This window comes from Achromobacter sp. FW305-C-30-7 (assembly GCF_058783105.1).
The window spans coordinates 112,193-169,046 of the sequence record NZ_JBYSYI010000007.1 but is presented as its reverse complement, the minus strand read 5'-3'; the positions used below and the strand labels follow the sequence as shown (position 1 = coordinate 169,046).

Sequence of the window (56,854 nt, the reverse complement as noted above, 5' to 3'; positions counted from 1 at the left end):
TTTTCTGGCCTGGAAAACCTGCTTCATGGAACACGGACGCGCCGCTTCGGTCCGCCCGACTTCTCCACTACCCCCCCCTCATCACCGCCATTCACTCGCCTGGCTCAGCTTGGCCAGCTGATCATGCGTCAGCGTCAGGCTGGCCGCTTTGACCAGTTCGTCCAGTTGCGTAAGCGAGGTCGCGCTGACGATGGGCGAGGTGATGCCGGGTTGCGCGATCTGCCAGGCCAGTGCGGCTTGTGCGGGCGTGCAGCCGGCATCCTCGGACACTTCGTCCAGCGCTTTCAGGATGTGGTAGCCGCGCTCGTTGAGATAGGTTTCGATGATCTTGCGGCCGCGTGGGCTCTTGCCGGCGTCGGCCGGGCTGCGGTACTTGCCGCTGAGGAACCCGCTGGCCAGCGCGTAGTAATTGATCGTGCCCATCTGCTGCGTCTTCACCAGGCTTTGCAGGCCTGACTCGAAGGGCTCGCGGCGGTACAGGTTGTATTCCGGCTGGATGCTCTCGTAGCGCGGCAGGCTGTGCCGCTCGCTCGCGATCAGCGCTTCCGACAGCCGCACCGCGGTGTAGTTGGATGCGCCGATGGCGCGCACCTTGCCGGACTCGATGTGCTTGGCGTATTCGGCCAGGGTATCGGTCAGCGGCGTGTCGGGATCGTCCTGGTGCGATTGGTACAGGTCGATGTGGTCCGTCTGCAGCCGGGCCAGGGAAGCTTCCAGCGAGCGGCGGATGTAGGCGGGCGCCAGGCCCTTGGCGTCGGGTCCCATCTCCATGCCGACCTTGGTGGCGATCAGCACACGGTCGCGTTTGCCCGAGCGCTTGAGCCATTTGCCGATGAGGGCTTCGGATTCTCCGCCCTGGTTGCCCGGGACCCAGCGGGAATACACGTCCGCCGTGTCGATGAAGTTCAGGCCGGCGTCCACCAGCGCGTCCAGCAGCGAGTAGGTGCCGGCTTCGTCGACGGTCCAGCCGAAGACGTTGCCGCCGAAGGTGAGCGGGGGAACCTGCAGGCCGGAGCGGCCCAATGCGCGTTTGATCATGATGTGGCCTCTGGATGCTGCGGGTGGCGGCTGGGAAAGAGTCCGGTTTCTGTCTGTCCGGCCAAAGCGATTCCGGGCTTTTTCAGTATATTGACGCCGCTGCGCTCCGTCGCGGGGCATGCCGTTGAGGCATGCACCATTTCAGGGATTCCCCCCAAACGTTTTGGGGTGGCGGCAAGTTAGACTATACGGCTTTATGGCTAGTCCGGCCGGCGGGGAGCCGCCAGCGGCGCCGTAATAATGAGCAAATACAAGGGTTCAAGGAGCTTAACTATGCTGATCGGAAAAAAACATTTTCTGACGGTTGGCGCCATGGCGCTGGCGATGGCTATCGCCGCGCCGGTGGCGGCGCAGCAGAAGTCGGTGGCGGTGACCGCCATCGTCGAGCATCCGGCGCTGGACGCCGTGCGTGACGGGGTGCAGGACGCCCTCAAGCAAGCCGGCTACGAGCCGGGCAAGAACCTGAAGTGGCAATACCAGAGCGCCCAGGGCAACAACGGCACCGCCGCCCAGATCGCGCGCAAGTTCGTCGGCGACAAGCCCGACGCCATCGTCGCGATCGCCACTCCCTCGGCCCAGGCCGTGGTCGCAGCCACCAAGGACGTGCCGGTGGTGTATTCCGCCGTGACCGATCCGGTCGCCGCCCAGCTGGTTGCCAGCATGGACGCCTCGGGCACCAACGTGACTGGCGTGTCGGATCTGCTGGCCCTGGACAAGCAGGTCGAACTGATCAAGAAAATCGTCCCCAACGCCAAGCGCGTGGGCATTGTCTACAACCCGGGCGAAGCCAACTCGGTCGTGGTCGTGAAGAAGCTGCAGGAAATCCTGCCGAAGTCGGGCATGAGCCTGGTCGAAGCGGCCGCGCCGCGTTCGGTGGACGTGGCTTCCGCGGCCCGCAGCCTGATCGGCAAGGTCGACGTTATCTACACCAACACCGACAACAACGTCGTGTCGGCCTATGAGTCGCTGGTCAAGGTCGGCAACGACGCCAAGATCCCGCTGATTGCGTCCGACACCGACAGCGTCAAGCGCGGCGGCATCGCCGCCCTGGGCATCAACTACCGCGACCTGGGCGTGCAGACGGGCAAGGTGGTGGTGCGCATCCTGAAGGGCGAGAAGCCCGGCGCCATCCCTTCGGAAACGATCTCCAAGCTCGAGCTCTACGTGAACCCGGGCGCCGCCGCCAAGCAGGGCGTGACCCTGTCCGATGCGATCATCAAGTCGGCCGCGGTGGTTGTGAAGTAATAATCAGCCGTACCTGCCCCGCCATGCCTACCCGGCGTGAGCGGGGTTTGTTTTATTTTTTGGTGTCTTGCCTTACCCCATGGTCTTCAGGGCGGCAGCATTCACAAGATGCTCGCGGCCCGGCGCAATGTGCTGGTCTTGAATGGCCGGCGGCCCGCCTTATGGCGTCGAGCCCGCCCGGCGTTTTTGCTCCCTGAATGGTCCTGCAGACTCCTGCTGGCGGCCTGGCCGCCCGGCACGGGAACGCTTTGGCAGGAAACGAGAGAAAATCCACCGCCGAGAAACGTTTCTTGCGAAAGCTGGGGTAAAACTGACCCCGAAACGCAAGATATCCGACGTTGCAACTCTTTAATATGCTCGTTTCTTGCCTTCGTGCAACTTCTTAATATGCTCGCTTCTTACTGATTGGATTTGACCCATGTCATTGTTCTCGTTGTTAGGCGCGTTGGAGATCGGCCTGATCTTCAGCCTGGTGGCTCTGGGCGTGTATATCTCGTTCCGTCTGTTGCGCTTCCCGGACCTGACCGTTGACGGCAGTTTCCCGCTGGGCGGCGCGGTCTGTGCCACGCTGATCGCTTCGGGCACCGACCCCTTCCTCGCCACCGTCATTGCCACGGTCGCGGGCGCCGCGGCCGGACTGGTCACCGGCTGGTTGAACGTCAAGCTCAAGATCATGGACCTGCTGGCCAGCATCCTGATGATGATCGCGCTGTACTCGGTCAATCTGCGCATCATGGGCAAGCCCAACGTTCCCCTGATCACCGAATCCACCGTATTCACCGTCCTGCAGCCCGAATGGCTGTCGGATTATGTCGCCCGGCCGCTGATCCTGATCGTGATTGTGATCCTGGCCAAGCTGGCGCTGGACTGGTTCTTCGCCACGCAGACCGGCCTGGCCGTGCGCGCCACCGGCTCCAATGGCCGCATGGCCCGCGCCCAGGGCGTCAATACCGGGCGCATGATCCTGGGCGGCATGGCGCTGTCCAACGCGCTGGTCGCGCTGGCGGGCGCGCTGTTCGCCCAGACTCAAGGCGGCTCGGACATCTCCATGGGTATCGGCACCATCGTGATCGGCCTGGCCGCCGTGATCGTGGGCGAAAGCATCCTGCCGTCGCGCAAGCTGGTGCTGGCGACGCTGGCCGTCATCATCGGCGCCATCGTCTACCGCTTCTTCATCGCGCTGGCGCTGAACAGCGATTTCATCGGCCTGAAGGCGCAAGACCTGAACCTCGTCACCGCGGTGCTGGTCACGTTCGCCCTGGTCATTCCCATGCTCAAGCGCCGCCTGGTCGGCAAAAAGGTGCGCTGATATGTTGTCCGCAAAAGACCTGAAAATTACGTTCAACGCTGGCACGCCCATCGAGACCCGCGCCTTACGCGGCCTGTCGCTGGAGATCCCCTCGGGCCAGTTCGTGACCGTCATCGGCTCCAATGGCGCCGGCAAGTCCACCTTCCTGAACGCGGTGTCGGGCGACCTGCCGGTCGACTCCGGCCGCATCGACATCAACGGCGTCGACGTCACGCGCCAGCCGGTGTGGGCGCGCGCGGGCCGCGTGGCCCGCGTGTTCCAGGACCCCATGGCGGGCACCTGCGAAGACCTGACCATCGAAGAGAACATGGCGCTGGCGCAGATGCGCGGCGCGCGCCGCGGCTACAGTCGCGCGGTCAAGGCCTCCATGAAGGAGGGCTTCCGCGAGCGCCTGGCCACGCTGGGCCTGGGCCTGGAAAACCGCCTGACCGACCGCATCGGCCTCCTGTCGGGCGGCCAGCGCCAGGCGGTCAGCCTGCTGATGGCGGCCTTGCAGCCCTCGCGCATCCTGCTGCTGGACGAGCACACGGCGGCGCTGGATCCGCGCACGGCGGACTTCGTGCTGCAGCTGACGGCGCGCATCGTCGCCGAAAGCCAGCTCACCACGATGATGGTGACCCACAGCATGCGCCAGGCGCTGGACGTGGGCGACCGCACCGTCATGCTGCATCAGGGGCAGGTGGTGCTGGACGTATCGGGCGACGAGCGCCGCGGCATGGATGTGCCGGACCTGCTGGCCATGTTCGAGCGCGTGCGCGGCGAGAAGATTTCCGACGACGCCTTGCTGCTGGGCTGAGCGCCAGTTGCCGGCTGCGTGAGTCGCAGCCGGTTCCCGCAGGCTGCGCGGGGCGGCCTGCCGGCCTAGATGAACCGGCCCGGCCGGAACGCCTCGTGGCCGGCAGCCGCAACGCCGTCGCACATGAGTTCGCCCAATATCCTGGCGGTGCCGGGCGCGGTGCTGAAACCGATGTGCTGATGCCCCAGCGCCAGCCACAGGCCGGGGTGGCGCGGCGCCTCGCCTATCATCGGCCGGCTGTCGGGCAGGGTCGGACGCCGCCCCAGCCATGGCTCGGCATCCAGCCGCCGGTCCAGCGGAAACGCCTCGCGGGCCCGCGCCTCCGCCAGTTCCAGCTGCAGCGGCCGAGCGGGCGCCTCGCAGGCGTCCAGTTCCACGCCCGTGGTCAGGCGCAGCCCGCGCGCCATGGGCGACAGCACGTAGCCGCCGCCGGTGTCGTAGACCGGGCGCGTCAGGCTGGCGCCGTCTGCGCCGCTGTAATGCATGTGGTAGCCGCGCTCGAACGCCATGGGCAGGTCTATGCCCGCCGTCTTCAGCAGGCGCTTCGACCAAGGGCCGAGCGCCACCACCAATCGATCCGCCTCCACTGATTCGGACCCTTGGGCGCCTTGCACGATCCAGCCCTGGCCCTCGCGGCGGATGGCGCTGGCGGTCAGGCGTCTGAACGTGCCGCCGGATCGGCGGAACAGGGCGGCGTAGGCCGCCACCACCTCGTGCGGATCATCGACGGAATACGAGCCCTGGATCCAGAGCGCGCGCTGGAAGATCGGCGCGAGCGCGGGTTCGATTTCCGCCAGCTCGCCGGGTGCAAGGATCTGGGTCGGCACCTGGTACTGGGCAAAGGTCTTGCGCGAGAGTTCGCCGCTGTTCCAGCCCTGTTCAGACCGGTACAGGAATATCCACCCGGTATCACGCAGCCGGTGCGCGGCGCCCGATTCGTTTAGCAACCGCAGATGCTCCGGCGCCGAGAGCCGGATCAGCCCGTCCAGCGCCGCCACGGTCTGCTTGAACACCGCCGGCCGGGCATTGAGCAGGAAGCGCGCCGCCCAGCCCAGGTTCTGCGCCAGGTAGCTCAGCTTGTAGCGGAACTGCACGGTGTCGTTCTTCAGCAGCCGTGGCAACTGCGCCCACAAGCCGGGATGGTTGAACGGCATCAGCGAACTGCGCGCGATCACGCCGGCGTTGCCCAGCGAGGTGTCCAGCCCCGGCTCCTGCCGGTCCACCAGCGTGACGGACAGGCCGCGGCGCTGCAGTTCCAGCGCGCAGCAGACGCCCACGATACCCGCGCCTAGGACAACGACGTGCTTTCCCATGTCTTTTTATCTGAGTCCGGTCAGGAGGTGCCGTGATGCCCGGCAAGCTCGCGGAATTGTATTGCAGGCGGCCGGCGAAAACGCGGCGCGCGAACTTCAGGCCTGCGGCGGCTTTTGACCCATGATCCGCCCAGCGGCAGCCACGCCCCACCACGCGGCTTCCTCGAACACGGAATAGCCCGACAGGTCCGCGTGCGCGAACAGCACCGGGCCGTCCACGTCGCGCAAGGCCGCCAGTCCCGGATTGGACAGGTAGCCGCAGAGCGGCGAGGCCATGGCATGGCCGCGTACCGTGATTTCCAGTTGGCGCGCGTGGCGCCAGAATTCCTGGCCGTAGGCCGCGACCAGATCCGACGCGGCCTCGGCCCGCAGTTCCTCCGGACTGGCGCGCGTCAGCCACTGGCGCGCGGCCTCGGGCTTCATTTCGCTGAGCGCGTGGTAGGCGGTGAAGACGCAGCGCGGCGTACGGGCCACGCGCAGCAGCTGGTGCGTGGAGACGACGTAGCCCAGCGCCTTGCCTTGATAGACGACGTTATCCCAGGACAACGGTTCGCCAGGGGCTTCGGCGGGATAACCTTCCATGACGAAGTTCGACACCATCCAGGGCGCATGCGGCGGCGCGTGCACCGCCGGATCGTAGCCGTAGGCGCGGATGTCGGGCAGGATGCGCTGGGCCACGAACAACGGCATCGCGCACACGGCGCGGCGGGCCTGCACCGTGTAGGCGACCGAAGCCGAAGCCAGGCAGGTAACCCGCGGCCCGGCGGCCGTTTCCTGCATCCGGACCGCAGTGCCGGCAACCAGCCAGCCGGCATGGCCGAGCTTGCTCGTGATGGCGTCGCGCATGCGCTGCATCAGCATGGACAGGCCGCCGGGCCAGGTCAGCACCGCGCCTTCGCCCGCGTTGGCGGAATGGCCGTCCCGGCTGGCGAAATAGTGCAGGCCGGCCCAGGCCGAAACCACGTCGTACTGCGCGCCGTAGTCGTCGCGGCAGCAGTAGTTCAGGTACCAGTGCAGCGCGGGCGAGGTATAGCCTTCGCGTTCCAGCCATTGCTTGAACGTAATCGCGTCCAGCGCGCGCCAGGCCGGGTCCCGCGACGAAAGCGTGAGCGGGATGCTGAAGACCTTGCGGCCGTCGTTGCCGGTCTGCGTGTGCAGACGCTCGATCAGGGCAAGGAATTTGCGGTGCTGCGCCAGGTCTGCTTCCGGCAACCCGCTCATGGGCAGCAGGCTTTCTTCCCAGCGGCCGTCGCGCAGCAGGCGTTCCTGGGGCGAGTGCACCAAAGCGGTTTCGTCGTAGTAGGGGCGGGCCTCGCTTGCGCCGCGCTCGATGATGCCGAAGTCGGCCAGCATCTCGCGCACATGGGTGGAGGCCAGCGAGGGCAGCGGCAGGTAGTGGGCGCCCAAGGGGTAGTCCAGGCCGTCGCGCAGGCCGGCCGCGGCATTGCCTTCGAATTCGGGACCCTGCACCACCAGGAAATCGGTATGCCCTTCGCGCGCCAGCTTCCAGGCGCAGGACAGACCCGCCACGCCCGAGCCCAGGATCACGACGTCGCGCTGGTGGTTGGCCGAGGGCTGTGGCCAGGCTGCGCCGTCGCGCAGGGCGTGGCCCGCCTGCATGCCTGGGTAATGGATTTCCGGCGTGGTCTCGACGATGCGCGAGCGGTAATACCCGGCGGTGCCGGCAATCGCTGCCGTGGCCGCGCCCAGCAGGAAGCTGCGCCGCCGCATCAGCGGATGACCTTGCGCCAGTCTTCGTCGAAGTAGCGCACGAGCGACTGCTCGTTCAAGCGGTTCGGCGGCATCGCCAGCGCGGGCATGTCGGCGGGAAAGTGGAATAGTTCGCGCGTCGTGACCGGATCCAGATAGCGCGTCGGCACGGTAATGCTGGCGGGCGGCTCGTAGTCGCGGCGCTTGCTGGCAAGGATGAAACCCCAGTCGCCGAAGGACGGCACATAGGTGTGGTACGGCCAGGTGTTCAGCCCGGCTTCCTTCAGGGTGGCATCGACGCTCCAGAACGAGCGCGGCGCGAAGTAGGGCGAGGTGGACTGCACCACCATATAGCCGTTCTCGGCCAGGTGGCGCGCCATCAGGTGATAGACCGGCACCGAGTACAGGCGGCCCAGGCCGAAATTGGACGGATCGGGAAAATCCACCACGATGTAGTCATAGACCTCGGCATGGGTTTCCAGCCAGCGGCCGGCATCGTCGTTGATGACCGTGACCCGCGGATCCTTCAGCGACCCCTGGTTCAGCTTGACCAGCGGCTCGGAACGCGAGAACAGGCCGGTCATGGCCGGATCCAGATCCACCAGCGTCACGCGTTCGATATTCTTGTATTTGAGGATTTCGCGCACGGCCAGGCCGTCGCCGCCGCCCAGCACCAGCACGTTGCGCGCCCAGGGCAGGGCTTGCAGGCCGGGGTGCACCAGCGCTTCGTGATAGCGGTGTTCGTCGCGCGACGAGAACTGCAGGTTGCCGTTGATATAGAGGCGCAGGTCGTCATGCCAGCGCGTGACCACCAGACGCTGGTATTGGGTGGTTTCCGCATGCACCACATCGTCCCCGTACAGGCCCTTCTCGGCCCAGGCCGTCATGTTGCCGGAGTAGATGAAGCCCAGCCCCAGGAAGCCGATCACTACGCTGGCGCGGATGGCTTTCTCGCCGGGCCGGTGGAGCTCCGCGCGGAACAGCCAGGTGGTCCACAGCGCCACGCTGGCGTTCATGATGCCGAAGAGGAAGCTGGTGCGCAGCAGGCCGAGCTTGGGGGCGAGCAGCAGCGGGAACACCAGCGACACGGCCAGTGCGCCCAGGTAGTCGAAGGTCAGCACGCGGCTAACGATTTCGCGGAACTCGGTCTTGCGCTGGTTGAACACCCGCATCACCAGCGGGATCTCCATGCCGACCATCAGGCCGATGAGGAACACGCCTACATACAGGGCCGCGCGGAAGGGCGCGGCCATCCAGGCGAAGACCAGGAACAGCACCGCGGCGGAGACGCCGCCCAACAGGGCGACCAGCAGCTCCACATCGATGAAGCGATTCAAAACGTCTTCGTCTCTTACATATTTTGACAACCACGAGCCTATGCCCATGGCGAACAGATAGCAGCCGATGACGGAAGAGAACTGCAGTATCGAATCCCCCAGCAAATAGCTGGCCAGCGCGCTGCTGATGAGCTCATAGCCCAAACCGCAGGAGGCGACGATCAATACCGAAAGAATGAGAACGCGGTCGCGCATGAGGTGTCCGACACGAAAAATGCGTTCGCAGTATATCGAACGCGCCGTATATACTGCGCGCAATTAGGAGGGTGGCAATGGGAGAAGCAATGCATCCGGTGGTGACCTATCTGATCTATATGGCGTCCGCGCTTGCCATGCTGGGTGTCTTCACCCTGGTCTACACGGCCGTCACGCGCTACAAGGAATTCGAGCTGATCCGCGAAGGCAATATCGCCGCGGTGCTGTCGTATGGCGGCGCGCTGGTGGGCTTCAGCTTTACCTTGTGCTCCAGCATCGCGATCCACGCCAGCTATGCCATGTTCCTGCTCTGGGGGCTTGTGGCCATGTTGGTGCAGATCGTCGTGTACGTGGGCGTGTCCCAGGCCGTGCGCGGCATGAACGAGGCCATCGAAGAAAACAACATCGCCATGGGCGGGCTGATCGGGTCGATTTCGATCGCCGCCGGCATCGTCAACGCCGCCAGCCTGACCTGATACGGACAGGCGCCGAACCCGATCTGACAGGAGGACTACTCATGAGTCTCGGTTCATTCATCCGCAAGCAGTTCATCGACATCCTGCAATGGAACGAGGACCGCGACGGCGTGCTCGCGTGGCGCCATCCGATGCAGGACTTCGAAATCCAGTATGGCGCCAGCCTGACCGTGCGCGAGTCGCAGATGGCGGTGTTCGTCAATGAGGGTAAGGTGGCCGACGTGTTCGGCCCCGGCATGTACAAGCTGACCACGCAGACGCTGCCGATCCTGACGTACCTGAAGAACTGGGACAAGCTGTTCGAGTCGCCCTTCAAGTCGGACGTGATCTTCTTCAGCACCCGCCTGCAACTGGGCCGGCGCTGGGGCACGGCCCAGCCGGTGACCCTGCGCGACAGCGAGTTCGGCATGGTGCGCCTGCGCGCCTTCGGCGTGTATTCCTACCAGATCTCCGATCCCGCCAAGTTCTACCGCGAGATCAGCGGCACGCGCGACGAATACACCGTGGACGACCTGGAGGCGCAGTTGCGCAACATGGTGGTCGCGGCGATGACGACGGCGCTGGGCGGCTCCAAAGTGCCGTTCCTGGACATGGCCGGCAACCAGGGGCTGATGTCGCAAAGCATCGCCGAGCAACTGGGGCCGGTGTTTGACCGCTACGGCGTCAAGCTGGACAACTTCACGGTCGAGAACGTTTCGCTGCCGGAAGAGCTGCAAAAAGCGCTGGACACCCGGATTTCCATGGGCATGGCCGGCGACCTGGGCAAGTTCACCCAGTATCAGACCGCCACGGCCATTCCGATGGCGGCGCAGAACGAGGGCGGCATCGCCGGCATCGGCGCGGGCCTGGCGGCCGGCGCGGCGCTGGGCCAGACCATGGCCGCGGGCCTCGCCGGCGCCCAGGGGCAGCCGCAGCAGGCGGCGCAGCAGCCAGCCCAGCAGGCGCCTGCCGCAGCGGGCGGCGATCCGGCGCAGCGGCTGCAGCAGCTCAAGGACCTGCTGGACAAAGGCCTGATCACGGCCGCGGACTACGATTCGGCCAAGGCCGAAGTGCTGAAGAAACTCACCAGCTAAGGCTCCATGCAGCAGGTTCTGTGTCCGCAGTGCGGCGCCCCAGTCAAATTCACGTCCGCGGCATCCGTCATGGCGGTCTGCGGCGCCTGCCGCAGCACTTTGCTGAAGGACGCCGAGTCGGTCAAACGCATCGGCGAGGCCGCCGAAGTCCTGGAGGACTACTCGCCCTTGTGCCTGGGCGCGGCCGGCACCCATGAAGGCAAGCGCTTCGATCTGATCGGCCGCATCCAGCTGCGCTACGAAGACGGCTTCTGGAACGAGTGGTACCTCTGGTTCGAAGACGGCTCCGATGGCTGGCTGTCGGACGCCTCGGGCCAGTACGCCGTGACCCGGCGGCGCAAGGTCAAGTCCACGCAAGGCATGCCGGCGTTCGACGACATCGCGCCCGGCGACGAATTGAAGCTGGACGGGCAGCGCTACACCGCCGCCGACGTGCGCGCCTGCCAGGCGGGCGGCACGCAAGGCGAGCTGCCGTTCGTGCCGGGCGAGGGCTGGCTGGCCAAGGTGGCGGATTACCGCTGCCTGGACGCGTTCCTCACACTGGACTTTTCCGACGGACCCGAGCCCGAGCTGTACATCGGCAAGGCGTTCGACCTGTCCGCCATGCAGGCGGCGTCGTTGCGGACCAACGAGCAGGTCGAGGAGACGGCCGGCCGTTTCCGTGGTCAGATCAAGGCGCTGGACTGCCCGAACTGCGGCGGGCCGATAAGTTTCGTGGCCGCCATGGCCACCCAGGTGGTCTGCCCCTCGTGCGCGGCCGCGGTCGACTGCTCGGGCCCCACGGCCGAAGTCATCGAGAAGGCCCGCAAGGTCAAGGCCATCAAGACCACGCTGGCGCTGGGCGCGGTGGCCAAGATCGACGGCGCTTCCTACACGCTCATCGGCCTGATGAAGTGCGCCGATCCGGATCCCGAGGAACCGTCCGACTGGATCGAGTACCTGCTGTTCAATCCGGTGAAGGGGTTCATCTGGCTGGTGGAAACCGACGAAGGTTGGGAGCGCGTGCGGGTGTGCGACACCTGGCCCAGCCACAACAACGCCAGCAGCGTGCGCTGGAACTCCAAGCTTTATCAGAAACTGTACGACTACACCTCGCGGGTGGAGCTGGCGCTGGGCGCGTTCAACTGGCGCGTCAAGGTCGGCGACAGCACCAAGATCACGGATTACAAGGCTGGCAACCTCAAGCTGACCCGCGAACTGAGCGAGTCCGAACTGGGTTGGTCGGCTTCAGGGCCGGTGGCGCCGGCGCAACTGGCCGAATGGTTCGGGGACCCTGAACTGGCCAAGCAGAAGGCCATGCCGCTTAGCGGCAAACCCGGGGGATATCGCAAGTTTGCCTGGACGGCCATGATCGCGCTGGCCTTCCTGAACTTCGAGAATATCTTCAGCGGGGGCATCGTTCCTCTCCTGATCGGCGCGGCGTTCCTGTGGATTCCGGCGGCGCTGGCGGACAAACTATCCGGCAAGGACGAATGACAAGATGGGCAAGCTGCTATATACCGTCTACGCCATCGTGGTGGTGATCTTCGCCACCGGGGTCAGCTCGCCGGGCGCGCGCATGTCTGGCGGCGGCTCCAGCAGCAGCTGGGGCAGCAGTTCGTCCGGCGGGTCGGGCTGGTCGTCGGGCGGATCCCACAAGTGACCCCGTATGCCACACCCGGCCGCCACGTGCTGGCGGATTTCCGCGGCGTGCCGGCGGACCGGCTGACCGACGCGCAGGCGCTGGAACGCGATCTGGTCGCCGCGGCGCAGGCGGCGGGCGCGCGCGTGCTCAGCGCGCACTTCCATCATTTCGGCGACGGCGCTGGCGTGACCGGCGTAGTCCTGCTGAGCGAATCCCACATCAGCATCCACACCTGGCCCGAACACCAGTTCGCCGCGCTGGACGTCTTCATGTGCGGCGCGGCGCGGCCCGAGCTGGCGCTGGAGCACCTGCGGACGCTGCTGGCGCCCGAGTCGGTGCACGCGACCACGGTGGCGCGCGGCTGAAGCCTGCGGCCACCACTCCTTGATATTGCTCAACGGCCCCCGGGAAGCCAAATTGACGGGCGTTATATACCTATATATATTTCGTTACCGACTTAGCGATTTCCTCTGGGAGAAGAACATGTTCTGCAAACGTCCGATCGTGGCGCTGTCCTTGGCGCTGGCCGCCGCATGGGGCGCCAATGCCAACGCCGGCGACCTGGTGGTGTCGGCCGCCGCCAGCCTGACCAACGCCTTCAAGGAAGTCGCGCAAGGCTACGAAAAAGAGCACGCCGGCACCAAGGTCATCCTGAACTTCGGCGCTTCCGACGTGCTGCTGCAGCAGATCGTCAAGGGCGCGCCGGCCGACGTGTTCGCCTCGGCGGACCAGAAGGCCATGGACAAGGCGGTCGAGGAAAAAGCCGTCAAGCCGGCCTCCCGCGTGGACTTCGCCGCCAACCAGGTGGTGCTGATCGTCCCCGCCGACAGCAAGGCCAACATCACCGCGCTCAAGGACCTGACCCGCGACGACGTCAAGCGCATCGCCTATGGCAACCCGGCATCGGTGCCGGTGGGCCGCTACACCCAGGGCGCGCTGGAAGCGGCCGGCCTGTGGAAGGAAGTGCAGGCCAAGAGCGTGCTGGCCCAGAACGTGCGCCAGAGCCTGGACTACGTGGCGCGCGGCGAGGTCGACGCGGGCTTCGTGTTTGCGACCGACGCGGCCATCATGGCGGACAAGGTCAAGGTCGCGGTGCGCGTGCCGTCGCAGACGCCGGTGACCTATCCCATCGCCGTGACCACCCGCGAAGCCGCCGCCCGGGAAGCCGAAAGTTTCGTCGCCTATGTGCTGTCTCCCGCGGGTCAGGCGATACTGTCGCGCTACGGCTTCCAGAAGCCCTGATACCTGTTGAATCGTAGGCATTGATGAGTGATCCGGTTTGGGTGCCCCTGCTGCTTTCCCTGAAAGTGGCAGGCTGGGCAACGTTGTTGGCGACCGTGGCCGGCACGGCCGCGGCCTATGGCCTGTCGCGCTGGCGCTGGCCGGGCCGCGATCTTCTGGACGCGCTGCTGACCTTGCCGCTGGTGCTGCCGCCGACGGTGCTCGGCTACTACCTGCTGGTGCTGCTGGGACGCCGTGGCATCATCGGCGAGACGCTGGCGGACTGGGGCATCGAACTGGTCTTCACCTGGCAGGGCGCGGTGATCGCGGCTTCCGTGGTGGCGTTTCCGCTGGTGTTCAAATCGGCCCGCGCGGCCTTCGAAAACGTCGATAGCCAACTCGAAAGCGCGGCGCGCGTGCTGGGCGTGTGCGAGGCGGGGGTGTTCTTCCGCGTCACCCTGCCTTTGGCCGCGCGCGGCATCGCCGCCGGCGTGCTGCTGGCGTTCGCGCGGGCGCTGGGCGAATTCGGCGCCACCCTGATGATCGCCGGCAACCTGCCGGGGCGCACGCAAACCCTGTCGGTCGCCATCTATGAGGCGGTGCAGGCAGGCGACGACGCCACCGCCAACATGCTGGTGCTGGTCACTTCGGTGACCTGCGTGGTGGTCTTGCTGCTGGCCGGCAAGCTGGTGCCCGTCAGCAGCGGCCGGCGCAACGGGAGCGCGCTATGAGCGTCAACATCCGGGTGCGCAAGCAGATGGTGTCCGGCGACCGGCGCTTTGCGCTGGACGTGGCGTTTGATTCCTCGGCCAAGCGCATCGCGCTGTTCGGTCCGTCGGGGGCGGGCAAGAGCCTGACGCTGCGCGCGGTGGCGGGCCTGCTGCGGCCCGATTCGGGCCGCATCGAGATCAACGGCCGCGTGCTGTTCGATGCCGACGCCGGCGTCAGCCTGCCCGCGCAGTCGCGCCGCGTCGCCTATCTGTTCCAGGACTACGCCCTGTTTCCTCATCTGACCGTGGCGCAGAACATTGCTTTCGGATTGCGGCGCGGTTGGCGCAATCCGCCCAGGCGCGAGGTCGGACCCGAGGCGCAGCGCTGGGTGGACGCGTTCGAGCTGGACTCCATCGTGGGCAGCTATCCCAGCGAAATCTCGGGCGGACAGAAACAACGGGTCGCCTTGGCGCGAGCCCTCATGCTGCGGCCGGACATCCTGCTGCTTGACGAGCCCTTTTCAGCGCTGGACTCGCAGTTGCGCGGCAAGATGCGGTCAGAACTCAACGCCTTGCAGCGCCAGCTGGACGTGCCCATGCTCCTGATCACGCACGACCCGGCCGACGTGGACGCGCTGGCCGACGAAGTATTCGAAGTGCGCGAGGGCAGGGTGCGGCGCCACGGTGAGGACGTGGGCGTCTGACAGGTCAGTCCAGCACGCCGAGTATCACGCTGGAAGCCTTGAAAATCGCCACCGCGTCGGCGCCTACGTCCAGGGCCAGATCCTGCGCGCTTTCATTGGTGACGATGGCCGCCAGCGTCACGCCGCCGTCCAGTCCGATCAGGATCTCACTGTTGACGGCGCCCGGGCGTAGGGCGGTGATCTTGCCTGGCAATTGATTGCGCGCCGACAGGCGCAGGCCGGGGCCGGGCGCGCCCACGATGACCGACGACGCCTTGACCAGCGCGATCGCCTCCTTGCCCATCGCCAATCCCAGTTCCTGCGTGCTTTCGCGGGTGATGGTGGCCGTGATGGTCAGGCCGCCCGCGATGCGCAGCATGATTTCGTCGTTGACGGCGCCGGCGCGGATCTGGATGACGGTGCCTAGCAGTTTGTTGCGTGCGCTGGTCTTTAGCATGAAACGCCTCATGAGGTCGATGTCGCCGCTGGCGGTCATGCCAGCGCGGGTCAGGTTTTCCATGAACTTGCGGTGTTCGGCTTCCAGGGCGCGGAAGGTGCCGATCAGGCCGCGCGCGCGGTCCGTCAGGCGTGTGCCGCCGCCGCCCTTGCCGCCGGCGGCCCTGATCACCAAAGGCTCGCCCGCCAGGTTGTTCATGGCGTCAATGGCGTCCCAGGCCCCCTTGTAGCTCATGCCCACGGCGCGCGCGGCGGCGGTGATCGAACCGGTGGCGTCGATCTGCGCCAGCAGGTCTATGCGGTTTTTTCCGCCCCAGGTCTGGGCGCCGGAGCGAAACCAAATCGAGCCGTCGAGTTCCAACATTTGCGTCGTGCCGTGGTCAGGGTATGGGACAGTTGAAAGTGTAATGGACGGCGGCTGCTTCAGTGTTTTGCGGCGGAAGCGATGCGAATGAGATTCTGTTGAAATTTTGTAGGCTTCGCGGCACTATGTCCAAGCATCGGGCTCTCGGAGAAAACGACATGAAAGCGTTCAAATTGCTGGCTGCGGGTTCCATGACGGCTCTGTTGGCGGCTTGCGCCTCGGGTCCCACCGTCAAGAGCGACTACGATCATCAGGCGAATTTCGCCCAGTATCGGACATTTGGGTACATGACGCCGCTGGGCACGGACAAAGCGGGCTACAGCAGCTTGCTGACCGAGCGCCTCAAGAACGCCACGCGCGGCCAGATGGAAATGCGCGGCTATACCTATAGCGCCTCCAATCCCGACCTGCTGGTCAATTTCAGCGCCAAGCTGCAGCAGAAGGTGCAGGTCACGCCGGCCGCTCCGCCCATGGGCCCGTACTACGGCTATCGCGCCGGCTTCTACGGCGGCTGGCCCGGCTACGGCTGGGGCGACGACGTCTACCAATATACTGAGGGCACCTTGAATATCGACCTGGTCGACATGCGCCGCAGGCAGCTGGTCTGGGAAGGCCTGGCGGTGGGCGAGGTCCAGCCCGACGCGGCCGCTACGCCCGAGAACACGGACAAGGTGGTCGCGCAGATTTTCTCAAAGTATCCGTTCCGCGCGGGCGTGGGCACGCCGCAAGTGCCGGACAAAAGCAAGTAGGGCGGTCCGCCAGCCCTGCCTAGAGGAAGCCGTATGAGTACTCGCCGCAAGGCCCCGACCCAAGACACCGGCGATACGCCGCCCTATGAAGTCGTCGCCCTGGTGCTGCAGGGCGGGGGAGCGCTGGGGGCCTACCAGGCCGGGGTGTACCAAGGGCTGCACGAAGCGGGCATCCGGCCCAACTGGATTTCCGGCATTTCCATCGGGTCGATCAATGCGGCCATCATCGCGGGTTCCCGCGAGGACGAGCGGGTGGAGCGCTTGCGTGGTTTCTGGGAAGCCATCTGCCGGCCGGCGGGTTTCGCCTCGGTGCCCTGGGGCGAGACGCTCGGGCCCATGTTCGAAGGTTTGCCGTTCGGCTTCGGCTCACCCGTCATGAACGGGCATGTGTCGGCCTTCCAGGCCCTGTTCTCGGGCCAACCGGGCTTTTTCAAACCGCGTTTTCCGCCGCCCTACCTGGTGCACGGCAGGGGCGCGGCGTCCACCAGCTTCTACGACACCACGCCGCTGGCCGCGACCTTGCGGGAATTCGTGGATTTCGACCTGCTCAATAGCGGGGCCGTGCGCGCCAGTTTCGGCGTGGTCAACGTGCGGACCGGCAACTTCGCCTATTTCGACAGCCTGAAGGACACCCTGAGGCCCGAGCACATCATGGCCTCGGGCGCCTTGCCGCCAGGCTTCCCCTCCGTCGAGATCGACGGCGAACACTATTGGGACGGCGGCATCGTGTCCAACACGCCGCTGGCCCAGGTGCTGACCACGGACAACATGCGCGACACGCTGGCGTTCCAGGTCGATCTGTGGCCGGCGCGCGGCGGCCTGCCGACCAACCTGGAGGAAGTGGCCGAGCGCCAGAAGGACATCCAGTATTCCAGCCGGACCCGCCTGGTCACGGACCAGATGCGGCGCGTGCTCAAGCTGCGCCACGGCTTGCAGCGTCTGCTGGCGAAGCTGCCGGAAGCCGAGCGCAAGGCGGCTGAGTTCGACGACATCCGCAAGCTGTCCCATACGCCGGCCACCAACATCATCAACCTCATCTACGAGTCCAAGCACCGGGAGCGTTACTCCAAGGACTACGAGTTCGGCACCGAGGCCATGCGCGAGCACTGGGAGTCCGGCCTGTCCGACATCCGCGCCACGCTGGCCAAGCCCGGCATCCTGGCCCGCCCGACCCAGGACAGTTGCTTCGTCACCCACGATATCCACCGCAACGGCAAGCGCACCTGAACTCGCGGGGCAAAGGCGCGGCCGGTGTTTCTGGATAGGGCGGAGCAGGTTGCCGATCGGATTGGTCCTATAGGTGCCCTGTAAATCCAACATAGGCGGGTTCCGGCGGTAGTCTTTCGGGGCAAGTTGCAACCTTGTTCCGGGAGCCGGCCGCCATCCCGCGCGGCGCGGGCCGTCCTGGTGGAGATCCGTCGTGAATGCCCCCGCTCGCCTTGCCCAAGTCGCGCCCGCCCGCGCGGCCGACACTCCCTACGCCTTGGACGGCTGGTGGACCCTGGTCTACCAGGGCTGGACCCTGCTTACGCCCCAGGGCATCCGCATCGGCCTGACTGCCCTGGAGCGCACTTGCCTGCTTTGCCTGGCGGGCAATCCCGCCAGGGAACTGCGGCGCGATGAATTCATGGCCGCCCGCAAGCGCACCACGATGCGCACGCTGAATGTGGCCATATGCCGCCTGCGCGGCAAGGTCCTGCTGGCTGGCGCCCGGCTGCCGTTGCATACGGTCCATGGCATGGGCTATGTGTTCCTGGGCAAGCTGCGGGAGCTTTCCGAGACCTGATTTGTTGTACGAAATCCCCTCGCGCGTGGTATTTGAAGCACTAAAAATCAGTGATTTCCCCAATAACTGAGTTACATTACTGGGCTGATTACGTGCCTTGATGACGCATGCTTCTTATTTGATCGCGGCCAGAGCCGCGGTTAAATACTGCGATTACATGACGCGATTACGGTTAATTACGCTACGCGGGGGTTTCAATGCGGTTTTCGCCTAAACGTGTTTCAGGGCTGGTTTTTTCTGGTGGGGTCCTCGCACTGATATTGGCTGGTTGCGGTGAAAAGCCGCACATGAATCCAGGCATGCCCCAAGTCAGCGTCATTACGATCCAGCCGCAGCGCGCGCCCATCGTGTCCGACCTGCCTGGCCGCGTCGATGCCGTCCGGGACGCGCAGATCCGTTCGCGCGTCACCGGCATCGTCCAGAAGATCGCCTTCGAGCAGGGCGGGGACGTCAAGGAAAACCAACTGCTGTTCAAGATCGATCCGGCGCCCTACAAGGCCGCCTACGATCAGGCCACGGCGCAGCTCAAGCAGGCTCAGGCCAATCTGTTCAGCGCCAAGCTGCTGGCCGACCGCTATGCGCCGCTGGTCAAGGCCAACGCCGTCAGCAAGCAGGAATACGACAACGCCGTGGCCTCGTACCGCCAGGCGGACGCCGCCGTCGCCGCCGCCAAGGCCGCGCAGGACAACGCTGCGATCAACCTCGGTTACACCGACGTCACCTCGCCCATCACCGGCCGCATCGGCAAGCCGCTGGTCACCGAAGGCGCGCTGGTCGAGGGCACCTCCGCCACGCAGATGGCCACGGTGCAGCAGCTGGATCCGATCTACGTGGACTTCACCCAGTCCACCGCGGAACTCGCATCCCTGCGCCGCGCTTTCGCCAGCGGCCAGCTGCAGCAGGTCGGCAAGGACACGGCGCGCGCCACCATCGTGCTGGAAGACGGCTCCGAGTACGGCCAGCCGGGCAAGCTGCTGTTCACCGGCATCACCGTGGATCCGACTACGGGGCAGGTCAACCTGCGCGCCGAAGTCCCCAACCCCGACGGCATCCTGCTGCCCGGCATGTACGTGCGCGTGCGCCTGGAGCAGGGCGTGGACGACAAGGCCCTGATGGTGCCGCAGCAGGCGCTGCAGCGTACCGCGGATGGCCTGCAAAGCCTGTTGCTGGTCAAGGACAACAAGATCGAGCAGATACCGGTCACCACTGGCGGCGCTCTCAAGAGCAACTGGATCGTCACCAGCGGCCTGAAGGCTGGCGACGTGGTCGTGGTGGAAGGGTTCCAGAAGGTCCGCCCGGGTGCGCCGGTGCAGGCCAGCGAATGGAAGAACGGCACGCCCGCAGCGGGCGGCCAGGCTCCCGCGCAACCGGGCGCCAAGCCCGCGGAATCCGCCCCGCAGCCCGGCGCCAAGCCGGCCGAGCCTGCGCAGCAGGACAAGGCCGCAGGCCAGAAATCTTAAGCGGCACGCGGCGTAAGCGCCGCGTTCCTCTTTGGTGAGCATCGCTTTCAGAGTCAGCCCACATGCCGCAATTTTTTATTGATAGACCGATTTTCGCTTGGGTAGTCGCCCTGTTCATCCTGCTGGCCGGGGTGTTGGCGATCCCGAACATGCCGATCTCGCAGTACCCGGACGTGGCGCCGCCCGCGATCACGATCACGGCTACCTACCCCGGCGCGTCGGCCAACGAAGTGGCCGAGCAGGTCACCAGTATCATCGAAGACCAGCTCAACGGCGCCAAGGGCCTGATCTACTACGAGTCGGTCAGCGATTCCTACGGTACCTCGACCATCACCGCGACCTTCGCGCCCGGGACCAACCCAGACTTGGCGCAGGTGGACGTGCAGAACCGCGTGTCCAACGTGGTCGCGCAGTTGCCGACGGCCGTGCAGCAGCAGGGCTTGCAATACGAGCAGACCAGTACTGGCTTCCTGATGGTGGCGGCGGTGTCGTCCACCGACGGTTCGCTCGACCAGACCGCGCTGGCCGACTACATCACCCGCAACATCAAGAACCCGGTGTCCCGCGTGCCCGGCGTGGGCCAGTTCCAGCTGTTCGCGGCGCCGCGCGCCATGCGCGTGTGGGTCGATCCCGCCAAGCTGGTCGGTTTCAACCTGAGCATGTCGCAGGTCAACCAGGCCATCGCCCAGCAGAACGTGGTGATTTCCGGCGGCAGCATCGGTGCGCCGCCCAACCCGGACTCGCAGCGCATCACCGCCACGGTCACGGCCAACGGCCAGCTGAGCACGGTAGAGGGCTTCGGCAAGATCGTCCTGCGCGCCAATACCGACGGCTCCCAGGTGCTGCTGCGCGACGTCGCCCGCATCGAAGTGGGTGCGGACAACTACCAGTTCGGCGCCCGCCTGAACGGCAAGCCGACGGCCGCATTCGCCATCGTGCTGTCGCCCAACGCCAACGCGCTGGCTACCGCGCAGGGCGTGCGCCAGCAGATGGAAGAACTGTCCAAGTACTTCCCGGGCAACATCACCTACTCCATTCCGTACGACACGGCGCCTTACGTGAAGGTGTCGATCGAGCAGGTGGTCCACACCCTGGCTGAAGCCATGGTGCTGGTGTTCCTGGTGATGTACCTGTTCCTGCAGAACGTCCGCTATACCCTGATCCCGGCCCTGGTGGTGCCGGTGGCCATGCTGGGGGCGTTCGCGGTGATGCTGGCGCTCGGGTTCTCCATCAACGTGCTCACCATGTTCGCCATGGTGCTTGCCATCGGGATTCTGGTGGACGACGCCATCGTGGTGGTGGAGAACGTCGAGCGGATCATGTCCACGGAGGGCTTACCACCCAAGGAAGCCACCAAGAAGGCCATGCCGCAGATCAGCGGCGCCATCATCGGCATCACGCTGGTGCTGGTGACGGTGTTCCTGCCGCTGGCCTTCATGAGCGGTTCGGTGGGCGTGATCTATCGCCAGTTCTCGATCGCGATGGCCGTGTCCATCTTCTTCTCGGCGCTGCTGGCGTTGACCTTTACCCCGGCGCTGTGCGCCACCATCCTCAAGCCGGTGCCCAAGGGCCACCACGAGGACAAGAAGGGCTTCTTCGGCTGGTTCAACCGCAAATTCGACGCCACCACCCACAACTACCAGAACTGGGTGTCGCGGATCCTGCACAAGGGCGGCCGCATGATGCTGGCCTTCCTGTTGCTGGTCGTGCTGCTGGGCTGGCTGTACCTGCGCCTGCCGTCGTCGTTCCTGCCCGAGGAAGACCAGGGCTATGTGGTCAGCAATATCGAGCTGCCTACCGGCGCCACGGCCAACCGCACGGTCGAGGTCATCGAGCAGGTCGAGAAGTACTTCTCGGACGTGCCCGCGGTCGAGAACATCATCGCTGTGCAGGGCTACAGCTTCAACGGCAACGGCCTGAACGCCGCTATCGCCTTCGTCACGCTGAAGGACTTCAGCGAACGCAAGGAGCGCAAGGATTCCGCGGGCGCAATCGCCTTCCGGGCCTTCGAGAAGCAGTTGATGGGCATCCATGACGCGCAGGTGTTCACGCTGGTGCCGCCCGCCATCTCGTCCCTGGGCAACGCCACCGGTTTCGACTTCCGCCTGCAGGATCGCGGCGCGGCGGGTTCCGCTGCCCTGGCCGCGGCCACCGGCGAACTCATGGGCCTGGTCATGAAGAGCCCCGTGCTGTCGCAGGTGCGCATCACCGGCCTCGGACCGGGCGCGCAGCTCAGCCTGACCATCGATCGCGACAAGGCGGCCGCGCTGGGCGTGGATTTCAACGAGGCTGCCTCGCTGATTTCCACCGCGGTCGGTTCCGCCTACCTGAGCAAGTTCCCCAACCTGGGCCGGATGCAGAACATCTGGGTGCAGGCCGACGCGCCGTACCGCATGCAGCTCAATGATGTGCTGCAGCTGAATGCGCGCAACGGTCAGGGCGGCATGGTGCCGCTGTCCACCTTCGTCAAGGCCGAATGGAAGCAGGGCCCGGTGCAGGTGGTGCGCTACAACAGCTACGAGTCCATGCGCATCAGCGGCGACGCCGCGCCGGGCTACACCACGGGCGAGGCGATGGCCGAGATGGAACGCCTGGTGGGCGAGTTGCCGCAGGGCTTCGGCTACGAGTGGAACGGCCTTTCTTATCAGGAGCGCCAGGCCGGCAATCAGGCCCCGATCCTGATGGGCCTGTCGCTGCTGGTGGTGTTCCTGGTGCTGGCCGCCCTGTATGAAAGCTGGGCCATCCCGATTTCGGTGATGCTGGTGGTGCCGCTGGGCATGCTGGGCGCGGTGGCGCTGATCAGCGCGCTGGGCATGTCCAACGACGTGTACTTCCAGGTGGGCATGGTGACCGTGATCGGCTTGGCGGCCAAGAACGCCATTCTTATCGTGGAGTTCGCCAAGGACCAGTACGCGCGCGGCATGGGCTTGTACGAGTCGGCGGTGGAAGCCGCCAGGTTGCGGTTCCGCCCCATCCTGATGACTTCGCTGGCGTTCATCCTGGGCGTGGTGCCCCTGGCCATGGCGACCGGCGCCGGCGCCGCCAGCCAGCGCGCCGTGGGTCTGGGCGTGCTGGGCGGCATGTTGGCCGCCACGCCGTTCGCGGTGATTTTCGTGCCGACCTTCTTCGTGGTGGTGCTGGGCCTGTTCAAGACCCGGCCGCGCCTGCTGGGCGCCGAACTGCGCGCCTTCGAAGAAGAGCAGGCGGCCAAGAAGGCTGCAGCCGGACAGGCTGCCCCGGACGCCGCCGCGCAACATCCCGCACAACCCAACGGTGGCCAGGAGGGCAAGGAATGAAAGCCCTGAAGTTCAAACAGACCGCCTTGTCCGCTTTCGTGGCGGTGGCGTTGGCCGGCTGCTCGCTGGCGCCTGATTACAAGCGCCCCGACGCGCCGGTGACGGACGCCTGGCCCGACCAGCCCAAGGTGCAGTACGGCGGCTATGCCAAGCCCACTTCGCTGGGCACCCAACCGTCCACCGCGGTCATGCCGCAGGACGGCACGCCCGCCGCCAATCTGGGCTGGCGCGAATTCTTCCGCGATCCGCGCCTGCAAAGCCTGATCGAGCTGTCGCTGGTCAACAACCGCGACCTGCGCGTGGCGGTTGAACGCGTGGAAGAAGCCCGCGCCCAGTACGGCATCCAGCGCGGCGCGCAATGGCCCAGCATCGGCGCCGGCATTCAAGGCCAGCGCCAGCATCTGCCGCAGAACATGCGGCAGCCCGGCTCGGGTTCCATCAGCAGCTCGTACCAGGCCGGCATCGGCCTGACCACCTTCGAGATCGACCTGTTCGGCCGCTTGCGCAACCTTTCCGAGGCGGCGTACCAGCAATACCTGTCGACGGAACAGGCGCAGAAGAGCGCCCAGATCACGCTGGTCGGGGCGGTCGCGCAGTCGTACTTCAATCTGCGCGCCGCCGAGGTCCAGCTGGAACTGACGCAGCGCACCCTGGCATCGCGCCAGGAGTCCTACGACCTGGTCAAGCGCCGTTTCGACGGCGGTGTGGCCTCCGAACTGGACCTGAACCAGGCCAAGACGCTGCTGGATACGGCCTCGTCCGATCTGGCGCAACTGGCCCGCGCCCAGGCCCAGGCCATGAACGCGCTGGTGCTGCTGGTTGGCACGCCGTTGCCGCCGGACCTGCCGGCGCCCGCCGTGTTCGGCCGCGACCAGTTGCTGGCCACGGTGCCTGCCGGCCTGCCGTCCGACCTGCTGGAACGCCGCCCGGACATCATGGCCGCGGAAAACCAGTTGCTGTCCGCCAACGCCAATATCGGCGCGGCGCGCGCGGCGTTCTTCCCGACCATCTCGCTGACCGGCCTGCTGGGCGTGGCCAGCCCGTCGTTGGGCGACCTGTTCAAGGGCGGCCAGGGTTATTGGAGCTTCTCGCCTTCGATCACCACGCCGCTGTTTGCCGGCGGCAGCATCCGCGAAGGGCTGAACCTGGCCAAGGCGCGCGACAATATCGCCGTGGCGCAGTACGAACAGTCCATTCAGCAGGCGTTCCGCGAAGTCTCGGACGCGCTGGCGGGCGAAGCTACCTACGGGGCGCAGCTGGATGCCCAGCGCGCCTTGCAGGACGCGTCCGGACGCACGCTGGAACTGTCGAATCTGCGCTATACCAACGGTATCGACAGCTACTTGCAGGTGCAGACCGCGCAGGTGGACTTTTTCAATGCCCAGCTCTCTCTGGTCCAGACTGGCCTGGCCGCGCTGATCAACCGCGTGGAACTGTACAAGGCCCTGGGCGGCGGCTGGGAAGAAACAACGAAAGTGCAATGATAGAACTTGGTGTAAACATCGATCACGTTGCCACGCTGCGGCAACAACGCCACACGACCTATCCGGACCCGGTGCTCGCCGCGTTGCGCGCGGAGGATGCCGGCGCCGATCTGATCACGCTGCATCTGCGCGAAGACCGGCGCCATATCCAGGACAAGGACGTGTACGCCATGCGCCCGCAACTGCGCACGCGCATGAACCTGGAATGCGCGGTGACGGCGGAAATGCTGGAGATCGCCTGCGCGGTCAAGCCTAGCGACGTCTGCCTGGTGCCCGAAAAGCGTACCGAGCTTACAACCGAAGGCGGCCTGGAAGTCGCTGGCGCCATGGGGCCCGTGTCGGACGCCGTGGGCCTGCTGGCCGAGGCCGGCATCCGCGTGTCGCTTTTCATCGATCCGGATCCGGTGCAGATCGCGGCCGCGGCCCAGGCCGGCGCGCCGGTGATCGAATTGCACACGGGCGCCTATGCCGAAGCCGAAGGGGAGGCCGCCGAGGCCGAACTGCAACGGCTGCGCCTGGCCGTGGCCGAAGGGTTGCGCCATGGCTTGCGCGTGAATGCCGGCCATGGCCTGCATTACGGCAACGTCAAGCCGGTGGCTGCGCTGGACGGCATTGCCGAGCTCAACATCGGCCACGCCATCGTGGCGCAGGCGGTGTTCGACGGCTGGGAAAAGGCGGTGCGCGACATGAAGGCGCTGATGGTGCAGGCCCGCCTGCAAGCGCTGCGCGGGCTGTGACCGCGAACCCGATGCTGCTTGCTTGCCGCCGGACGCGCGGGCATGCCCATGGCTGACGCCTCCCGCCCCGCCGCGCCCGCGGGCGCCATTGCCGGCATCGGCATGGACCTGCTGCGCATCGACCGCATCGAGCGCGCGCTGGCGCGCCACGGCGATCGTTTCGCGGAAAAGATCCTGGGCGCGGAAGAACTGCAGAAATTCCATGCGCGCCGCGCCCGCGACCCGGTGCGCGGCCTGCGCTTCCTGGCCACGCGCTTCGCGGCCAAGGAAGCGTTTTCCAAAGCCATCGGCCTGGGCATGCGCATGCCCATGACGTGGCGGCGCGTGCAGACGCTGAATGCGCCCGGCGGGCGTCCCGTACTGGTGATCGCGCCCGAATTGCTGCAATGGTATGAGCAGCGTTTTGGCGCGGCGCATGTGTCCATTACCGACGAATCCGACATGGCCGCCGCTTACGTGGTGGTTGAACGCAAGCCCTGATCGGCGGACCCCGTGTCTGCCGCCGGCTTGCCAGACTCAGACAGAAGGAAGCCTGACATGGCCAAGAAGAAATCCAAGGCGGTGCTGCCGCCCGGCCCCGTGATGGTCGATGTGGCGGGATACACGCTGACGAAGGCGGAAAAGAAGCGCCTGCGCCATCCGCTGGTGGGCGGCGTGATTCTTTTCGCCCGCAATTTCGAAAGCCGCAAGCAGCTGACCGAACTGACGCGCCAGATCCACAAGGCTCGCAAGGAGCCCCTGCTGATCCTGGTGGACCACGAAGGCGGCCGCGTGCAGCGTTTCCGCGAGGACGGCTTCACGCCGCTGCCCGCCATGCGCGATCTCGGCGTGCTGTGGAACCGCGATCCGCTGCAAGCCATGCGTCTGGCCACCGAAGCCGGCTACGTGCTGGCAGCCGAGCTGCGCGCCTGCGGCGTGGACATGAGCTTTACGCCTGTCCTGGACCTGGACTACGGCGTCAGCAAGGTGATCGGCACCCGCGCCTTCCACCAGGATCCGCGCGTGGTCGCGATGCTGTCGCGCGCGCTGATCCAGGGCCTGCAGCTGGCGGGCATGTCGGCCTGCGGCAAGCACTTCCCTGGCCACGGTTTCGTGGAAGCGGACTCGCACCACGAGATCCCGGTGGACCCGCGTCCCTTGGACAAGATCCTGAAGGACGACGCTGCGCCGTATGCCTGGCTGGGCGACGCGGTGCTGCCGTCGGTGATGCCCGCGCACGTGATCTATCCCAAGGTCGACAAGCACCCGGCAGGCTTTTCCAAGCGTTGGGTCCAGGACATCCTACGCACCCGCCTGGGCTACGATGGAGTGGTGTTCTCGGACGACCTGACCATGGAAGGCGCTTCGGTGGCAGGCGACATCCTCGACCGCGCCAACGCCGCTTTGGGCGCCGGCTGCGACATGGTGCTGGTATGCAACCGGCCGGACCTGGCTGACGAGCTGCTCGAGCGCCTGAAGTTCGAGCACCCGGCCGAATCCGTGGCCCGCATCCGCCGCCTGATGCCGCGCTTTGATGCGCCGGACTGGGATACCTTGCAGGCTGAAAGCCGTTACCAGAATGCCCGACGACTTCAATCTCAAATCGTTCCTGGCTGACCTGCCGCATCTGCCGGGCGTGTACCGGCATCTGGATGCGGCCGGCGAGGTCATGTATGTCGGCAAGGCGCGCGACCTGAAGAAGCGCGTCTCGTCGTATTTCCAGAAGAACCTGGCCAGCCCCCGCATCGCCCAGATGGTGGCGAAGGTGGCGCGGCTGGAGGTGACGGTGACACGCTCCGAAGCGGAAGCGCTGATCCTCGAAAACAACCTCATCAAGACCCTGAAGCCGCGCTACAACATCCTGTTCCGCGACGACAAGTCTTATCCCTACCTGCTGATCACCGGCCACGATTGGCCGCGCATCGCCTATTACCGCGGCGCCACCAACAAGCGCGGCCAGTACTTCGGGCCGTTCCCCAACGCCTGGGCCGTGCGCGAAACGATCCAGATACTGCAGAAGGTATTCCGCCTGCGCACCTGTGAAGACTCGGTCTTCGCCAACCGTTCGCGGCCCTGTCTGTTGCATCAGATCGGGCGCTGCTCGGCGCCCTGCGTCGGCGCGATCGAGGCGGCCGATTACGAACGCGACGTGCAGCGCGCCGTGCGCTTCCTGAACGGGGAAGCCAAGGACGTGATGGGCGAGATCGAAAACCGGATGCAGCAGGCCGCCAGCGAATTGCGCTTCGAGGAAGCCGCGGCGCTGCGCGACCAGATGGGCTCGCTGGCGCGCGTGCTGCACCAGCAGACCATGGAGAACGTCAGCGGCGAGGACACCGACATCATTGCGGTGGCGATTGCCGGCGGCAAAGTCTGCGTCAACCTGGCGATGGTGCGGGGCGGCCGCCATCTGGGCGACAAGCCGTTCTTTCCCTCGCACGCCGAAGGCGAGGCCGCGCCGCAGGTGCTGGAGGCCTTCGTCGCCCAGCACTACACCGACAATGCCATGCCGCCGGTGCTGGTCTGTTCGCACGCCTTGCCCGATCCCGACCTGATCGGCTTGCTGGTGGAACAGGCGGGCGGACGGCCGTCGCGCGTGTTGACGCGCCCGCAGGGCGCGCGCCGCGCCTGGCTGGAGCAGGCGACCAAGAATGCCGAAATGGCCCTGGCGCGCGCGCTGACCGAGTCCGGCGCCCGCGCGGCCCGCACCCTGGCGTTGGCCGAAGCGCTGGACCTGGACACGGACGAAGCCGCACTGGATGCGCTGCGCATCGAATGCTTCGACATCAGCCACACGGCCGGTGAAGCCACCCAGGCGTCCTGCGTGGTGTTCGAACACCACGACATGCAGCCCTCGCTATACCGCCGCTACAACATCGGCGGCATCACGCCGGGCGACGACTACGCCGCCATGCGCCAGGTGCTGAGCCGCCGCTTCGCCAAGGTCGCCGATGGCGAGGCGCCCATGCCCGGCCTGGTGCTGATCGACGGCGGCAAGGGCCAGGTGGAAGTCGCCCGCCAGGTGTTCGTGGAGCTGGGCCTGGACGTCCAGACGCTGGTGGGCGTGGCCAAGGGGGAGGGGCGCAAGGTCGGCCTGGAAACCCTGGTGTTCGCCGACTCCCGGCCGCCGGTGGCGCTGGGCGGCGAGTCCGCCGCGCTGATGCTGATCGCCCAGGTGCGCGACGAGGCGCACCGCTTCGCCATCACCGGCATGCGCGCCCGCCGCGCCAAGGCCCGCAACGTGTCCCGCCTGGAAGAGATCGAAGGCATCGGCGCCCGCCGCCGCCAGCGCCTGCTGGCCCGCTTCGGCGGCTTCTCCGGTGTGGCCTCCGCCAGCATCGAAGACCTGGCCTCGGTCGACGGCATCTCCCAGGACCTGGCCATTCGCATCTATGAAGCCTTGCGGTAACGTCCGTGCGTAGATGCCGGCTGCAAAAGCAATCTACACCTCATGTAACGCGAATGCCGCACGACTTCGGACGCAGATGCAGCAAGGGGCGTAGCGCAAAGCCAGGCCGCGCGGATCCGGCTCCGCCGGTCCGCAGCGGAGCCCCCCTTGGGGGGAAGCGCCTCCGGCGCTTCGGGGGGGGCTACCCCACTCTTGATGTAGCATACGGACACTATGCCAATTAATGTACCCATTATCCTGACATGGCTGCGCATCGCCATGATTCCGCTGGTGGTCGGGCTGTTCTACCTGCCCGAAAGCTGGATGTCGGTCCCTGTTCGCGACACCTTCGCCGCCTGGGCTTTCATTATTGCGGCGCTGACGGATTGGTTCGACGGCTGGCTGGCCCGCCGCTGGAACCAGACCTCGGCGTTCGGCGCCTTCCTGGATCCGGTCGCCGACAAGCTGATGGTCTGCGCCGCCCTGATCGTCCTGCTGGACCTCAGCCGCGTCGATGCCTTTATTTCCCTGATCATCATCGGCCGTGAAATCACGATTTCCGCCCTGCGCGAATGGATGGCCAAGATCGGCGCCAGCGCCAGCGTGGCGGTGCACCGGCTGGGCAAGTTCAAGACGGCCGCGCAGATGGTGGCGATTCCGTGCTTGCTGTACAACCAGCCGATCTACGGCGTCAGCGCGCGCCTGCTGGGCGATGTGCTGATCATCGTGGCGGCGGTGCTGACGGTATGGTCGATGCTGTATTACCTGCAGCGCGCCTGGCCCGCCATCCGCGAAAAGGCCCTGTAGTATTGGTTTGCACAACGGCGGCCCGGCTCGCGCAAGGCGGCCGCCGTTACATATAAAGAGCGATCGGCCGGCATGTCCGGCATGGCGCCTCATAGTCCAACGCCCGGAGCACCGGGCGTTGCCGGAGACAACCTGCGCATCGCCCCTGGCGCCGCGCCACCCGCCGCTGACCGCGGCTGCCTGCAATGAACACCGCTGCGAATACCCTGGCCCTGGACGCCGCCGCCCGCCGGCGCGACTGGAAGCTCATCATGCTGATCGGCGTGGCCCATGCTTCCTCCCACTTCTTCCAACTGGTGCTGCCCTCGCTCTATGTCTCGCTGGGCAACGAGTTCGGCCTGGACTTCGCCCGCCTTGGGCTGCTGGTGTCCACGTTCTACGTGGTGTCCGGCATCGGCCAGGCGTCTTCGGGCTTCGTGGTCGACCGGATCGGTGCGCGGCCGGTGCTGTGGTTCGGGCTGGCGTGTTTCGTGCTGTCGGGAGTGCTGATCGGATCGGCCAACGGCTACGCCATGCTGATTGCGGCGGCGGTCGTGGGCGGCATCGGCAATTCCGTGTTCCATCCTGCCGACTATTCGATCATCAACCATCGGGTTTCCGCGGCACGGCTGGGGCACGCGTTCTCCGCGCACGGGCTGACGGGCAACCTGGGTTGGGCGCTGACCCCCGTTTTCATGACCAGCATCACCTTGCTGGCGGACTGGCGCGTGGCGGCCTATAGCGCCGCCGGGCTGGTGGCGCTGGTGCTGCTGTTGACGATACTAGGCCGCGACCTGCTTGGCGGCCCGTCGCCGCTGGAAGGCCATGCGGACGCGGAAACCGGCAAGGCTGCCGCCAAGCCCGCCGCGAAACCCCAGGAAAGCGTGCTGACCACGCTGGCCACGCTGTTGTCCAAGCCGGCGCTGTGGGGCGCATTCCTGTTCTTCGCCTGCACCTCCATCGCGCTGTCCTCGGTGCAGAACTACACCATTCCCTTGCTGGGCCAGCTGTATGACCTGTCCAAGGTTGCCGCCAGTTCGGCGCTGTCCGGCTATATGGTGGCTTCGGCCGTCGGCATGGCCGCGGGCGGTTTCCTGGTCTCGGCCAATCCGCGCACCGAGCGCACCGTAATGGTGGCGCTGATCCTGGCGGGTTTGACCCTGGTGGTGCTGGCGCTGGGCCTGGTACCCGCCGTCCTGGCCGCGCCCGTGGTGGCCCTGGCTGGCTTTTGCTCCGGCGTGGCGGCGCCGTCGCGCGACATGCTGATCCGCCGCGTCACGCCCAAGGGATCCACCGGATCCGTCTACGGGCTGGTGTATTCCGGCATGGACGTGGGCTCGGCGCTGGGCCCGCTGGCATTCGGCCTGCTGCTGGACGCCGGCCTGCGCCAGGGTCCTTGGGTGGGCGCCGGCGTGGCGTTCGCCGCCGCGGCCTTCCTGGCGCAGTGGATCGCGGTGCAGGCGCGCCGCGCGGAACCCGCAGCCCCGGCCTCGGCTGCCGCACGATCCTGAACCCGCCGGGGCGGGCGCCCCGGCGGTTTGACCCTACGCAAGGTTGATGCGGCGTCTCTCTGATGTAATGACCTTGTCAGTGAAGTGGTCATTACTCAGGAGAAGCAAATGAGAAGGGCAAGCGCGTTGCTGGCGGCAGGGGTCGCCTTGGGCAGTTGGATGGGTCTGGCCAGTGCAGCCTCGCAGGAACCGATACAGCCGGTCGAGCCGGCGGTCATCAAGGAGCCGGCCAAGGTCGAGTTGGGCAAGAAGCTCTTCTTCGATCCGCGCCTGTCGCGCTCGGGCGCGATTTCCTGTAATTCCTGCCACAACCTGGGCATGGGCGGCTCGGACAATCTCAAGGCCTCGATCGGCCACAAGTGGCAGCAGGGCTCGATCAACTCGCCGACGGTGCTCAATTCCAGCCTGAACATCGCCCAATTCTGGGACGGCCGCGCCAAGGATCTGCGCGAGCAGGCGGGCGGCCCCATCGCCAACCCCATGGAAATGGCCTCCACCCACGAACTGGCCGTGCAGGTGCTGAACTCCATCCCCGGCTATCGGGCGGAATTCAAGCAGGTCTTCGGCAAGGACGACATCACGATCGAAGAGGTCACCGGCGCCCTGGCCGCGTTTGAGGAAACGCTGGTGACGCCCAACTCGCGCTTCGACCAGTGGCTGCGCGGCGACCAGAAGGCACTGACCGTGCGTGAGCTGGCGGGCTATGAACTGTTCAAGAACAGTGGTTGCGTGGCCTGCCACAACGGCGTGGCGGTGGGCGGCAATTCGTTCCAGAAGATGGGCCTGGTCACGCCCTACGTCACCGAGAACAAGGCCGAGGGCCGCGCGGCGGTGACGGGCAAGGACGCCGACCGCTTCAACTTCAAGGTGCCGACGCTGCGCAACGTGGCGCTGACCTATCCGTACTTCCATGACGGCGAGGCAGCCACGCTGACGCAGGCGGTGGATGTGATGGGCCGCTTGCAGCTGGGCCGGACCTTCACGCCGGATGAGAACGCGCAGATCGTGGCGTTCCTGAAGACCCTGACGGGCGATCAGCCGGCCTTCCAGTATCCGGTGCTGCCGCCGTCGGCGGACGACACGCCGCGGCCCGAACCCTTTGTGAAGTAGGGCGGTTGCGGGAATCTACTGGCGGACGGTGCGCACGTCCGCCGGCGGGCCGGCTTCGAAGTTGCTGCGCCACGGATTGATGTCCAGCCCGCCGCGGCGCGTGTAGCGCGCATAGACCGTCAACTGCTCTGGCCGGCAGGCCTGCATGATGTCGCTGAAGATGCGCTCGACGCAATGCTCGTGGAACTCCGCGTGTTGGCGGAACGACACCACATAGCGCAGCAGCGACTCGCGGTCTATCGGCGCGCCGCGGTAGCGGATCTGGACGCTGGCCCAGTCGGGCTGGCCCGTCACGGGGCAGTTCGATTTCAACAGGCGCGAAGCCAGCGTTTCCTCGACCACTTCGCCCGGGCGGGTGCGCAGCACTTCGGGCGCGGGCTCGTAGGTGTCGATCTCGATGTCCAGCTTGTCTATATAGATGCCGTCCAGCTCGCCCATCTGCAACTCGGAGAAACGCTGCGGCAGGAAGAAATCCAGTCCCACCGGCGCGCCGGCGGCGGCGCTCAGGTCGCGTTCCAGACGGCCGCGCAAGGCGGCCGAATTGACCAGGCGGGTCTGGTTGAACGAGTTCAGGTAAAGCTTGAAGGACTTGGACTCGATGATGTTGGGGCTGTCGGCCGGCACCGTGAAGGTGGCCATGGCCACCCGCGGCTTGCCCTTGGCGTCCAGCCACGACAGCTCGTAGGCGTTCCACAGGTCCACGCCGGTGAAGGGCAGCTTGCCTGCTTCCAGGTTCAGCGCCTTGCGGTTGTGCGCACGCGCGATGGGGAAGAGCAGCGAGGGGTCGTATTGCGAGGCGTAGGCCACGCTCTGGCCCAGCGGGCCGTGGGACAGCGTCATAGCGGAGTCATCGGAAACTTGAAGAATGAGCGCATTGTAGGCGCTGACAAAAAAGCCTGATTTTCCATATCGTGAAATGTAACCTTCGTCATGTGAAAGCCACTGCTGCGCAGCAGCGGGAACCCATTTCACAGATGATAATTGCGTTTCGCAATACGAAATTGAATTTATAAATTATTGATTTATAAGAATAATATTTTTCGTCTTGTATAAGACATAAGCCCACATTGCTCCGCAGCAGAGGCATAGACTTTGTCCAACGATTCACGCAACGCAGGACGCGAATCTTTTGAAGTCTTCCCATCACTGACCAGGAGCATCACCATGAGCCACCGCGAAACCGAAATCCGCAATCTGCAGAAGGACTGGGCCGAAAACGCCCGCTGGCAAGGCATCAAGCGCGACTACAGCGCCGAGGACGTCATCCGCCTGCGTGGCTCCATCGGCGTGGAACACACGCTGGCGCGCCGCGGCGCCACCCGCCTGTGGGAACTGCTGCATAGCGAGCCTTTCGTGAATTCGCTGGGCGCCCTGACCGGCAACCAGGCCATGCAGCAGGTCAAGGCCGGCCTGAAGGCCATCTACCTGTCGGGATGGCAGGTTGCCGGCGATGCCAACCTGGCCGGCGAAATGTATCCCGACCAGTCGCTGTACCCCGCCAACTCGGTGCCGCAGGTGGTCCGCCGCATCAACAACTCGCTGACCCGCTGCGACCAGATCCAGTGGATGGAAGGCAAGAACCCGGGCGACGAAGGCTACATCGATTTCTTCGCGCCCATCGTGGCGGACGCCGAGGCCGGCTTCGGCGGCGTGCTGAACGCCTTCGAACTGATGAAGGCCATGATCGAAGCGGGCGCCTCGGGCGTGCACTTCGAAGACCAGCTGGCTTCGGTGAAGAAGTGCGGCCACATGGGCGGCAAGGTGCTGGTTCCGACCCGCGAAGCCGTGGCCAAGCTGGTGTCGGCGCGCCTGGCGGCCGACACGATGGGCACGCCCACCGTGCTGCTGGCCCGCACCGACGCCGACGCGGCTGACCTGGTGACCAGCGACGTCGACGAAAACGACCGTCCCTTCATCACCGGCGAGCGCACCGTCGAAGGCTTCTTCCGCACCAAGGCCGGCATCGACCAGGCCATCTCGCGCGGCCTGGCCTATGCCCCGTACGCCGACCTGATCTGGTGCGAAACGTCCACGCCCAACCTGGAATACGCCCGCAAGTTCGCCGAGGCCATCCATCGCCAGTTCCCGGGCAAGCTGCTGGCGTACAACTGCTCGCCCTCGTTCAACTGGAAGAAGAACCTGGATGACGGCACCATCGCCAAGTTCCAGCGCGAGCTGGGCGCCATGGGCTACAAGTTCCAGTTCATCACGCTGGCCGGCTTCCACGCGCTGAACTACGGCATGTTCGAACTGGCCCACGGCTACGCCCGCCGCCAGATGAGCGCCTTTGTCGAACTGCAGCAGAAGGAATTCGCCGCTGCTGAAATGGGCTTCACCGCCGTGAAGCACCAGCGCGAAGTCGGCACCGGCTACTTCGACGCCGTCACGCAGACCATCGAAGGCGGCCAGTCCTCGACCACCGCGTTGACGGGCTCGACGGAAGAGGCCCAGTTCGAACACGGCAAGGAGCAGAAGGTCGCGTAAGCGCCGCAGGAGAGTTATGCAGTTGTAGTTGCTGTTGTAGGGTGGATTTGGGTGCCTTCGGGCACCCCTTTTTTTTAGAGCCCGAAGAACGCCGAGTACACCAGCCTTTCCTCCACCACGCGGCGCTGCTGCGTGGCGCCGGCGCGCCGTTCGGGCACAGCGCTGTCGGTGTAGTAGCGCTCGTACTCGCGCACCGCGATGCGCGCCGGCTTGCCGCCGCTGTCGGGGAGCGCGGCGCTGGCGGTCCAGATGACCGGGTCCAGCAGTTCGCCCAACAGAGGGCCTTCCAGCACGGGCGGAAAACGTACCACCGGGCCGACCACCACGTTGCCCAAGCGCGAAAGATCGGCGAGCGTCGTGGGCGTGGCGGTTTCCAGGATGGGCAGCTCGCGCATGCGGTCTATGAGGATGGGGCCCGGGCCGGACGGCTGGGGGGGCGGTCCCGCCGGGTCCAGCAGGCCCGATGCCAGCACCTTGGCATCGCTCCAGGCCAGGTCGCTGTCCAACGCCGGATCGCGCGTCTGCAGCACCAGTTCCACGCGGTTGCGGCCGCTTTCGGCGGTCTGGCCTATGCCGGGGATGAAGGAGATGTTCAGGTACTCGGAGTCCAGCGGGAACTTCATGGGCCCATGCTTGGGGACCACGCCGCGCAGGCTGAACGTCAGCCGGCCGCGCTTGATTTCGAACACCGCGCGCCGGCGCGGCAGCACCTGGGAGAACTCGGCCTGCACCACCCGCGACAGCTTGGCGGAACTGATGGCGTTGGGCTGATAGCGCGCCAGCGCCAGGCGCACGAAGGGCATGTAGGTCCGGCCGGGATCGAGTTCGATGTCGCAATACCAGCGCGCGCGTTCCTCGCTCCAGCGCACGCGGTGTCCGACCACGTGGACCAGCTGGGACGGGATTTCCTGCAGGTAGACCTGCTCATCGGTGACGCGCGCAGAGAAGTCCGACACGCGCGCCTTGTGCTTGGGCGGGGGCGTCTCCCACAGCGGATCCATGCCCCACTGCGTCACCAGCGGCGTCAGCGGATTGCCGATGTCGGTGAAGTTCTGGCCGTCGCCCGCGATCACCACGCCCAGCAGCTCGCCGTCGCCGGAAGAGAACCAGGGACGCTCCAACCAGACCCGCAGGCCGTTGCCCAGCCGCGTCACGTCCAGCTTGCCGGCACCCGCTGTTTCCTGCCAGCGGAAGGTTGGCACCACGTAGGTGAGGACGGGGGCGTCCGGCGGCGCGCTGGCGCGCACGACAGTGTTCTGCGCCCGGCCGTCGCGCCTGAGCACCGGGGCGCCGGGGTCATCGTCCGCGCCCACTTCTACCAGCGGGCCATCGGCGACGGGCCCCAGCCGCGTGACCTTGTCCGTCTGCGCGTAAAGCGAGGGCGGCAGGTATTCGCGAAAGCGCGTGGCGGCGCGCAGGCGGTAGCGGATGAGCCGGAAGCGGGTGTCGCCGAACTCATGGCGGTCGCCGCGCGCGCGCAGCTTCCCGTCGGCGTTCAGTTGTTCCTTCACCGCGTTGCTCAGGCTGAAGAGGTTCGCGTAGTTTTCCGACAAGGGGACCTCGGCCAGCACGCCATGGCCGGCATGGCGTTCCGGACGCAGCTTCTGCAGGTCGTCCACCCATTCGCGCCAGTCGGCCTCGATCTCGACCTTGCCGGTGGTGGGGCCGTGCAGCCGCACGCGGGCGTACAGGTCCGCGTGGGCATCGCCAGGCCCGCGCTGCGGTTCCTCGGCCATCAGCAGCAGGGGCTCGCATATCGGCTGCTGCGTTGCGTGCACCAGCACCAGCGGACGATAGGGCGTGACCATCCAGCAGCCGCCCAGCACCGACGACAGGCGCAGCGTGGCGCGCTCGCCCTCGTTGTTCGCCCAGGCGGGTATGCCGAAGGTGTTGGCCAGGCCGGGATTCACAAAGCTGGAATAGCGCAGCCGGGCGATGCGGCCCTTGGGCAGGTAGAAGGTCAGGACCCGTTTGGCCTCGTCCCAGGTGGGCAGGCCATCGTCGGGAAAGTCCTCCGAGCAGGGCGGATCGGTCAGGGTGGCGCGGCGCTCTTGCAGCACGATGCGCAAGCCCTGCGTGTCGGGCCACTTGGATGCGTGCGCCACCAGCAGCACCAGCTCCTGGGCAGGCGTCTGCGCGATGACGGCGCTGGGGCCCAACACCTTGGGGCCGGTGACGCCGGGCAAGGCGTAGCCTGGCTGGGCGCGCAGCGCGATGCCGCCGGCCGCCGGGTCCGGCAGATAGGGCGTGAGCACCTGGGCTTCGCGGTGGATGACATACTGCCCGGCGGCCAGGCGCTCGCCGGTAGGCTGCTCGGCCGAGGGCAGTCGCGGCGGCACCTGCTCGGTGGTCGCCACCTGCTCCAGCGCCTGCGGCGTCACCAGTTCTATATCCGTGTCCGGCCCCTTGTCGTAAAGCGTGGCCGCATCGCGGGCCGCGATTTCATAGGCCTGCTTGATGCCGGCGGGATCGCCCATCATGGCGTCGAACAGGCCGTGCGTTTCGCATTGCAGCTGGGATGCCTTGGGCGGCACCACGTGGCGTTCGTTGACTGCCGTGTACGCGAAGTCCTTGGAGGCGTCCTGCAGGCGGGCTTGCTTGAAGTCGGGGCTGTCGAGGTAGGCGGCCGGATCCAACCCAGTATTGCTGCGGATCACCATGCGTTCCAGCGATTCGCCTTCGCTGACGCGGGCGCGCTGCACCAGCGCCGGCGGATCGACGGGTTCGAAGCGCCAGTAGACGACCGGCTGCGTGGCGTTGTCGTCCTGCTTGAGCGAGGGGTCATCGAGCGCCAGGCTGTTGCCGGCCAGGTCCACCAGGCGCGCGCGGAAGCGGTAGGGCATGCCGAAGCGCAGGCGCGGCAGGCTGCCCTTGGCAGCCGTGAAGCTGACCGCCAGGCCGTTGCCTTTTTCCGTGGCGGTGTCCTGCACGTCCTCCGGCGTCTCGCCCTGCACCCCGCTATCTGGGTCCACGCGGTCGCGCAGGGTGCGCCCGGGGCGCGGCGCCACCAGGCTCCAGCCGGTCCAGCGGAACAGGGATTCATGCAGGTATTGGTCTTCCGGGTCCTCGCCGCCGCTGGTGGAGGCGCCTTTGACATAGCCCTCGTCGTCGGGCAATTGCAGCGGGGCGCCGCCGTCGGTGCAGCGGTAGGTGCCGGCGCGCTGGCACAGCGAGCGCCAGGGCGGCGGATCGCCGGGCGCTTGCGGCTGCGCGTCCACGCGATAGCCGCGCAGCAGGTCCTCGGCATACAGCACGATGCTGCCCGGCGCGCCGGACAAGGCGGCGTTCTTCAGGGCCGCGGCAGCCGCGTTCTGCGCCACTTCCCAGGCGCGGCCACGGCGCGCCACGCCCAGGCCGCCCGAGCGCAGCGCGGCCACGCCTTGCTTGTCGCCGGTGGTGTAGGTCACCGCGCCGTCGGCGCCCAGCGCCAGGCTTTTGGCGATCAGGTTCTGGGCGCTCAGCACGAAGTCCACGGTTTTGAGCGCCGCGCCGTCGGGGTCTGCCTGATAGACGTCGAAGGGGCTGCGCGGCTCGTACAGGTTCCAGCTGTCGTCGGCGCGGCGCAGTTTCAGCATGCCGCGCTCATGGTCGGCGGGGTTGCGGGGGCGCGTGGTGAAGCGTTCCGCGTCGCCCGTCCAGGCGGTGGCGGGGCAAGCGTCGTCGCCCGCGTCGTGGCCGTCTTCCCAGCGCAGGGTCAGGAAGAAATAGCCTTGCGCTGCGGGTGCGGCCGCCAGTTGCTGCGCGATCGGCGAGTCCGCCGGCAGCAGGCAGTCGATGACCAGACCGAGCTGGCGCAGCAGCGCCGGATAGTCGCCGTAGGACGCGACGATGGCGTGGAAATCCATTTCGGGCTGGGCGGGCGGCGCGGGCACGTTCTCGCCATCCGGCCGCCGGATGCTGCGTTGTTGCGCCGTGGGTGGATCGCGGCGATAGAAGCGGTTAGCCTGGAACAGGGTGTACTCGGCCTGCGAGTTCCACAGCTTCATCAGGTTCTGGTCGGGGCCGGCGAGCCCGCCATCGTTCCATCGGGTGGGCAGGGCGCGTAGCGGAAAGCTCACCCCGGGTTGGGGATTGCCCTCGGCGTTCACGCCCGGCGCTGCGGCGCGGCCCTCATAGATGCTGTGCGGACCGTAGACCTGCGAGCGCAGCACGCGCTCGGCGCCGTCGCCACTGTCGTCGAAGAAGCGGTCGAAGCCGGGCAGCGGCATCTCGACGCGCCGGTCGCCCAGCGAGATGTAGGTCGTGCGCGTGCCGCAGTCGCCCAGCATGTCCTTCAGGCCCGGATGCGCGTCGCGCCAGGGCAGCAGCGTGGGTGGCGTACCGGTGGCCTGCACCGCCAGCCTGCCGTAGTGCTTGCGGGCCAGGCCCAGCACGCCCGCCACCGAATACGAAAACAGGTTGACCTTGCTCATGTCGCGGAACACGAAGCCGGCGACCGGCGTGGTCTTGGGCAGCAGCCGTTCCCACAACGCCGCGTCGGCCTGCGCCTGCGGCTCCAGCTCGATCTCCGCCATGCCGGTGTTCAGCACGAAGCGCAGCCGTTCCAGCGTGCGCGGCCAGTTGACCCAGTCGGCGTAGGCGTGCAGTTGCTGCTCGTCCGCGGCCTGCGGCGTCAGGCGCGGCGAGGCCACGATGGAGATGCGCAGCCGGCCTGCATCGGGGCCGGCCGGCACGCGGCCGTTGGGGATCGCGGTCCAGACTATCGTTTGCTTGGCCATGGACGTTCCTCAGGCAAAGGCTTCGGCGTATTCGCGCCAGGCGTACTCGGTGCTGTTGTCGATCAGCGCCAGCTCCTGTGCCAGCGGCAGCTCGGGACGCGGCCCCATCAGGTCGCGGAAGCCCGGGTCGCCGTTGGACCCGGCAAACTTGCGCTCGCAGGACAGCGATACGCTCATCGAGAACATGAAGACTTCGATCTCGACCGTGATGGTGGCGCGCCCCGCGCACTTGCCGCTTTCGAACTCGTAGCGCAATTCCAGGTAGATCTCGATGGAAATGCTGACGATGCCCAGCACGCTGACGCAGCCGCCCATGCGGAAGTACCCGGCCAGCGAGCAGGCGTTCTTCTCCATGCGGAAGTAGATGCCCGCCATGACGTGCACGCCGCCCGAAGCCACGCCCAGGTTCACCGACACGCTGGCGCCGAACTCGAAGGCGGCCTCCATGAGCTGGACGCCGCTGGGATCCAGCGTGATGCCGAAAAAGCCGCCGCCGCCGAACATGCAGACCGACAGATTGAAGGGCTGTTCGCGCGTGCAGAAATTGAAGCGCACGGACAGGGGCTGGCCGATGAAGGGCACGGTGAAGCCAGCGCCCAGGCTCAGGTTGGAAAGATTGAAGACGCCGATGGCGACGGCCGGCAGCGCCACGTCGAAGCCCGCGTCCACCCCCTTGGCCGAGATGTCCAGGTAAGGCGGATCGGAGAATCCGTCCAGTGGGATCAGGTCGCGCAGCGTTTCGACGAAGGACAGGGGGCCGACGAACTTGATGTCGGTCAGCAGCACGTCCACGTCCATCCTCGCGGCCGTGTCGATGCGGAATTCGATCTTCTCGAAATTCAGTTCCATGAAGCTGGCCGGCGCGATCAGCACCAGGTCGAAGTCCTTCAGCGAGCAGACCACCGACATCTTGGGCGCGCTCTGCCCGTTCTTGCGTACGCGCGCTTCCACTGCCACCCGGAAGCCGCGCGCATCGTTGACGCGGAACAGCGGCGGGTCGCCGGGCTTGATCGACCAGCTCTTGATCACCGGATTCCAATCGAAGCGGAGGGTGAGTTCATCGCCGGTCAGCAGTTCCAGCAGCTCGGCGCTGGCCAGCACCGCATCGACCGCCAGCTTGACCGCGTTCAACGCCGTCTGCGCGATCTGGCGCGGCGCGCCTTCGAGCAGGCGCGCGCTGCCGATGGTGCCGGACAGCGGCCCGACGGCGTCGGTGATGGCCTGCAGGCGCGGGGTGAGCGTCGCGGCGTCGCTGAAAAGCTCGTCCAGCTGGCCGGGCTGGCCCACCACCGCATCGAGCGCGTCATACAGCGCCTTGCCCTGCACCAGCAGCGCGGGCACGACGCCCACGCTGTCCAGCAGTATCCCGGCGGTATTGGCGGCCTGGCGCAGCGACAGGCGCAAACCGTCGGGCAAGCCCACGCCATTGACCTTCGCGTCGGCGGCCGTGCGTAGCGCCGTGGCGGCGTCGCGCGCGGCGGTGAGCACCGCGGGCAGCCCCGGCAGCGCGGGCGCGGCGTCGAAGGACTGCCCGGCCAGCAGCGCGACCTGTGCGCGCACCGCCTCCAGCGCGGCCATCAGCGCGTTGACGCGGGCCTTCGCGTCCTGCACCAGGTTCTGGGCATAGGCCTGCGCCTGGCCGAGCAGATCCTGCAAGGTGTCCTTCAGCACCTGCAAGGCGGCTTCGGCGATGCGGCCCGGCTGCTGCGCCAGGTCCGCCACCAGGCCGTAGAGCCGGCCCATTTCGTTGACCAGGCTTTCAAGCTGCGAACAGGCTTCCGATACGAAGCGCGGCACCTGTTCCGGCGTGCCGGCCGCGTTGGAAACTGCCTCGATCACGTCGCCCAGCGGAATGCAGCCGAACAGCAGCGGAAAGGGCAGGTCCGAGGACAGGACCTTGGGGAAGATGTCGGGCCCGCTCATCTTGCCGGCCACGAAGTCCGCCACCTTGCCGCTGACCGGGCCGGCCATGCGCGACAGGGCCGTGGGGCGCAGATTCGGCTGCACGAAGCCGCCTGCGCGGTCGCCCTGGGCGGAGAAGTTCAACACGGCATCGCCGCGGTAGCCGGGCTCGGCGTCTATGTTGCCGAAGACCTGGCCGACGTTGGCGGAGTCGAATCCGAATCGCAGGTAGTGATCGTTCCAGCTCAGCCCGCTGTTGCTGTCGCTGCCGGTCAGTTCGGCCAGCGCGGCGATGCGGATCGCGGCGCGCTTGATGCCTGGATAGAACAGGGGGCCGTTCAGCGAGTCGCTGTAGGCGCGCAGCTGGGTATTGCCCGGATCGACCAGGCCGTCGAACTCGATCGTTTCCGCTTGCGCGGCGGTATCGCCGGGCTTGAGCGGCGAGGCGAACGTGACGCGCTGCTGCTTGAACTGCGCGGTGCGGCGGCTGGATTCGGCGTTGCGCCAGGCCTCCCGCGTCTGCTGCGCGAAAATTTCCGCGTTCGCATAGTCTGGTGTCAGCCATTGGCCGCTGAGCTTGCGCGGGCAGGCCCGGCCGCCGTCCATGAAGATCATGGGCAGATCGAACTGCACGTTGCGGCCGTCGATGTCGGTGGCCGAACAGGCGAAGCGGAAGGGGATTCCGCCTATGCACGGCCAGAACAGCAATTGCCCCAGGCCGTCGATGTTGCTGGCCTGGGAGGAGGGAGGGTCCAGGCTGGGCGTGACGGTGGTCAGGATGCGCACGCTGGAGAACGGCATCCGGCGATGCAGGAAGATCATGTTCCCCGTGTCGTCCCGCGTCTGCAGCTGCGGGTCGGCGTAGACGCGCTCGCGCTCGCGCACGATGATGAACAGGCGCTGGCGCAGGTAGGCCGTGTTGCCCGGCCTGCCCGTATGGAACTTGCGCTCGCTAACCTTCACCAGCGAGGCGCGGTGGCCGAAGGGATACAGCAGGCCCTTGTAGACGACGCGGACGTAGTGGTCGCGGCCCATGGCGCCGCGATGCGTCCATTCTTCCAGCGACAGCCCCGGCGCGTCCCAGTTGCCGCGCGAATCCAGCCACGCGCCCAGCGCGGACAGCATCAGCAGCTTGGCGTCGACGGGCTGGGGCGTGTAGTTGGCGACGGAGAAGTTCGACGACAGGTGCGCGATCTGGAAGCGGTCGAAATCGTCCATCGGCATGCGGAAGGGCGAAGTGTTCGGCTGCGGCAGATAGGTCACCGTCGGCACTGGGAACGCGGCCTGCATGGGCTTGGTCGTGCCTTCGCCGCCCAGCGCCCAGACCGCGCGCACGGTGGGCCGGGGATCGTCCGCGAGCGGCGCCCGGGCGCTGTCCTCCGGCTGCGCGGCCAGCAGCTGGGTATGCCAGAGCTCGGTGTGCTGCGTGGCGCCGGAGGTCGCCGGCGCCTTGGCGTGGCGCCAGCGCTCGTCTGCATGCGGGCTGAGGATCAGCCGCCAGGGCAGTTCGATCGCCGTCTGTTGCGCGGCGGGCAGCGCGGGCTTGGGGCCGCGCCTGAGGATTTCGATCAGGGCGCTGGTGCGCTGCAATTCACGGACGGGTGCGCCGCCGTCCAGGCGCAATGCGCGCAGGCCGGGCGCGCCGCCCGCCTGGCGCAGCAGCAGTGCCGCGGGCGCATGCTGTTGCGTGACGATGCGCGCAGTGCGCAGCGCGAAGCTCGACAGCGCCGCGCGCTGCACCGGCGAGAGCTTGTCGATGCGCTTGTCGAACAGGTCGCGCAGGTTCAGGCGCGGCGCGCTGGGCCCCGGCGGGCGCGCGTTGGCGGCCACGGCCTGGGGCAGGGACTCCATCGCCGCCAGCACGCCTTCCAGCGTGTAGGGCACGTCGAAGCCGTCGGGAATGGCAAAGGCCAGCCGCGATTCGCCGGCGATGCGCGCACGGACTGGCGGGCCGGTGGGGTCTTCTTCCTCGCCGGGAGGGGGGGCCGGCTTGTCCGGCGTGGGGCGGGGCGCGGGCTGGTCGGCGGTGTCGGGAGGCGGCTTTTCGAAGAAGGTTTCTTCGGTGATCGACTGCGGCGGGAAGTGGACGATGAGCGTGGCGGCCCCGTCGCCCGCCTTCTTCAGGCGGGGCGGCTGGCCCGGCGTGACCGTCAGATTGCGCAGCTCCAGTCGCAAGGCCAGCAGATCGGCCGGACGCAGCACGGCTTGGCCTGGGCGGGTGCCGTCGAAGAAATTGCGGTTGGGATTTGGGGCCAAGACAGGAATGTTCAGCCTTCTGGTGACCATGCCAGTTCTCCTGCAAATAAGGAAACCCAGGAACGAAATCCTGCACGTCCAGCTACCTGCGAATCGAACTGCCAATGTGGCGAAAATTATCGTTGTGTTGCGTTAGTAGTCAACAACGCGCAGCCGCGCGGCGGCGGCTGCCGCGGCAGCGCCGGTTTGAGAATCCGGATGTGGCTGAAGGATGTAGAAGGCCTGCGCCTTCACTCGGGAAGTTCATGCTTTGCATGAGGCTGCGGGCGCCATCCGCGGAGCCGGAAAGCGATGCAGCGGCATGCATCCGCTAAAAGCGGGGGCGGCCGCAGGCGGAATTTATTTTGTACGAATGCGTAACGGCTCCGGCCCCGGAAAGCGCGCTGTGCCGGGGCCGCGTGCGGGGCCTAGCTGGCTACGGCCGGCGCATCGCCCAGCGCCTGCAGGCATTCCGCCAGCGGCGGAATGGCGCTGGCCAGCGCCGCGACGGTTTGCGCGTCGACCTTGGACAGGGGGGGAATCTCGGCCAGCACGCGCACCTCGCCGAAGCGCTCGATGGCTTCCTTGTTGCCCGCCGAAAGCGGCCCGCTCATGATCACGCCCAGCACCGGAATGCCGCGGCGCTTGAGGGCTTCCAGGCTGAGCAGGGTGTGGTTGATGGTGCCCAGGCCGCTGCGCGCGGCCAGCACCACCGGCAGGTCCAGCCGCGCGATCAGGTCGATCATCATGTGGCTGTCGTCGATCGGCACGTAGAGGCCGCCCGCGCCTTCCACGATCAGCGGCGCCTGCGTGGCCGGCGGCACGATGCTGGTGGCGTCGACGATGGTGTCTTCCAGCGTGGCGGCGGCCCAGGGCGACAGCGGCGCCTGCAGCACATAGGCGGGCAGATGCAGGCGTTCAGGCGGCAGCCCTGCCAGCTGCGCCACGGTTTCGGTGTCGCCCGGCTCTTCCGCCACGCCCGTCTGCACCGGTTTCCAGTAGTCGGCGTTCCAGGCGCGCGCGAGGATCGCGGACACCAGGGTCTTGCCGATGCCGGTATCCGTGCCGGTCACGAAAACGCCGGTGGGGTGTTGCTTGGTTTTTTTCCACATACCGTAGGCCAGGTGATAGGTCACCCCGGCTCCTTGTTCGTCAAACGCCGCCAATACCCGCCGCAACTGCGCCGCGCCCAGAGGCGCGCGCCCGGGGGCGGGCGCGGTGGCGCCTATGCCCTTGAGACCGCGCAGGAAACGCAGTCCGTCAGGATGATTTTGTATCAGCCGTTCGCTGCGCACGCCACCGGCCAGATTGCCCCTGTCCGGATGGATGGCGGCAACGGCGGGATAGCGGGGCGTGGCGGCGCTCAGTCCGGCCGCGGCATGGGCATCCTGCCATTCCTGGAACGTGCCGTCCGCCAGCGTTGCCACGGCCAGGCAGCCGCCCGGCGCCAGCAGCGCGGCCAGCCGGCCCAGCCCCGCGTTCAGATCTGAAAACCACTGTACCGCCAGGCTGGAGCAGATCAGGTCATAGCCGCCCGCAAGCCCGGCCGGATGCTCGCCGTCCAGCAACTGGTAGCGGGCCGTGCCCGGCAGGGCCGAGCCGCGTTGCGAGGCAGCCAGCATGCCGGGAGCGATGTCGGTGATGGTCCAGTCGGCCGGTCCGATGCGGCGCGCCAGCGCCTGGGTCAGCAGGCCGGTGCCGCAGCCGATCTCCAGGATGCGCGGGCGGGCGGGCAAGGGTAGCAGGGCGATATCGCTGGCCAGCCGTTCGGCCGCCAAGCGCTGGATGGACGCGTGGTCCTCGTAGGCCTGGGCGGCGGCGCCGAAGCGCGCGCCGATTCCGGCGTTGCGCGGGGCTTGGGTCATGCGGCGGCCGCCAGGCGGGAAATGAAGGCGCGGATATGCGCCGCGCACCAGGCGGGATCGGACACGGGCAACAGGTGGCCGCCGCCCGCGCGTTCGTGGATCTCTGTGTCGGCCCGACCGGCAAAGCCTGCCTGCGTCATGGGCGCGGGAACGATGGGATCGTCCGCGCCGGCCAGGACCAGCAGCGGCACGGGCAGCGCCGCCAGGGCCGCGCGCCGGTCTTCGTCGCGCAAGGCTTGCAGGTCGCGCGCCAGCGGCGCCAGCCGCGGCTCGCCGACATCGGAGTCGTCGCCGCAGCGCTGGCGGAAGTCGCGCAGCACCGCCACGGGGTCCGAGGACAGCCGCCTCGACATGCGCTCCAGCACGCGCGGCGCGACGCCGGCTTCGAAGTCCGCGCCGGCGGTGAAGCGCGCGAAGCCGTTGATGGACACCAGTCCCAGGCAGCCTGGCGGCAGTTGGCGCAGCAGGCGCAGCACGCCCAGCGAATGGCCGATGGCGATCGCCGGGCCCCCGATGGCCGGCTCTTGCTCAGGTCCGAAGTAGCCGGCATCAAAAACGGCTTGCGGCCATGCCTGGAGTTCGGCGCGCAGCGGCGCCCAGACCGAGGCGTCGAAAGCCCAGCCGTGCACGAACAGCAGGGTGGGGCGGGGCATACCGGCTTGCATGGAGGCAGCGCCCATCACGCCAGCGCGGCGGCGAAGCCATCGATCAGCCGCGCCACGTCCACGTCGCGGTGCGCTGCGCTCAGCGTGACGCGCAGGCGGCTGGTGCCGGCGGGGACGGTGGGCGGGCGGATCGCCACGGCCAGCAGGCCGCGCTGTTCCAGCCCCGAGGCCAGCGCCAGGGCGCGGGCTTCGTCGCCCACGATGGCGGGCACGATCTGGGTGGAGGATGCCCCCGTGTCCAATCCCATGCAGCGCAGGGCGGCGCGCAGGTTGTCGCCTGCGGTCGCCAGCCGGGCGCGTTCGGCGTCCAGCGTGGGCACCAGGTCCAGCGCCGCATCCATGGCGCCCAGCACAGCGGGCGGCAGCGCCGTCGTGTAGATGAAGCCTGAGCAGGCGTTGATCAGGTAGTCGCACAGCGCGCGTGAACCGGCCACATAGGCGCCGAACCCGCCCAGCGCCTTGCTGAAGGTGCCCATGGCCAGGTCGATGCGGCCGGGCGCCAGTCCCGCCAGGCCCATGCCGTTGGGACCCAGCACGCCGGTGGCGTGCGCCTCGTCCAGGTAGACGAAGGCGCGGTAGCGGTCGGCCAGGGCGGCCAACCGTTCCACGTCGGTCCGGTCGCCGTCCATGCTGAACACGCTCTCGGTGACGATGAATCGCGACACAGTCTGGCCGGGGGCCTCGGCTTGCGCCCTGGCCGCCAGCAGGCTTTCCAGATGGTCCAGGTCGTTGTGCCGGAAACGGATCTGCTTCACGCCCGCCGCCTGGCAACCGTGGTGCAGGCTGGCATGGTTGAGCTTGTCGGCGTACAGCTCGACCTCGCCCTGGCTGGCGGCGGCGCGCAGCAGCGCCGGCAGCACGGCGGCATTGGCCTGCCAGCCCGAGGCCAGCAGCAGCGCGGCTTCAGTGCCCTTCAGCCGGGCCAGCTTGGCCTCCACCTGTTCGTGCAGGTCCAGGTTGCCCGTCACCAGGCGCGAGGCCTGGGCGCCCGCGCCGTGGCGGGCCGCCCATTCGCGCGACCGTTCGACCAGCAGCGGATGCCGCGACAGGCCGAGGTAATCGTTGCTGGAGAAGTTCAGGACCGGCTCGCCCTCGAGGACCAGGCGTCCCGGAGCGGCGGTGGTGGCGGTGCGCAGGCGGCGGCGCACGCGGCGCGTTTCGGCGCGCGCCAATTCGGAGGAGAAAAGCGGATCCAGCTTGGACATCAATATTTCCGGCAGCGGCCCGGCAGCGGGCGTGCCCGCGCCTGGCCGTAGAATGCGAGCCATTGTAGTGGAGGCGGGCGCCGCCCCTGTCCTGGCCGGATCCGCCGGACGGACCCCAGGCGCGCCGCCGGTATCGAGAGGTGAATCATGCACACGCCCGACTGGGTGGCCCAGGGCCAGCCCCATATCTGGCTCCCCTATGCCCAAATGAAGACGGCGACGCCGCCGCTGCCGGTGGTGCGCAGCCACGGCAGCAGGCTCGAACTGGCCGATGGCCGCAGCCTGATCGACGGCGTCGCGTCCTGGTGGACGGCATGCCATGGGTATAACCATCCGCACATCGCCCAGGCGGTGCGCGCGCAGCTGGACGCCATGCCGCACGTCATGTTCGGCGGGCTGACCCATGAGCCGGCGCTGACCCTGGCGCGCCGCCTGGCCGCCATGCTGGGACCGGGGCTGGACCGCGTCTTCTATACGGATTCCGGCTCGGTGGCGGTGGAAGTCGCCATGAAGATGGCCTTGCAGTACTGGCTGAACCAGGGCGAACGCGGCCGCAGCCGCTTCCTGGCGTTCCGCGGCGGCTATCACGGCGACACCTTCGGCACCATGGCGGTCTGCGATCCGGACGAGGGCATGCACAGCCTGTACCGCGGCATGCTGGCCGGGCACGACATCGTCGACCTGCCGCGCAGCGAGGCCGAGCTGGCCGCGCTGGAGGCCCACCTGGAGGTTCATGGATCCCGGCTGGCCGGCATCCTGGTCGAACCGCTGGTGCAGGGCGCAGGCGGCATGCTGCTGCATGACCCGGAAGTATTGCGCCGCCTGCGTCGCCTGGCCGACCGCCATGGCCTGTTGCTGATCTTCGACGAGATCTTCACCGGCTTCGGCCGCACGGGCAGCATGTTCGCCTTCGAACAGGCCGGCATCCGTCCGGACATCGTGACCTTGTCCAAGGCGCTGACCGGCGGCACCTTGCCGCTGGCCGCCACGGTGGCCAGCAAGCGCGTGTTCGAGGCCTTCTGGTCCGACGATCCCTCGCATGCGCTGATGCACGGCCCCACCTTCATGGGCAACGCGCTGGCCTGCGCCGCGGCCAACGCCTCGCTGGATCTGTTCGAGACCGAGCCGCGGCTGGCGCAGGCGCAGGCGATCTCGGTGGCGCTGGCGGCGGGCCTGGAGCCCTGCCGCGAACTGCCCTGGGTGCGCGACGTGCGCGTGCTGGGCGCGATCGGCGTGGTCGAACTGGACGGCATCGCCGACCGCGAGGGCCTGAAGCGGCGCCTGGTCGAAGCCGGCGTCTGGGTGCGGCCTTTCGGCAATGTGGTTTACCTGACTCCGGCGCTGACCATGGCCGAGGACGAACTGGCCAGCTTGATGCAAGCCGTGGTGGACGTGCTGCGCCGCCAGCGGCCCTGAGTCAGGCGCTCCCGAGCCCGGCCCCCAGAGCCGGGCTCCTCCAATCCGGGCGGGGCCGAGCCCGTCCGCGTTGCCGGGGCAAACCGGCCGGACCCGCCTTGATCCAGATCAAGGCAGTCTTGTAACGCGCTGAGTAACATCGGCGCATGCGAGCAAAATCGATCTTCGCCGTCCCGGCCAGCCTGTCCGACGCCGACCGCCAGCAGCGCCGCCATGCGCTGGTGCGCCTGTCGCTCGCGTGGCTGGCGATGATGCAGGTGATGATGTTCGCCTGGCCCGGCTACCTGCGGCACGAAAGCATGCCCGCCGATGCGCTGGAAACGCTGGACTGGGCCATCGTGCTGATGAACTGGGCCAGCTTCGCGCTGACCGTGCCGGTGGTGGTGTATTCGGCCTGGCCGATCTGGCGCCACGCGGGCGACAACCTGCGCCACGGCCGCGCCGGCATGGACGTGCCGGTGGCCCTGGGCATCGTCGCCGCCTTCATACCCAGCGTCCACGCCACCTATACGGGGCGGGGCGAGGTGTACTTCGACTCGGTCACGATGTTCGTGGCCTTTCTGCTGACCGCGCGCTACCTGGAACTGTGCGCCCGCCAGTCCTTCGGCGGCGCGGCGGGCGGATCGCGCCACGAGCGCGTGGAGGCGCAGCGTCTGGAACTTGGCGCGCGCGCCGACCGGCTGGCCTCGCGCTTCGTCATGGCCCAGGTCGCGCTGGCGCTGGCCGCCGCGGCCGCCTGGGCCTATATCGATCCGGCGCACAGCATCCCGGTGATGGTGGCGCTCTTGGTGATGAGCTGTCCCTGCGCCATGTCGATGGCGGTGCCCACCGCCATGGCCTCCGCCCATTCGGCGCTGGCCGCCCATCCCCACATGCCCGACGCGGCGCTGGATGAGCTGTTGGGCGAGGCGCGCCGCCGCGCGCGCCAGAACCTGTACGGTTCGCTGATCTGGCATCTGCTGATGACGCCGCTGGCGCTGATCGGCTGGGTCACGCCGTGGCTGGCCGCGATCACCATGCTGGTGTCCTCGCTGGCGGTGGCCTACAACTCGTGGCGCCTTTGCCGCCGCGACTGGTCTGGTGCGCCAGCGCCCGCCGCCGCGCTGGAAGCGGCGCAATGACCATCCTCTATCTGCTGCTGCCCTTGTCCCTGCTGTTCGTGCTGGCCATCGGGGTGTCGCTGTGGTGGGCCGTTTTCAACGGCCAGTACGACGACACCGACGACGCGGGTCGCGCCATCCTGCTCGATGACGACAGCGGACCCGCCAGCCGCGCGGCTGAACGCCGCGTTTGATTTCGCGCCTGGACCCGTTGCGCCGGCGCCGCGTTCCCCTGCGCGCAGCCAGATGCTTGATCCAGATCAACGCTGCCCCTTGTGACTAGTCCCATCATTGCAGTCTGGAGCTATTTGTTACTTTAGGGGAAGGGCGATGAACGATTGCGCCGCAATCGCAAGCAAGGCCGACACCTTCAACTACAAGATCGTGAGGCAGTTCGCGCTCATGACGGTAGTGTGGGGCATCGTTGGCATGGCTGTGGGCGTTTTTCTCGCTGCGCAGCTTATCTGGCCGCAGCTGAACTTTGACACCGCATGGCTGAGCTATGGCCGCCTGCGCCCGCTGCACACCAACGCGGTGATTTTCGCCTTTGGCGGCAGCGCGCTGTTCACGACCTCGTACTACGTGGTCCAGCGCACCTGTCAGGCGCGCCTGTTCTGCGGCCCGCTGGCCGCGTTCACGTTCTGGGGCTGGCAGATCGTCATCGTCGCCGCCGCCATCACCTTGCCCATGGGCTTCACCAGCAGCAAGGAATACGCTGAACTGGAATGGCCCATCGACATCCTGATCACCCTGGTCTGGGTGGCCTATGCCATCGTGTTCTTCGGCACCATCATCAAGCGCCGTTCCAAGCACATCTACGTGGCCAACTGGTTCTTCGGCTCGTACATCCTGACCATCGCCATCCTGCACATCTTCAATAACATCGAGATGCCGGTGTCGCTGTGGAAGTCCTATTCCGCCTACTCCGGCGTGCAGGACGCCATGGTGCAGTGGTGGTACGGCCACAACGCGGTGGGCTTCTTCCTGACTACCAGCTTCCTCGGCATGATGTATTACTTCGTGCCCAAGCAGGCCGGCCGTCCCATCTATTCCTACCGCCTGTCCATCGTCCACTTCTGGGCGCTGGCTTTCACCTACATGTGGGCGGGCCCGCACCATCTGCTGTACACCTCGCTGCCGGACTGGACCCAGTCGCTGGGCATGACCTTCTCGCTGATCCTGCTGGCGCCGTCCTGGGGCGGCATGATCAACGGCATCATGACCTTGCAGGGCGCCTGGTACAAGCTGCGCACCGATCCGATCCTGAAGTTCATGGTGACGGCGCTGTCGTTCTACGGCATGTCGACCTTCGAAGGCTCGATGATGTCGATCCGCACGGTCAACGCGCTGTCGCATTACACGGACTGGACCATCGGCCACGTGCACTCGGGCGCGCTGGGCTGGGTCGCCATGATCTCCTTCGGCTCGCTCTACTACCTGATCCCGCGCCTGTATGGCCGCGAAAAGATGTACAGCGTCAAGGCCATCGAACTGCACTTCTGGATCGCGACCATCGGCGTGGTGCTGTACATCGCCGCCATGTGGATCGCCGGCGTGCAGCAGGGCCTGATGTGGCGCGATACCGCCAGCGACGGCACCCTGGTCTACAGCTTCGTGGAAGAACTTAAGACGCGCGTCCCGTACTACCTGATCCGTTTGCTGGGTGGCACTTTGTTCCTGTCGGGTGTTTTCGTCATGGCCTGGAACGTGTGGATGACGGTGCGCGGCGCGCAGCCGGTCAACCCCGCCATTCCGCAAGACGATCCCCATGCCGCACGCCAGCCGGTCCCCGTGACCGCCGCGCCGGCCACTGTTTGACGAGGACATCATGGCCAACAAGAAATCTGGTTTCTTTTCCCACCAGACGCTCGAGAAGAACATCGGCTGGATGATCATCGCCAGCATTCTGGTGGTGTCCTTCGCGGGCCTGGTCCAGATCGTGCCGCTGTTCTTCCAGCACAGCACGACCCAGCCCGTCGCGGGCGTCGAACCCTACAGCCCGCTGCGTCTGATGGGCCGCGACGTCTACATCCGCGAAGGCTGCGTCGGCTGCCACTCGCAGCAGGTGCGGGTGCTGGCTGCCGAAGTGCAGCGCTACGGTTCGTATTCGATCGCCGCCGAATCGGTGTTCGACCATCCGTTCCTGTGGGGCTCCAAGCGCACCGGTCCCGACCTGGCGCGCGTGGGCGAGCGCTACTCCGACGACTGGCACCGCATCCACCTGCGCGATCCGCGCAAGGTGGTGCCGGAGTCCAACATGCCGGCCTATCCCTGGCTGGAAAAGACCGTCATCACCGGCGAGAACGTGAGCGACCGCATGCGCGCCCTGCGCAAGCTGGGCGTGCCCTACACGGACGAGGAAATCGCCGCGGCGCCCCAGGCCATCGAAGGCAAGACCGAGGAAGACGCGCTGGTTGCCTACCTGCAAGGGTTGGGCGTGGGCGTGCGCAAGGCCAAGCAGGCCGAACAGGCCAAGCAGGCGGAAGCGGCCAAGAAGGCGGCCCAGTCCGCCGCGCAGCCCGCCACTCAAGCCGCCGCGCCCGCGGCCGCGGGAGGCTGATCATGCTGGGCTACCTGAGCGCAATCGTCACCGCCATCTCGATGGCAACTTTCTTCGGCATCGTCTGGTGGGCCTGCTCGCGCGGCCGCCAGAGCGCCAACCGCGAATCGGCCATGCTGCCGTTCGCACTGCCCGATGAGTTCGGGCAGGGACAACAAGATGGAGCGAATCGGTCATGAGCGATTTCGTCAATGGCTTCTGGGGGTATTTCATCTCGATCGTCGCCGTGGGCGGCGTGGTCTGGTGCGTCTGGCTGCTGTACACGCAGCGTCGCTGGCTCAGCACCAAGCCGGCCAACGGCAAGGTCGAGGACACGGGCCACGTCTGGGACGGCGACCTGACCGAGCTGAACAACCCGGTGCCGGGCTGGTGGACCTGGATGTACCTGCTGGCTTGCGCCTTCGCCCTGGGCTACCTGTTCTTCATGCCGGGCCTGGGCGAATACAAGGGCCAGCTGGGCTACAGCAGCACGGAAGAAGTGGCCAGGCAGCAGGCCAAGATGGCCGAGGCCGTACGCCCGATCTACGCGCGTTTCGAAACGATGGACATTCCGCAGATCGCCCAGGATCCGGGCGCCCGCGAAATCGGCCAGCGCCTGTTCCTGAACACCTGCGCGCAATGCCATGGCTCGGACGCCAAGGGCGGACCCAGCTTTCCCAACCTGGCCGACGGCGACTGGCTGCATGGCGGTTCGCCTGAAGCCATCACGCAGACCATCACGCAGGGCCGCGTCGGCGTCATGCCGCCGTGGAAGGCCGCGATCGACGCCAAGACCGCGGGCGACATCGCGCAATACGTGCGTTCGCTGTCGGACCTGACGGCCGATCCGGTCCGCGTGTTCCGCGGCAAGCGCGAGTTCGCCAATTACTGCGTGGCCTGTCACGGTGTCGACGGCAAGGGCAATCAGGCGCTGGGCGCGCCCAACTTGACGGACGACGTCTGGCTCTACGGCAGTTCCGAGGCAACCATCGTCAAGACCATCCTGGATGGCCGCGATAACCGCATGCCGGCGCACGGCGACATCCTGACGCCCGAGCAGATCAAGATCCTGACGGCATGGGTGTGGGGCCTGTCGAACAAACCGGAAGCGACGGCGAGCGCCGCGCCGGTCAGCACCGCGCCGGCCAGCGCAACGAAGTAAAGGCAGTACCGAGCTTGGATGGGGGCCGCGCGTGCCGCGGCCCCCATATCACTGGACTTACAGCAGGGAGCAGCAAATGGAAGATGGGTCAGCCGCAAGGGTCGGCAATTCGCCTGACGGTGACCCGCCGCCCTGGCGGCCGCACGTGAGGCCGCCGCGTCCCGGGACGGAAACCCTGGAACAGACGCTGGCGGGCGTGCGCAGCAAGATCTACCCGCGTTCTGTCAGCGGCATCTTCGCCCGCTGGCGCATCGCGTTTGTCTTTCTTACGCAGCTGATTTTCTACGGTCTGCCCTGGCTGCAGTGGAACGGCCGTCAGGCGGTGCTGTTCGACCTGGGCGCGCGCAAGTTCTATCTATTCGGCCTGGTGCTGTGGCCGCAGGACGTGGTCTACCTCGCTGTGCTGCTGGTGATCTCGGCGCTGGCGCTGTTCCTGTTCACCGCGGTGGCGGGACGGCTGTTCTGCGGCTACGCCTGTCCGCAGACCGTCTATACCGAAATCTTCATGTGGATCGAGCGCAAGGTCGAAGGCGACCGCGTCGCGCGCATCCGCCTGGACGAATCGCCCTGGACCTGGCGCAAGGCGCGTCTCAAGATCACCAAGCACTTCCTGTGGATCGCGCTGGCCTGGTGGACGGGCTCCACCTTCATCGGCTATTTCGCTCCCATCCGCGAACTGGGCCATGAGCTGTTCGCGCTGCAACTGGGCCCCTGGCAGTGGTTCTGGATGCTGTTCTACGGCTTCGCCACCTGGGGCAACGCGGGCTTCATGCGGGAATCCGTGTGCAAGTACATGTGCCCCTACGCACGCTTCCAGAGCGTGATGGTGGATCCCGACACCTTCGTGGTCACCTACGACAAGCGCCGCGGCGATCCGCGAGGCGGCCGTTCGCGCAAGGTGGACCACAAGGCCGCCGGCCTGGGCGACTGCGTCGATTGCAGCCTGTGCGTGCAGGTCTGTCCGACCGGGATCGACATCCGCGACGGCCTGCAATACATGTGCATAGGCTGCGGCGCCTGTATCGACGCTTGCGAACAGGTCATGGACAAGATGCAGTACGAGCCGGGCCTGATCCGCTACACCTCGGAACGCGCCATGCTGGACGGGCTATCCACCAAGAGCGCCCGATCCCATCTGCTGCGTCCGCGGGTGCTGATCTACGGCACGCTGATCCTGGCGCTGGCCATTGCCTTCGTGGTCTCGCTGGCCCTGCGCAACCCCTTGCGGGTGGATGTGATCCGCGACCGCGGCGCGCTGGGACGCGAAGTCGCCGGCGGCATGATCGAGAACGTGTACCGCCTGCAGATCATCAATACTTCCGACCAGCCGATGCGCTTGCAGCTCGCGGCCGAAGGCATGCCCGGCCTGAAGGTGATGATGGGGCAGCAGGGTTCGGATACGGTCGACGTCGAGGCGGCGGCCAACAAGCTGGTACCCATGGTGATCCGCGCGCCGGCCGGCGCCGAGCCCGGCGCCCATGCCATCACGCTGCGCGCGCGCGGCCAGGACGGCGAGAGCCGTCCGGTCGAGACCGACGAGCCCGCCAGCTTCTATGTACCCGACTGAGCATTGAAAAGGACATGCCCATGAACCCCGCCCAATCCGCCAAAGCCGCCAAGCCCTGGTACCGCGAACCCTGGCCCTGGATCCTGATGGCAGGCCCGTTCGCGGCCATGATAGGCTGCTTCATCACGATCTACTTCGCCTTCTCGAACTTCAGCAACCAGCCGATCCAGGAGGGCGTGGTCAAGCGCGGCCTGGTCATCGAGCAGGTTGCGCCCAGCGCCAATCCGTAACCCGGGAGAACAACAGATGGGCTTGCGATCATTGATGTGGATCCTGTGGCCGTCGTTCATGGCGGCCGCGGCGGGGAGCGCGCTGATCTTCGCCCTGATCGATCCGCTGGACGTGGCGATTTTCGGCCACGTCCCTACGGGACGCACGGGGTTCTATACCGTGTCTTTCTTCGTGCTATGGGTGATGGCGGGACTGTCCAGCACGCTGACGGCGTACCTGATGCCCAAGCCGGAAGAAACCGAGGATCTGTAGGATGGGCAGGGCGCGCAAGACTTCCGGCAAGAACCCGGAAGCTCCACCGCGCGCAACCCACCACGCGCCGCGCTGCTAGACCTTCTTCACGAACTCCGACTTCAAGCTCATCGGTCCGAAGCCGTCGATCTTGCAGTCGATGTCGTGGTCGCTATCGACCAGGCGGATGCCCTTGACCTTGGTGCCCATCTTGATCACGCCGCCCGACCCCTTGAGCTTCAGGTCCTTGATGACGGTGACGGTATCGCCGTCCTGCAGCACGTTGCCGGCCGAATCGAGATAGACCTTGGCCGCTTCGTCGGAGGACTCGGCGGCTTGCGACGACCATTCGTGCGCGCATTCCGGGCAGACGTAGAGGGCGCCGTCTTCATAGGTGTATTCGGACTTGCACTTGGGACAGGCGGGCAATGCGCTCACGTGTGGACCTCGATCAAAAAAACGCGCGATGCGCAACACGCGATTGTACTGCGCCAGACCTGTTTTTCCCTGCGCCGGGGGCCGTTTTCTCCTTTACATTGCGCGGCCTCAAACCGCCTCGTCGCCGTGCAGCAGGCCTACGAAATGACGCGCGGCCGCGCTCAGCGGCCGGTCCCGCGGCACGATGCTGCCGAAGGCCGTGAGGCTCTGCCGGATCTGGTAGGGCAGTATCGCCAGGAGGCCATGCGCCGCGTAGCGGCTGGCCACTGATTCCGGTATCACCCCCAGCATGGTTGATTTCATCGCCAGGTTGGTGGTGGTCAGGATGGAGGCCGATTCGATCAGTCCCTTGGGTGTGGCGGCGTTGTGCGAACGGAACTCCTGTTCGATCACGTCGCGCATCGGACTGCCATGCGGCTGCAGCACCCAGGGATACGCCAGCATGGCCTCGAAGCCCACGCGCTTGCGGCCGGCCAATGGATGGTCCACCGCCGCGATCACCGACAAGGCCTCGTCGCCGATGGGGCGAAAGACGTACTGGCTGTCGGAGAGTGTCAGCATGCGGCCGATCACCACGTCCAGCTTGCCCTCGTTCATGCGGCCGATCAGCAGGTCGCTGGTGCCGGTGGAAATCTCCACCGCCAGCAGCGGATAGGTTTGCTTCAGCCGCAGCAGGGCGTCGGTCAGGTGGCCGGGCGAGGCCGCCATGATGCTGCCGATGAACAGCTTGCCGGCGCTGCCCAGGCGCAGCTCCTCCAGTTCGCGGGCCAGCGACGAGACCGTCCCGCGCATGCCCCGGAAGTATCCCATCACGCACTCGCCGGCCGCGGTCAGGGCCAGGCCGCGGCCGACCCGGCCATACAGCGGCTGGCCGATGGCCAGCTCCAGTTCGTGCAGCATCTTGCTGGCGGCGGACTGGGTCATGTTGAGCTGGCTGGCGGCCGCGCGCAGGGTGCCGCGCTCTTCGATCGCCAGCAGCAGGACGATCTGCCGCAAGCGCAGGCGGGCCAGCAGGGCGGGGACGTGGATGGCGCGTTCCATGATTGATCGCCTCAGGTGAACGATTGGTGCAAAAGTTTCATTTTACGGAAACGAAGCTTCTTTCTAAGATGGACCCATAAAAGATTGCCCGTCCCAGGGCAAAAAAACATCAACCAAGGAGACAACCATGAAGACTCGGCTATTGGCCGCGATGGCGGCCGGCGCCCTGTGCCTGTCGGCCCTGGCGCCTGCCCAGGCGCAAAACGCCGACTGGCCCAACAA

Annotated in this window: 49 protein-coding genes (1 of these 49 only partly in view); 36 read left to right on the top strand and 13 right to left on the bottom strand. The window is 66.7% G+C overall.

Going from position 1 to position 56,854, the window contains the following annotated elements; translation table 11 throughout:
* Positions 1–81: 81 nt before the first annotated feature.
* Entirely contained in the window at positions 82–1,038 is a 957-nt protein-coding gene (locus AC3WOB_RS22705; RefSeq protein ID WP_492276257.1) for an aldo/keto reductase, read from the bottom strand.
* A gap of 273 nt (positions 1,039–1,311) precedes the next feature.
* Between AC3WOB_RS22705 and AC3WOB_RS22700 the strand changes: the two genes are divergently transcribed.
* The 3 genes from AC3WOB_RS22700 (at position 1,312) to AC3WOB_RS22690 (ending at position 4,388) form a co-directional block, all read left to right on the top strand.
* Entirely contained in the window at positions 1,312–2,283 is a 972-nt protein-coding gene (locus tag AC3WOB_RS22700; RefSeq protein ID WP_013395028.1) for an ABC transporter substrate-binding protein, read from the top strand.
* A gap of 418 nt (positions 2,284–2,701) precedes the next feature.
* Positions 2,702–3,592 carry an ABC transporter permease gene (locus AC3WOB_RS22695; RefSeq protein WP_013395027.1) on the top strand — a complete coding sequence of 297 codons (891 nt, stop codon included), beginning with the start codon at positions 2,702–2,704 and terminating at the stop codon, positions 3,590–3,592.
* A 1-nt stretch (position 3,593) separates the two neighbouring features.
* A complete protein-coding gene (locus AC3WOB_RS22690; RefSeq protein ID WP_013395026.1) occupies positions 3,594–4,388 on the top strand; it encodes an ABC transporter ATP-binding protein in 795 nt (264 codons plus the stop codon).
* Positions 4,389–4,453: 65 nt separating this feature from the next.
* Here AC3WOB_RS22690 and AC3WOB_RS22685 read toward each other — a convergent pair whose 3' ends face one another.
* The 3 genes from AC3WOB_RS22685 to AC3WOB_RS22675 form a co-directional block, all read right to left on the bottom strand.
* Positions 4,454–5,701 (bottom strand): NAD(P)/FAD-dependent oxidoreductase, encoded by a 1,248-nt coding sequence (locus tag AC3WOB_RS22685; RefSeq protein WP_492276256.1) that lies wholly within the window; start codon positions 5,699–5,701, stop codon positions 4,454–4,456.
* Positions 5,702–5,797: 96 nt separating this feature from the next.
* Complete coding sequence (locus AC3WOB_RS22680) at positions 5,798–7,432, bottom strand: NAD(P)-binding protein (protein ID WP_492276255.1); 1,635 nt, start codon at positions 7,430–7,432, stop codon at positions 5,798–5,800.
* A complete protein-coding gene (locus tag AC3WOB_RS22675) occupies positions 7,432–8,943 on the bottom strand; it encodes a polyamine aminopropyltransferase (protein WP_013395023.1) in 1,512 nt (503 codons plus the stop codon). The genes AC3WOB_RS22680 and AC3WOB_RS22675 overlap by 1 nt, the downstream gene beginning before the upstream one ends.
* Before the next feature lie 89 nt (positions 8,944–9,032).
* Between AC3WOB_RS22675 and AC3WOB_RS22670 the strand changes: the two genes are divergently transcribed.
* The 8 genes from AC3WOB_RS22670 (at position 9,033) to AC3WOB_RS22635 (ending at position 14,751) form a co-directional block, all read left to right on the top strand.
* Complete coding sequence (locus AC3WOB_RS22670) at positions 9,033–9,419, top strand: DUF350 domain-containing protein (RefSeq protein ID WP_041654065.1); 387 nt, start codon at positions 9,033–9,035, stop codon at positions 9,417–9,419.
* A gap of 41 nt (positions 9,420–9,460) precedes the next feature.
* Positions 9,461–10,492 carry an SPFH domain-containing protein gene (locus tag AC3WOB_RS22665; protein ID WP_492276254.1) on the top strand — a complete coding sequence of 344 codons (1,032 nt, stop codon included), beginning with the start codon at positions 9,461–9,463 and terminating at the stop codon, positions 10,490–10,492.
* 6 nt (positions 10,493–10,498) lie between these two features.
* Positions 10,499–11,968, top strand: coding sequence for a DUF4178 domain-containing protein (locus tag AC3WOB_RS22660; protein WP_492276253.1), 1,470 nt, complete (start codon positions 10,499–10,501; stop codon positions 11,966–11,968).
* Positions 11,969–11,972: 4 nt separating this feature from the next.
* Positions 11,973–12,134 (top strand): hypothetical protein, encoded by a 162-nt coding sequence (locus tag AC3WOB_RS22655; protein WP_207472772.1) that lies wholly within the window; start codon positions 11,973–11,975, stop codon positions 12,132–12,134.
* Positions 12,131–12,481, top strand: coding sequence for an adenosylmethionine decarboxylase (speD, locus tag AC3WOB_RS22650; RefSeq protein WP_492276252.1), 351 nt, complete (start codon positions 12,131–12,133; stop codon positions 12,479–12,481). Before AC3WOB_RS22655 ends, speD begins: the two co-directional genes overlap by 4 nt.
* Positions 12,482–12,599: 118 nt before the next feature.
* The gene (gene modA / locus AC3WOB_RS22645) at positions 12,600–13,358 is read left to right on the top strand and encodes a molybdate ABC transporter substrate-binding protein (RefSeq protein ID WP_492276251.1); all 759 of its coding nucleotides are present in this window, start codon (positions 12,600–12,602) and stop codon (positions 13,356–13,358) included.
* A gap of 23 nt (positions 13,359–13,381) precedes the next feature.
* Positions 13,382–14,068, top strand: coding sequence for a molybdate ABC transporter permease subunit (gene modB / locus AC3WOB_RS22640; RefSeq protein ID WP_175210339.1), 687 nt, complete (start codon positions 13,382–13,384; stop codon positions 14,066–14,068).
* Positions 14,065–14,751 (top strand): ATP-binding cassette domain-containing protein, encoded by a 687-nt coding sequence (locus AC3WOB_RS22635; protein ID WP_492276250.1) that lies wholly within the window; start codon positions 14,065–14,067, stop codon positions 14,749–14,751. Before modB ends, AC3WOB_RS22635 begins: the two co-directional genes overlap by 4 nt.
* Positions 14,752–14,755: 4 nt before the next feature.
* Here the strand turns inward: AC3WOB_RS22635 and AC3WOB_RS22630 are convergent, their stop codons facing one another.
* Positions 14,756–15,550, bottom strand: a complete 795-nt coding sequence (locus tag AC3WOB_RS22630) for a TOBE domain-containing protein (RefSeq protein ID WP_492276249.1) — start codon at positions 15,548–15,550, stop codon at positions 14,756–14,758.
* A 158-nt stretch (positions 15,551–15,708) separates the two neighbouring features.
* Between AC3WOB_RS22630 and AC3WOB_RS22625 the strand changes: the two genes are divergently transcribed.
* The 13 genes from AC3WOB_RS22625 to AC3WOB_RS22565 all read left to right on the top strand — a co-directional run bounded on the left by AC3WOB_RS22625 (position 15,709) and on the right by AC3WOB_RS22565 (position 31,833).
* Entirely contained in the window at positions 15,709–16,299 is a 591-nt protein-coding gene (locus AC3WOB_RS22625; RefSeq protein ID WP_013395013.1) for a DUF4136 domain-containing protein, read from the top strand.
* Positions 16,300–16,332: 33 nt separating this feature from the next.
* Positions 16,333–17,526 carry a DUF3734 domain-containing protein gene (locus tag AC3WOB_RS22620; RefSeq protein ID WP_013395012.1) on the top strand — a complete coding sequence of 398 codons (1,194 nt, stop codon included), beginning with the start codon at positions 16,333–16,335 and terminating at the stop codon, positions 17,524–17,526.
* Positions 17,527–17,719: 193 nt separating this feature from the next.
* Positions 17,720–18,085 carry a helix-turn-helix domain-containing protein gene (locus AC3WOB_RS22615; RefSeq protein ID WP_013395011.1) on the top strand — a complete coding sequence of 122 codons (366 nt, stop codon included), beginning with the start codon at positions 17,720–17,722 and terminating at the stop codon, positions 18,083–18,085.
* A 197-nt stretch (positions 18,086–18,282) separates the two neighbouring features.
* Positions 18,283–19,545 (top strand): efflux RND transporter periplasmic adaptor subunit, encoded by a 1,263-nt coding sequence (locus AC3WOB_RS22610; RefSeq protein ID WP_013395010.1) that lies wholly within the window; start codon positions 18,283–18,285, stop codon positions 19,543–19,545.
* A gap of 62 nt (positions 19,546–19,607) precedes the next feature.
* Positions 19,608–22,841 (top strand): multidrug efflux RND transporter permease subunit, encoded by a 3,234-nt coding sequence (locus AC3WOB_RS22605; RefSeq protein ID WP_013395009.1) that lies wholly within the window; start codon positions 19,608–19,610, stop codon positions 22,839–22,841.
* On the top strand, positions 22,838–24,325 hold the full coding sequence (locus AC3WOB_RS22600) for an efflux transporter outer membrane subunit (RefSeq protein WP_013395008.1): 1,488 nt from the start codon (positions 22,838–22,840) through the stop codon (positions 24,323–24,325). Before AC3WOB_RS22605 ends, AC3WOB_RS22600 begins: the two co-directional genes overlap by 4 nt.
* Positions 24,322–25,062: a pyridoxine 5'-phosphate synthase gene (gene pdxJ, locus AC3WOB_RS22595; RefSeq protein ID WP_013395007.1), complete on the top strand. Its 741-nt coding sequence runs from the start codon at positions 24,322–24,324 to the stop codon at positions 25,060–25,062. Before AC3WOB_RS22600 ends, pdxJ begins: the two co-directional genes overlap by 4 nt.
* A gap of 42 nt (positions 25,063–25,104) precedes the next feature.
* On the top strand, positions 25,105–25,542 hold the full coding sequence (gene acpS, locus AC3WOB_RS22590) for a holo-ACP synthase (protein WP_013395006.1): 438 nt from the start codon (positions 25,105–25,107) through the stop codon (positions 25,540–25,542).
* 57 nt (positions 25,543–25,599) lie between these two features.
* Entirely contained in the window at positions 25,600–26,658 is a 1,059-nt protein-coding gene (gene nagZ / locus AC3WOB_RS22585) for a beta-N-acetylhexosaminidase (RefSeq protein WP_013395005.1), read from the top strand.
* Complete coding sequence (gene uvrC, locus AC3WOB_RS22580; protein WP_013395004.1) at positions 26,621–28,447, top strand: excinuclease ABC subunit UvrC; 1,827 nt, start codon at positions 26,621–26,623, stop codon at positions 28,445–28,447. The genes nagZ and uvrC overlap by 38 nt, the downstream gene beginning before the upstream one ends.
* 213 nt (positions 28,448–28,660) lie before the next feature.
* Complete coding sequence (pgsA, locus tag AC3WOB_RS22575) at positions 28,661–29,233, top strand: CDP-diacylglycerol--glycerol-3-phosphate 3-phosphatidyltransferase (RefSeq protein WP_013395003.1); 573 nt, start codon at positions 28,661–28,663, stop codon at positions 29,231–29,233.
* A gap of 185 nt (positions 29,234–29,418) precedes the next feature.
* Complete coding sequence (locus tag AC3WOB_RS22570) at positions 29,419–30,723, top strand: MFS transporter (protein ID WP_013395002.1); 1,305 nt, start codon at positions 29,419–29,421, stop codon at positions 30,721–30,723.
* A 108-nt stretch (positions 30,724–30,831) separates the two neighbouring features.
* On the top strand, positions 30,832–31,833 hold the full coding sequence (locus AC3WOB_RS22565) for a cytochrome-c peroxidase (protein WP_492276248.1): 1,002 nt from the start codon (positions 30,832–30,834) through the stop codon (positions 31,831–31,833).
* 15 nt (positions 31,834–31,848) lie between these two features.
* Here AC3WOB_RS22565 and queF read toward each other — a convergent pair whose 3' ends face one another.
* Entirely contained in the window at positions 31,849–32,673 is an 825-nt protein-coding gene (gene queF, locus AC3WOB_RS22560; protein WP_492276247.1) for an NADPH-dependent 7-cyano-7-deazaguanine reductase QueF, read from the bottom strand.
* Positions 32,674–32,997: 324 nt separating this feature from the next.
* Between queF and aceA the strand changes: the two genes are divergently transcribed.
* Complete coding sequence (aceA, locus tag AC3WOB_RS22555) at positions 32,998–34,317, top strand: isocitrate lyase (protein ID WP_013394999.1); 1,320 nt, start codon at positions 32,998–33,000, stop codon at positions 34,315–34,317.
* Positions 34,318–34,391: 74 nt separating this feature from the next.
* Here aceA and AC3WOB_RS22550 read toward each other — a convergent pair whose 3' ends face one another.
* From AC3WOB_RS22550 to AC3WOB_RS22530, 5 genes are all read right to left on the bottom strand, one after another.
* A complete protein-coding gene (locus AC3WOB_RS22550; RefSeq protein ID WP_492276246.1) occupies positions 34,392–39,035 on the bottom strand; it encodes a hypothetical protein in 4,644 nt (1,547 codons plus the stop codon).
* 9 nt (positions 39,036–39,044) lie between these two features.
* Positions 39,045–43,223 carry a hypothetical protein gene (locus AC3WOB_RS22545; protein WP_492276245.1) on the bottom strand — a complete coding sequence of 1,393 codons (4,179 nt, stop codon included), beginning with the start codon at positions 43,221–43,223 and terminating at the stop codon, positions 39,045–39,047.
* Positions 43,224–43,600: 377 nt separating this feature from the next.
* Positions 43,601–45,037, bottom strand: coding sequence for a dethiobiotin synthase (gene bioD, locus AC3WOB_RS22540; protein WP_492276244.1), 1,437 nt, complete (start codon positions 45,035–45,037; stop codon positions 43,601–43,603).
* Positions 45,034–45,690, bottom strand: coding sequence for an alpha/beta fold hydrolase (locus AC3WOB_RS22535; protein ID WP_492276243.1), 657 nt, complete (start codon positions 45,688–45,690; stop codon positions 45,034–45,036). Before AC3WOB_RS22535 ends, bioD begins: the two co-directional genes overlap by 4 nt.
* A 26-nt stretch (positions 45,691–45,716) precedes the next feature.
* Positions 45,717–46,907 (bottom strand): aminotransferase class I/II-fold pyridoxal phosphate-dependent enzyme, encoded by a 1,191-nt coding sequence (locus tag AC3WOB_RS22530; protein WP_492276242.1) that lies wholly within the window; start codon positions 46,905–46,907, stop codon positions 45,717–45,719.
* Between the two features lie 147 nt (positions 46,908–47,054).
* Between AC3WOB_RS22530 and AC3WOB_RS22525 the strand changes: the two genes are divergently transcribed.
* The 10 genes from AC3WOB_RS22525 (at position 47,055) to AC3WOB_RS22480 (ending at position 55,174) form a co-directional block, all read left to right on the top strand.
* Positions 47,055–48,323, top strand: coding sequence for an adenosylmethionine--8-amino-7-oxononanoate transaminase (locus tag AC3WOB_RS22525; protein WP_492276241.1), 1,269 nt, complete (start codon positions 47,055–47,057; stop codon positions 48,321–48,323).
* A 146-nt stretch (positions 48,324–48,469) separates the two neighbouring features.
* The gene (locus AC3WOB_RS22520; RefSeq protein WP_492276240.1) at positions 48,470–49,444 is read left to right on the top strand and encodes a hypothetical protein; all 975 of its coding nucleotides are present in this window, start codon (positions 48,470–48,472) and stop codon (positions 49,442–49,444) included.
* Complete coding sequence (gene ccoS, locus AC3WOB_RS22515; RefSeq protein ID WP_013394991.1) at positions 49,441–49,617, top strand: cbb3-type cytochrome oxidase assembly protein CcoS; 177 nt, start codon at positions 49,441–49,443, stop codon at positions 49,615–49,617. The genes AC3WOB_RS22520 and ccoS overlap by 4 nt, the downstream gene beginning before the upstream one ends.
* Before the next feature lie 136 nt (positions 49,618–49,753).
* On the top strand, positions 49,754–51,241 hold the full coding sequence (gene ccoN, locus AC3WOB_RS22510; RefSeq protein ID WP_013394990.1) for a cytochrome-c oxidase, cbb3-type subunit I: 1,488 nt from the start codon (positions 49,754–49,756) through the stop codon (positions 51,239–51,241).
* Between the two features lie 10 nt (positions 51,242–51,251).
* Positions 51,252–51,983 (top strand): cytochrome-c oxidase, cbb3-type subunit II, encoded by a 732-nt coding sequence (gene ccoO / locus AC3WOB_RS22505; protein ID WP_492276239.1) that lies wholly within the window; start codon positions 51,252–51,254, stop codon positions 51,981–51,983.
* Positions 51,984–51,985: 2 nt separating this feature from the next.
* Positions 51,986–52,162, top strand: coding sequence for a cbb3-type cytochrome oxidase subunit 3 (locus AC3WOB_RS22500; protein ID WP_013394988.1), 177 nt, complete (start codon positions 51,986–51,988; stop codon positions 52,160–52,162).
* On the top strand, positions 52,159–53,124 hold the full coding sequence (gene ccoP, locus AC3WOB_RS22495) for a cytochrome-c oxidase, cbb3-type subunit III (protein ID WP_492276238.1): 966 nt from the start codon (positions 52,159–52,161) through the stop codon (positions 53,122–53,124). The genes AC3WOB_RS22500 and ccoP overlap by 4 nt, the downstream gene beginning before the upstream one ends.
* A 76-nt stretch (positions 53,125–53,200) precedes the next feature.
* Positions 53,201–54,691 carry a cytochrome c oxidase accessory protein CcoG gene (gene ccoG / locus AC3WOB_RS22490; RefSeq protein WP_013394986.1) on the top strand — a complete coding sequence of 497 codons (1,491 nt, stop codon included), beginning with the start codon at positions 53,201–53,203 and terminating at the stop codon, positions 54,689–54,691.
* A 20-nt stretch (positions 54,692–54,711) separates the two neighbouring features.
* Positions 54,712–54,921 carry a FixH family protein gene (locus AC3WOB_RS22485; RefSeq protein ID WP_013394985.1) on the top strand — a complete coding sequence of 70 codons (210 nt, stop codon included), beginning with the start codon at positions 54,712–54,714 and terminating at the stop codon, positions 54,919–54,921.
* Between the two features lie 16 nt (positions 54,922–54,937).
* Entirely contained in the window at positions 54,938–55,174 is a 237-nt protein-coding gene (locus AC3WOB_RS22480; RefSeq protein ID WP_013394984.1) for a hypothetical protein, read from the top strand.
* Between the two features lie 75 nt (positions 55,175–55,249).
* On the opposite strand, the gene AC3WOB_RS22475 is transcribed toward AC3WOB_RS22480, so the two are convergent.
* Both AC3WOB_RS22475 and AC3WOB_RS22470 read right to left on the bottom strand, forming a co-directional pair.
* A complete protein-coding gene (locus AC3WOB_RS22475; RefSeq protein ID WP_492276237.1) occupies positions 55,250–55,591 on the bottom strand; it encodes a zinc ribbon domain-containing protein YjdM in 342 nt (113 codons plus the stop codon).
* Between the two features lie 108 nt (positions 55,592–55,699).
* On the bottom strand, positions 55,700–56,632 hold the full coding sequence (locus AC3WOB_RS22470; protein ID WP_492276236.1) for a LysR family transcriptional regulator: 933 nt from the start codon (positions 56,630–56,632) through the stop codon (positions 55,700–55,702).
* A 127-nt stretch (positions 56,633–56,759) separates the two neighbouring features.
* On the opposite strand from AC3WOB_RS22470, the gene AC3WOB_RS22465 reads away from it, so the two are divergent.
* Positions 56,760–56,854, top strand: the start of a protein-coding gene (locus AC3WOB_RS22465) for a Bug family tripartite tricarboxylate transporter substrate binding protein (protein WP_492276235.1). It continues 880 nt past the right edge of the window; only the first 95 of its 975 coding nucleotides appear in the window; it begins with the start codon at positions 56,760–56,762; the stop codon falls past the right edge of the window.

Bases quoted from the DNA above. Each gene is read 5' to 3' on its own strand.
- AC3WOB_RS22535 (WP_492276243.1), bottom strand. From the start codon at position 45,690: ATGCCCCGCCCCACCCTGCTGTTCGTGCACGGCTGGGCTTTCGACGCC.
- AC3WOB_RS22655 (WP_207472772.1), top strand. From the start codon at position 11,973: ATGGGCAAGCTGCTATATACCGTCTACGCCATCGTGGTGGTGATCTTC.
- AC3WOB_RS22700 (WP_013395028.1), top strand. From the start codon at position 1,312: ATGCTGATCGGAAAAAAACATTTTCTGACGGTTGGCGCCATGGCGCTG.
- AC3WOB_RS22500 (WP_013394988.1), top strand. From the start codon at position 51,986: ATGCTGGGCTACCTGAGCGCAATCGTCACCGCCATCTCGATGGCAACT.
- ccoO (WP_492276239.1), top strand. From the start codon at position 51,252: ATGGCCAACAAGAAATCTGGTTTCTTTTCCCACCAGACGCTCGAGAAG.
- ccoS (WP_013394991.1), top strand. From the start codon at position 49,441: ATGACCATCCTCTATCTGCTGCTGCCCTTGTCCCTGCTGTTCGTGCTG.
- AC3WOB_RS22695 (WP_013395027.1), top strand. From the start codon at position 2,702: ATGTCATTGTTCTCGTTGTTAGGCGCGTTGGAGATCGGCCTGATCTTC.
- ccoP (WP_492276238.1), top strand. From the start codon at position 52,159: ATGAGCGATTTCGTCAATGGCTTCTGGGGGTATTTCATCTCGATCGTC.
- nagZ (WP_013395005.1), top strand. From the start codon at position 25,600: ATGGCCAAGAAGAAATCCAAGGCGGTGCTGCCGCCCGGCCCCGTGATG.
- pgsA (WP_013395003.1), top strand. From the start codon at position 28,661: ATGCCAATTAATGTACCCATTATCCTGACATGGCTGCGCATCGCCATG.
- AC3WOB_RS22520 (WP_492276240.1), top strand. From the start codon at position 48,470: ATGCGAGCAAAATCGATCTTCGCCGTCCCGGCCAGCCTGTCCGACGCC.
- AC3WOB_RS22670 (WP_041654065.1), top strand. From the start codon at position 9,033: ATGCATCCGGTGGTGACCTATCTGATCTATATGGCGTCCGCGCTTGCC.
- AC3WOB_RS22620 (WP_013395012.1), top strand. From the start codon at position 16,333: ATGAGTACTCGCCGCAAGGCCCCGACCCAAGACACCGGCGATACGCCG.
- AC3WOB_RS22480 (WP_013394984.1), top strand. From the start codon at position 54,938: ATGGGCTTGCGATCATTGATGTGGATCCTGTGGCCGTCGTTCATGGCG.
- AC3WOB_RS22470 (WP_492276236.1), bottom strand. From the start codon at position 56,632: ATGGAACGCGCCATCCACGTCCCCGCCCTGCTGGCCCGCCTGCGCTTG.
- bioD (WP_492276244.1), bottom strand. From the start codon at position 45,037: ATGACCCAAGCCCCGCGCAACGCCGGAATCGGCGCGCGCTTCGGCGCC.
- acpS (WP_013395006.1), top strand. From the start codon at position 25,105: ATGCCCATGGCTGACGCCTCCCGCCCCGCCGCGCCCGCGGGCGCCATT.
- AC3WOB_RS22675 (WP_013395023.1), bottom strand. From the start codon at position 8,943: ATGCGCGACCGCGTTCTCATTCTTTCGGTATTGATCGTCGCCTCCTGC.
- AC3WOB_RS22690 (WP_013395026.1), top strand. From the start codon at position 3,594: ATGTTGTCCGCAAAAGACCTGAAAATTACGTTCAACGCTGGCACGCCC.
- modB (WP_175210339.1), top strand. From the start codon at position 13,382: ATGAGTGATCCGGTTTGGGTGCCCCTGCTGCTTTCCCTGAAAGTGGCA.
- AC3WOB_RS22635 (WP_492276250.1), top strand. From the start codon at position 14,065: ATGAGCGTCAACATCCGGGTGCGCAAGCAGATGGTGTCCGGCGACCGG.
- AC3WOB_RS22665 (WP_492276254.1), top strand. From the start codon at position 9,461: ATGAGTCTCGGTTCATTCATCCGCAAGCAGTTCATCGACATCCTGCAA.
- AC3WOB_RS22680 (WP_492276255.1), bottom strand. From the start codon at position 7,432: ATGCGGCGGCGCAGCTTCCTGCTGGGCGCGGCCACGGCAGCGATTGCC.
- pdxJ (WP_013395007.1), top strand. From the start codon at position 24,322: ATGATAGAACTTGGTGTAAACATCGATCACGTTGCCACGCTGCGGCAA.
- AC3WOB_RS22525 (WP_492276241.1), top strand. From the start codon at position 47,055: ATGCACACGCCCGACTGGGTGGCCCAGGGCCAGCCCCATATCTGGCTC.
- AC3WOB_RS22605 (WP_013395009.1), top strand. From the start codon at position 19,608: ATGCCGCAATTTTTTATTGATAGACCGATTTTCGCTTGGGTAGTCGCC.
- AC3WOB_RS22660 (WP_492276253.1), top strand. From the start codon at position 10,499: ATGCAGCAGGTTCTGTGTCCGCAGTGCGGCGCCCCAGTCAAATTCACG.
- AC3WOB_RS22625 (WP_013395013.1), top strand. From the start codon at position 15,709: ATGAAAGCGTTCAAATTGCTGGCTGCGGGTTCCATGACGGCTCTGTTG.
- AC3WOB_RS22530 (WP_492276242.1), bottom strand. From the start codon at position 46,907: ATGTCCAAGCTGGATCCGCTTTTCTCCTCCGAATTGGCGCGCGCCGAA.
- aceA (WP_013394999.1), top strand. From the start codon at position 32,998: ATGAGCCACCGCGAAACCGAAATCCGCAATCTGCAGAAGGACTGGGCC.
- AC3WOB_RS22705 (WP_492276257.1), bottom strand. From the start codon at position 1,038: ATGATCAAACGCGCATTGGGCCGCTCCGGCCTGCAGGTTCCCCCGCTC.
- AC3WOB_RS22570 (WP_013395002.1), top strand. From the start codon at position 29,419: ATGAACACCGCTGCGAATACCCTGGCCCTGGACGCCGCCGCCCGCCGG.
- AC3WOB_RS22565 (WP_492276248.1), top strand. From the start codon at position 30,832: ATGAGAAGGGCAAGCGCGTTGCTGGCGGCAGGGGTCGCCTTGGGCAGT.
- AC3WOB_RS22485 (WP_013394985.1), top strand. From the start codon at position 54,712: ATGAACCCCGCCCAATCCGCCAAAGCCGCCAAGCCCTGGTACCGCGAA.
- AC3WOB_RS22630 (WP_492276249.1), bottom strand. From the start codon at position 15,550: ATGTTGGAACTCGACGGCTCGATTTGGTTTCGCTCCGGCGCCCAGACC.
- ccoN (WP_013394990.1), top strand. From the start codon at position 49,754: ATGAACGATTGCGCCGCAATCGCAAGCAAGGCCGACACCTTCAACTAC.
- AC3WOB_RS22545 (WP_492276245.1), bottom strand. From the start codon at position 43,223: ATGGTCACCAGAAGGCTGAACATTCCTGTCTTGGCCCCAAATCCCAAC.
- AC3WOB_RS22550 (WP_492276246.1), bottom strand. From the start codon at position 39,035: ATGGCCAAGCAAACGATAGTCTGGACCGCGATCCCCAACGGCCGCGTG.
- AC3WOB_RS22610 (WP_013395010.1), top strand. From the start codon at position 18,283: ATGCGGTTTTCGCCTAAACGTGTTTCAGGGCTGGTTTTTTCTGGTGGG.
- AC3WOB_RS22600 (WP_013395008.1), top strand. From the start codon at position 22,838: ATGAAAGCCCTGAAGTTCAAACAGACCGCCTTGTCCGCTTTCGTGGCG.
- AC3WOB_RS22685 (WP_492276256.1), bottom strand. From the start codon at position 5,701: ATGGGAAAGCACGTCGTTGTCCTAGGCGCGGGTATCGTGGGCGTCTGC.
- ccoG (WP_013394986.1), top strand. From the start codon at position 53,201: ATGGAAGATGGGTCAGCCGCAAGGGTCGGCAATTCGCCTGACGGTGAC.
- uvrC (WP_013395004.1), top strand. From the start codon at position 26,621: ATGCCCGACGACTTCAATCTCAAATCGTTCCTGGCTGACCTGCCGCAT.
- queF (WP_492276247.1), bottom strand. From the start codon at position 32,673: ATGACGCTGTCCCACGGCCCGCTGGGCCAGAGCGTGGCCTACGCCTCG.
- modA (WP_492276251.1), top strand. From the start codon at position 12,600: ATGTTCTGCAAACGTCCGATCGTGGCGCTGTCCTTGGCGCTGGCCGCC.